The sequence below is a fragment of the Pelorhabdus sp. sgz311002 genome (assembly GCF_056134285.1).
In genome coordinates this window covers 57,672-115,342 of the sequence record NZ_JBWBCL010000001.1, presented here as the reverse complement: position 1 = coordinate 115,342, position 57,671 = coordinate 57,672, and the positions used below count along the sequence as shown (strand labels likewise).

The window sequence follows — 57,671 nt, the reverse complement described above, 5'->3', positions numbered from 1 at the left end:
GGTAATTTACGAGCGTCAGTTTCTCTTTGTCACTGCTTTCGACATTATAAAGAACCGGCAAATCATATTTATTAGACTTTGGCATCTGAATATAGGTCCGTGTTCCATCATCAAAAACCTTCAGAGGAAATAAAGCCGTATCCGCTTTTTTACTACCCTTAGTTTCATAGGAATAGTTCATCGTTTTGGCTACATAACGCCCATCAACTTTTTCTGTGAAAATATCTAGAAATTCTTTTTCTTCGCGATTTTGATAAACTTCCGTATTTGCCAGTTTTCGATACATTTCTTCTGGATAGTCCCATGAAATGACGGGATTATATGTAGCCGCTGATGATACCGCTAAATGATAAGAACGTTTCTCCGTATTGATGATAAAATTTGTGCCAATATCCGCAAACTTTGGTTTTACATAAACATGAACGGTACTATCTACACTAGCCGTCTCAATATTCCAGCGCTCTGTATCTCCGGCTAAGACTCCCACTAACTTTTCATTCGGATGCAAAGAAATATCCGTCACGTGCCCAAGCTGTACATACACTTGATACACACTGCCCTCGTTATAGTCATACATCAATTTAGATGCAGAAACATAGGCATCTTCTGTTGTATAAAAGGCTTTCTGCTCAGCAAGGGCAATCAAGCTGGATGAATACATCGAAACCGCTATAGCTACCGCGATAAAAACTTTACGATGGTTCAAAGCAATCACTCCTTGCTTTCATTTTCTTTACTGATGGCTAAATCCTTAATCTTCAGGCCCAACGGATTAATGAGTAATTCTTCTTCTTTGCTCTGCGGTTCAATAGCAACAGAAAAGAGCGCAACATAGCTGACTTTTCTCCCCGTTGTATTGCCACTGATGGCATATTCCTCTTCAATCCAGCGAACCTGATAGGTTGAATTTGATCCTGGCTGCAATTGAATAGAACGGATCTGCGGCTGCACTGTCATGCGACCAAGGAGCCCTACTGGATTATCTTTCGATACGATTGCATTTATTTTCTGTGCTGCTTCCTGCGTCATAAAATGCCGAGAGCGATTCCAATTGTTTTTATATTGGACTGGATCAAGCGGAATGGTCCTTGTATCAGCAATAAACTGCGCTAAAAAGGTTTTGATTTCGGCCTCCTGTGGTTTATAGTTGGTTGCCTTTAATTGGCCGCCAGTTTCTACCTGCCCCGTGGCATTGTCCACACGAACGACATACGTTTTATAATTTGCTGTTGTCGCAATGAAAATAATGGAAAGCACACAAATGATCAAAAGCACGAGATATAGTAAGTTCCTTTTTTTCGCCACATCTTTATCTAAGGCCAGATTATATAAATCACTTTGGAACGTGCCTGCAGCTTTTCGGTCAAATACTTCTGTCGGTTCTCCTTTTGGGAAAAATTTCGTTTGCGGTTCCATATATTTCACCTCCTTTACGGTGAAATATTATCATTATTTTAATAAAAAGTAAATAATAATATTTGTCCAAAATAGTCTAGAATAAAGAATTTTAGTTAATATTTTTACCAAAATACAAATAATATTTGTTTTACATTTAGAAATAAAAATCATATAATATAAGTAGAAAAACGAATCAACGGCGAGAGCTAAAACCCATAATGCGCATTTACACAAAACTCTAGCGAGCTTTGTTGCGCCACCCTCCAGCTGGACCGGATTGCTACCTCCGGTAGACGGCTTTGCCGTGCTTCGTTTTCCTTCGGAACAACGAACCGAAAAATTTTTACAAATTTTAAAAAGAAAAAGCAGCCCCGAAAAATCCGGAGCTGCTAAAGGGAATAGCTATGGCCCATTACTATTTTGAAAATACACCTCATGGCACGCGAAAAAACGGCACCAAACTAAATACAAAAACACATTACGATTATATTTTCCGCAAAGGCGAATACGCCCATATGGAAAATCGCGAAGAGGATCTTGCTTTTACCGCTTATGGAAATATGCCGAGTTGGGCCGACCATCCGGGAATGTTTTGGGAAGAAGCGGAAGCCCACCGGGATAAACCAGATGGCCGTGCTTACCGGGAGTTTCGTTTTGCCCTGCAGGAAGAATTCACACTTGCTGAAAACATGGAACTGGTCGAACAGCTTTTAAAAGAAACCGGTATTAAGGATCACCATGCCTATTCCTATGCCATTCATGATAAAGCTGCTACATTTGATAAGAGCCACAAAAACATCCATTGCCATCTGATGTTTAATGAAAAAATTATCGAACGCGACCGACCACTTTCTCCTAATAAATTTTTCAACCACTATGCGATAAATCGGGCTGGTGAACCAACGCAGGGCTATCGCTCATCTAGAGAATTCATATCTAAAGAAATGACGTTTCATTTACGGAAACGCTGGGCTGAATTGGTCAATGAAAGATTCCAAGAAAAGGGGCTTTCCACTTGTATCAGTGAAAAGACCCTAAATGCCCAGCATGAAGAACTAGTTTTAGTCGGGAAAAATGACGAAGCTGAACTTCTCAACCGAACCCCGGCCCCACACCTTGGCAGCGCTTATCGAAATCCGGTAGTTATGCAAAAAATTATGGACCAAATTGAACAAACAGATCACGAATCAGATTTCCCGGAAAGTGTTGAAGAAACAGGCATTTCTTCTCTTTCTTCTAAAGAACAAAATATCTTAGTTTTTGCTAATGATGTTTTACTCCGCCAAGTCTCCCGGCAAATACAACTAGAACGTCTGCGGCTGCAAAAAGAGCAAGATGCGGAAAAAGCAAAAATTGAAGCAGCAGAAATCATGGAAGAACCGCTCATTATAACCATTGGTGATGTATATTCTTATCTCGAAGAAACAGCCTCTAATTACCGAAAGCTGGCAGATGATAAATTAGCTGCCTATAAATCCTTGAAACCACATATTCTTAACAATCAACAATTGCGACTTGCTGCACAGGATAAAGCCTTGAATCATCTGTACGATAAAACACGCAAAGCCTATGCAAAAACGGCTAAGGAGTTGCAACGTACAAAAGAGCTGGCTACTTCCCTTTATGGCGTTCCTGATAAAACGCATGAACTGGCCGAATACAGTAAAAAAATAAAGCTGCTTACCGAAAAACGCAATGTTCTTGGTAAGCAGCTCAATAATTATCGCCGCGCTATAAATGGTGAAGCCAAAGAAAAAATGGACGATATTTTTAAAGTTTTACAGCAGGAAAATGATGAAAAACTGCGTCAAAGTAAACAGCTTTATGTGGAATATCTTTCATTCAAAAAGCAGGTTGATAAATATAGTGAAGCTGCACAAAAACTTAGCACAGAAAATATGGATATCATACTTTTCACGGATAAGCTCCCGGCAGCATTAAATCGCAAATGTAAAATCGACGGCATCCAGCCTATTTCTAAGCTAAAAATTTTGGTTTATAAGAGTGATTCCTATGCCCTTTTAGAGCAGCTTCCTACCTCGGTAAATACAGCCAAAAATATAGATAATAGCTATACATCGACTGCCGTAAAACTTGGCGACAATATAAGCCGTGGCACGGTTCCAAAATATGAGCTTCAAATAACAACAGACAACAACAGTAAATGGAAAATCCAAAGTTCTTCTATTCCGATCAAAAATGATTCTACTCCTGAAGTTATCCGCCTCTATACGCCCCATGAATCACGACATAAAAATACAGCTTTACAAAAGAAATTAGCAAGACATCCACACCCCATTCTGCAGACTGCCCGCAATGAGCAGAAACAGGCAATTTCAGCTCATATTTCTGCACTCGCTGAAAGACTTATTTCAAGAGAAAAAGACCTCCATTTGGACGCTCATTGGAATAATGAATCAAACATTAAAGACAAGACAAAAATTGTTGAAGAAAAAATGTATCAAGGGTGGAATTTATAAATTTATTAATACTATAAAATCACTTGGTTTTTACATGAAATCGAGTAGTGAATGCATCAACAAATTGTCCTCCTAATAATCTAAACTGGCTCAATAAATGATTAATCTTAACTATATTAGTAAACGAATCTACCTGAGTAACATTTATTGCAAACTGCTCAACATTTGTTTTAAATTTTTCTAATAGGTCAGGAGTCATGATTCGTATACTAGCATTAGGTGAGCATGCATACTCAAAAACATTGCTGTTATGTATCATTATAGGAACGCATGTGCAACTATTACTCCTGTATAAGGCTTCAAACCAGTTTAATGAGCCATTTAATTGATTACAATCATGCTTACATATCGTATCAGTAATAGTCCCATTTTTGCATTCAATTACTAAGAACTTCGACGTGCCAATATCCCAGAAATTATCGGGCCCTTTTCCATATTCATCCTCTGGGCGATTCGAATATATTCCTAATAAAAATGAAATATCTTTTAACGCCGCCTCAAAAACCTTTGCAGTATCTTCTTCAAATGTCAATTTTTCCAAGATCGAATTAACTCTTAGAATATACTTATTAGATGTAATTCCATTTTGTGTCATATAATCAATAAAAAATTGAGCTTGTGCTCCAGTACGATTTAATACTTTAGTAAACTGAATGCCCTGTATTGGTTTTATGATCATTCGATTGTCCAAACTAGCTGATAACAGTATTTGCTGTGCTTCTTCCGGATTATAAAAATTAGTATACTCTGCAGTATATTGTTTTAGTAAGCCCTTAAGTTCCTTATCAGTAATATTGTCTTTTTCCTTTGTCAATATATCAGCCGCTTCGTGATAACGACCTGATTCGGCAACATCAAAAGCATTACGTATAGCTAGTAATGTATTATTTATATGTGGTTCCGTGCTATATCTTACAGATGATAATGTTTCTTTACTTACTGTAATCCAATCTATATTTCTAGACAAAGAATACTCTGCCAACCCCATGACATCATCTACTGTAGGCTTTGTTAATTGCTTCCATAGATCTTCTGATAATCTAAACTGTTGTCTTGTAGCTTCACTAAAGTAAGAGTAGCCATCTGAACCGTAAATAATATCCGCTAAACCCTTTCCTAATAGAACAACAACGCAATAGTCTGTGTTAGATCTCACTCCGCGTCCCATCCCTTGTTCTATTTTTTGAATTTGCTCGCGTCGCAATCTTTGATTATTTGGGTTTGCATTCTGTTCAAAGCAATCAAATTCACTCCGCATACTAGGTAAACCATCGATAACAAGTACCCGGCACGCATCATCGGGCAAATCAATTCCATCATATTTATTAATTAGGACAGTTACTCCCACATGTTCATGTTTTAAACGTTCGACCCCTTGATCCAAATTATCCTTATTGAGCTCCATATCTTCAATATCTCTCCAATATTTCGCACGATTATAAGATGGAACAATAATAACAACATTATGTTTAATCGACATTTCTTTGATCTTTATTTTTATTGCATCATCAGTAATTTGCTTGTTCATAACTTGGGGAAAAATTATTAATCGGTCGCCAATATCATTTGCTTTTTCAGGTGAAATAATAGTGGATAGCTCAGAAGAATTCAATCCTAAATCGGTACAAAATACACTGTCATCTGCCAGTGTTGCACTCATAAAAATTCTTCGTTCTGCTCTGACAAAGTTAGATATTTTGTGAATAGGAATGCATTTAGGGGTAATTTCAATGCACTTTGCAGAAACAACACAATTGCATAACGTTAAACAATCTTTAATTAACGGAAAATTAAATTCAATACTTTCCTGATTTGAAGTTAGTATTGTATATATTTCCCTGGATTTTTTCTGCCATTCCCAAAACGGAACTAACATGCTTGCAAAAGGATCATTATTATCAGCAATATCTAAATATTTATTTTCTGATTGAGCTTTAAGGGAGTTCTCAAATAATTCTAGTAAAGATTTGTATAACGGATTAGATACGGGAATAGATACAGTATATTGATTTTCCACTTTGGCCATACATGCATGTACATCATCAATAACAATACTTCCTATATCAACATTATTACCTAAACGCATACCAAAAACACTTTTGCCATTAACCAGTTTTTGAATATTAATAACTAAAATAGCTTCTTTACGTAAGTAATCAATATCAGCTTCATCATTTGTAACCTTAATTCCAAGTCTATTCGCTTCAGAGCAAACTTGCTGTATCAAATAATTATCAGGAACTACATATACAGCTGGTCCTTTTCCTTCATTTAAACAACTTTTTAAAATAATCAGCCCAACTACTGTTTTTCCACTACCAGTATTCATTTTTATTATACAATTTTTATTATCACGCTTTTCAAACCATTGTTTCCAAACTTCGCTTTGAACATCTCTAGGATATTTATATAGTTCATTTCTTGATGGAAGAGACATAAAAATATCCCTAGGTTCTAATTGTACTATACTAGACCGATTTCCTAACTTCTTAAAATCAATCATCCCTATCCTCCGTATCATTAATTATTCTTAAAAGATTAATCATTAATTTATTTGGAAAATTATTCTTCACACTTTTATTATATCGTATTTTGCATAATTTTGTTGGCTCCGGTCTTTTCTTTCACATAAAAAAAATACTCCCGTTAATGATTTTAATACATCATTAACGGGAGTGTGATGTGGTCAACAGTCTATGACGTGTTAGAAGCGCACCTACATCCAGAGTAAGCATATTTTTACTCAAGTTTACTATCCACAATCGCTTTAATAATCTCTCCCGAAACATTTTCCACATGGTACTTGCTTTGATTGATTTCTCGAATTAACTTCTTTATTATCCCTATGTTTTCAACTTTTATATCAACTTCCGGATGATCACCTTTTAAAATCTGCAAAACATTTTTCGTTGCGAATCGCGGCACCCCTGTCTTAGAAATAATAACCTCCTCTTTACTAGATACACCGTAATAAATATATGATGGTAACATTTTTGCATTATCAGTTTTTAAGTCATAACTCAATTCTTGATAAATATTTATTCCCCACGGCATATATGATTTCATCTGGCTATTTAAATATCTATTACATAATTCTATTACATCTTGTATAGATTGTTCTTCTCTTCTAATTTCGGCTGCAATAGTCTTAATCTTTTTTCCACTCACCCATCCAAGTAAAAGCGTTGCAATACTTCGTGGATCTAGTTTTCCTTGTCCTACCATTTCAATATTAATTTCCGGAATTCTGGCAATAATTTCAACAATTTCTGCTAATCTTTCAACATTCTTTGTTTGTAATATGATTTCAGAAACTTTATATTCGTTATCCCCCTCTTCCTTTAGCCTATTTATAAATGCACCTATAATAGCCTTCACTTTTGAATAACTAATATCACTAATACCGAGCTGATCTGCTTTCACTAGATCTTCTTTTTTCTTTTCCTTTGCATGTCGTACATATTGAGTCACAAAATTATTTAGTTTTCTCTGTGCATTAATAAAACCATCCTGCTTACTTAAACTATGATATAAAAAAGAATCATTTAATATAGTTCTAATTTTCGCCATATCCATTGGATTAATGTTGTAATCATATCCGATATTTAAAACATGGTTAATATACTGTAATAAATTTAAGACAGGCATATTTTGAGGATTTTTCAAGAAATCATAATCTAATAAAACTTGATTATCTCCACTAAAAAATGCATTTAAAGATGAAACTACCTCTTCTAAATCTGCTTTAATATATCTTATAGTATTTCCTTTAGTTTCCTTTTGAGATTTAACAAAAGATAAAATAATATATCCTTCCATATCTTTATAGGCTCTTCCTGCTCGTCCTGCTATATTCCAAAACTCTGCATTAGTAAGATAACGTGAATTCTGTCCCCTAAATTTAACTGTATCAAATATAACCGTATTAATCGGAAAATTCATCCCCTGCGCCAATGTGGTAGTTGCAAATATTATTTTCATTTGGTTTTTCCGAATTAAATCTTCAATGGTTTCTTTTACTAGGCTCGAAAGTCCTGAATTATGATAGCATACACCGTATTTTACGCACTCCAACAAAGCATCATTTTCATTAGTTTCTAACTTAATAATTTCCAATGCTTTCTTAACATCTAAATTTGAGCTCAAATCCTGCAATTTATTATGTTCAATAAAATATTTTGTTATTTGCTCTGCTAAATGTTTGGTCGTTCCACGTCCTGCGCACAACACTAAGATATTGCCTTCTTGATCAATAAAATCACGAAGTATAACGCATAATTTTACACCATCATTTATACTTTTAGCACCCAATTCTTCTTTCACAGCCACTGGATTGCTTCTCAATTTTATTTCGATATTTTCTGTACCTAGTTGATTTCTAGCTGACTTATAAAATTCTAACACAGAATCTTTTTTCTTATTTTTTAATAAATTACATCCTATATATTGACGTGTTGGGGTCCATTCCATTGAAACAACCGCAGAATTTCTTTTAGACTCATCCAACCATTCTCCAATATCTTCTGCATTTGAAATAAAGGGACTGAGTAATAAGAAGTTTGCTTCTTTCATTTTTTGTTTTACAGCTGCTAAAACCAATTCAAATTTAGATCCTCTAGATGCGTCTCCCAAATTATGAGCTTCATCTAAAATGACCAGTCTTGTACTCTTTATAGAAGGATGCTCTTGTCTAATTAATGATTCCAATTTTTCAGGAGTGCTAATTAAAATATCAATATGATCCCGATTTAATATTTCTTCTTCTATCTCATCTATATCGTAATACGGCAATGCAGTTTCAATATTAAAGTCGAATGCCTTAAAATCTTCCAGCAAATCACGTTTAACTTGATCGATTAATGCGTTTGTAGGCACTACATAACAAACAGTAGGGCTAAAATCTTTCGTTTTATAATTATGTAAACTGAACAAAATTTGCATTTCCGCCAACAAAGATTTCCCTGCACTTGTAGGCATTCCCACTATTATACTTTTCTTTGGTGTTAGTACTTCAGAAATGACCTCTCGCTGCGAAGGTAATAATGAATAAATATACCTACCATTTCCCGCTAAATTATTTTCAATAAACTCGCGAATTTTAGGAGATTTTTCTGCTATATTCCATATAGAATTTTCTGCAATCTGCCCATACGCATACTTCAATAAATGGCCTATTAATTTTAACTCTATATTTTCTACACCAAGCAAATGAAATACATTATATGAGTATATGTTAATTAAACTGTAAACATTTTGGTTTTCTTCATTGCTGATTTTCCCATTAAATAAATATTCTTTCAATAATCCTGTAAGATAAATAATATTGCCAAAGGCACTTATTTTCATGCCACTTTCAACACATATTTTTTCTTTAGCCAATTCAATCTCTTGTGCTTCGTCTAATAATTCTTGTGCTCGCTCAATATTAGAATTCAGATTTACCAACCCATCATAATTTTTGATATTACTAACCATCAAAACAATCAAATAATAGGTACTAAATTCTAATTGTTTCATAATATCCATACCAGAAAGTACAGATTTTTTATACGTTAATTTTTTATTATATTCTTCTATTACCAGATTGGATATTGTCTGCTTATCCGCTAAATAAGAAAGCATACTATACATAACAAGATATGATGAATTTTCTAGTACAGACTCCTGCGATTGATCAAATAATTGTTCATACAAAGATGCTGTTGTTCCATATAAATTAATCAACAGATTTTTTCGTTCCTTTATATCAATCGCTTCCATATTTGGGTTTTCCAAAACTAATTCCAGTAAAGCATTGAGAAGATTTGTTTTTGATAACAAGTCTTCTTTTGAATATATGTATTTGTTCTCAATTAATCCAAATTTATTATATATATGATTAGCATCCATAGCATTCAGCATGACACTAAGTGAAGAAATTTTCTCTTCACTCATATTAAAAACTGCTTTTATTGAGTTTATAATCATGTCAATGCTACTCATTACCAATCGCCTCTCTATAAACATCATTACTGAACTGAGTTATGGGTTGTTGAAATGCCAGTATAATATTTTCAATACTTTTACAATCTACGCCATTTATGCTAAAATCACAGTAATCTCCAGCGTCTTTATTTTTGATTATTTCTTGATTATTTCTTATGATAACAGGAAAAAACATTATATTTTTTACCAAATCAGCGCTTGAATTTACTATCATTCTAGCTAAAAAATTAACGATCATCTGTAATTCATTATCCGTCATTTTAATATTTCGAATACCTTGCATATATTGTAAAATTTCTCTAGTAACTCTTTCTTCTTTATTATCTACTGCTTTTTGGATATCTTCTTGCAACGAAACAGCTGAACTACACGGTATTTTTTTATCCTCTGAAGCTTTCACTTCACAAACAACAAATTTAATTTGATCATTAACTATTCTAATTCCGGGCACATCAATACCAGCTGTATGTTTATCAATATCTACTGGTTCAATATTTATCCGCTTATCTGCTTCATCATAAAATCTACAACCATATTTATTTTCCAGTAACTGTTGTGCCATCCACTCTGTAACTCTTTCTCTTCGAACATCAAAATGTGGAATTTTTGCTTTCTGTGGAATGGTAATTTCAGCTACTCGCTCATTAAATTTCTGGATAAATGCGGGATTTAAATTTTTTGAACCATAATAGTTTAAATCATAATTTTCCGCATTATGTATTTTAGATGCTCTTATCTTTGATATTAAATAATCTTTTAATTCATCAAAGCTATGGTCATCAGCAATGTCATATTCAAATAATTTTACATTTAATCCATTCGATTTAGTTGACAGTAGTTCTTTAATAGCCGCCATGCTGAACCTCCTAGTCATCTTTAATATTTCATATTATATCAAAGTTTTATTGCCCTTTCCATAAGTTTTTGGTATAATATTAAAATTGCTTTTTTATTTCAGCTTTTATAGATGTGTTATGTAAAATATATCGTTTCAATATCGACAAAAATTTACCATTTATTTTTTTGAAATTTATAAATAATTTAGTGAGGAGAAATCTTTTATGTTACTTTTAGACGTTCCTTATGCGGAAAAAGATAGTGTAAAAGCTTTAGGTGCTAGATGGAATCCTGAAATAAAACGCTGGTATGTAAAGAGTCGTTCTGAATATTACAAATTTCTAAAATGGATTCTCAATAAAACTAATAATGGGGAAATAGAATTTCTTTGTGATTATATATACATTGTAGAGAGCAAACAAACCTGCTATAAATGCCAACACGAAACTCCTGTTGTTTGCTTTGGTGTAGAACGCTCTTTCTGCCTTGATTACGAAAGCTATTATGACGAAAATAATAACTTATTTGAAGATGCTGATACTGGACCAATTAAATTTGACGATGAAATTCATATAATGCCTTCGTTTTCTCCAATTCCAGAAAGCTTATTGAAATATCTGGACGAAAATTTTCATTATCATATGGGTTATTCAAATTTTTGTGGATATAGTTATTTAGCAAATCATTGCCACCATTGCGGTAAACTTCAAGGAAATCACTTCTTATTTGATGAACCAGAAAGTCCTTTTTATATTAATTCTGCAAAAGCTGCAGCACAATTAAAATTATATAAACTCTCTCTACCTTATGATTTGCCAGTATATGCTGAAATTACCTTTGGCTCTGAAGATATCTATATAAAAAAGTGTGCTCCAATTTATCGTTTAGATTTTCATAGTAATAAAATAGAATTGGAATCAGAGCCTCTAATTTCTTTAGATACACTTTCTCCTTCCTCCTCAAATACATATTTTTCAATAAAATAAATTATTCTATATACATAAAAACCACTTCCATCCATGGTATTTATTCCCATGAGTAGAAGTGGTTTTTATGCATGCAGAAATTAATAACTTAAAAAGTTGATGTTAGTATATCATGACTTCATGACAATTTCACCTGTCTCTTTATCAATATTTACTGTAAATCTACAATGCGGATAATTGCCACAGCCCCAAAACTCTCCATATCTCCCCATACGCTCTACAAGTTTCCCTCCACAATTGGGGCAAATTCTCTTTGAAAAACAATCATATCTTTCATCATCAGCTTTATTCATATAAAACAGCTTCCGCTCTTCTATATTTTTTTGAAAATCTTCCATCTTCGCTATCCCAGCTTCTGCTGAGCAAAAAATCTTATCTTCTGCTGCAGAGATACAAAACTCACACCCACAACAATCATCTATAAAATTAGCATATGGCTTGCCATGCCATTTCCGTCTGCTCATTGGACAATAATCTACATGTTCAGTATATCCACGTGAAATAATTGGCATAGGCTTAGCTACGCTTATAAACTTTTGTAGACATTCTTTTTCAAAGCTATTGTAAATCCATTTTTTCTGTTCTGAATCTTCGAAGATAATTTTTTCCAAATCCTCTTTTTCTAAACTTTGCTTATAGGCACTTAAGTCTATTTCTATTGTTGATATTCCACTATTTTTTATTTTCAATGCCTTATCTGTATCAACAGCATGCGTAACATAAATTTCTACATATATTTTTTTCTGATCACTAATCAAAACAACATCTGGAATAATATTTTCCTGCCGCTGCTCTAAAAGCACTTGATCAACCTTGATTTCCTTTGCTTCCGAAAGCAATATTCTTTCCCTACCGCTTCCTGGAAAATTAAGATAGACAGCTGGAATCATAATTTTTTTATGTTCCATTATCATTTGTTTTGCTGCTAAATGCAATGATGTTTCATATCCATATTTACATTCTTCTGAGTCATAATGTGCAAAATGATGCATCATAACTTTTCCTTTTTTGGCGATCAATTTTCCATTACAAGCCGGACAGAAACATTCACATTTTAACCCATTAGAAACATTTGATATATGTACCAGATTTCCATTATGTAGAGCATAAATCATATGAAACTGTTTTACGGACATATTTACAGATTCCTTTCCTATTTTTATAAATTATCCAATATAATTTAGTGTTCGAAAAAAATCCGTCATTTCACCAACGGATTGGTATCGCTTTTCTTTATCAGGAAACATTCCCTTTTTAACAAATTCTCTAAGAGAGGTATTTTTTATTTCGCCTGTATTTAATTTGCCTGTCATAATAAAATAAACCAACAATGTTAAAGCATAGGTTTCATGAATCATGCTATAATTCTGAAAACCTTCTAGTCGTAATGTTGGATCATTAAACGAACCTTTAAATTCAGTACCAGCCGTTGTTAATGTGCTATCAGGACGTTTGACTAAGCCAAAATCAGCAATCTTAACAACAGGAACATCATCATATAATTTTAACAAAATATTATTATGACTAATATCCCTGTGTAATCGCCCTTTTGAGTGAATATATTGAAACGCGCGCAATACTTGATTTACAATACCCTTGCGTTGCACTATATCCAATTTATTATTATTTTGCCTAATATATCTTTCTAATGTGCAGTCCATAAATTCCATAATATATTCATTAGCTATTTCGTCATAACGATAAACCTTGACTATATATGGAGAATTCAACCTTTGCATTTCTTCAAATTCTTGTTTAAATCTTGCCACCTCTTTATCATTCAACTCTTTCTTTGCACGTTTTAAAGCAAACCATGTTTGATAAAACGAATCTTGATATTTGAATACCTTCGCATACGATCCCTCGCCAACCAATCGTAATGAAAATGTTTTTACATCACTAGACCTTTCTACAGTTATAGAATCTACAAGAGTAAAAATTGGCAAACTATAATACAACTCAACTTTTTCCATATTCGAAGGAATTTCACTTCCTCCACTCTTTTTAAGAAATTTTTGTGATTTTTCAATCAGGTCTGCATAATATGAATCAAAATCAAATGCAAACTTACTATCTTTTAAAGTTCTTTGCAAGCCAGTAGAAATATCAATTGCACGTAGCAGTTCTCTACTAGGATCAGCCCAAAAATGCGCTGTATCCTCATTTGTAGGAAGCCTATCATTCATAGTCTTATATGTAGAAATAAAAATACTATGTAATGTTGAAAGAATTTCTCTCAATTTATCATGTTCAATATTATGATATAAATCTTGATACTCAATATTAATATCCGATTGTAATTCGCGGTATTGCATTTCAATATAATTTTCTATATTCAATATGATCACTTCCTAAATCTATTTACTGTAATATTATACCACCATAAAACATTTATTCTTTATGCAAACTAAAAAGATCTGTCACATTTTAAATGCCACAGATCCTTTTAGTTTATATAAAACGTTAATCAGATAGATCTTTCCCGTTCATGTTCCTGACTCTGCATATTTGCTTTAGATTCAATGCGCAAAAGCACTTTTCTTGGTTTTTTAGTACTAATTTTATTATCAGAAACCTTATCCTGAATGGATGGCAATCTTTTTCCCTTCACTAGATCAGATACACGCTGAATCACCTGCTGCTGCTCTATTGTTTGTTTTTCTTCCTGTGTCCCTCTTTCTGCAGCCTGACGATTCTTTTCCAGTGGTGAAAGATTTAACACGCTTTCTTTCTTCGACTGCAAATATTGGATACCCTTATCAAAAATGGATGAAGTCTTTTGAATAGCCTGATCCACGATTCTATAGGTTTTGTCCCGAACCGCAGCTTTTATTTTATCCGGTATTTCTCGAATACCAGTACAAACCTGCTTTACCTGTTCACGCGCCTCTTTCCATAGAGCAGCTGCAATAACCGGTTTTTGCCAACAAATATCTTCACGAAGATTTTCTATATCAGAAACAAATTTTTTGCCATTATCCATTAATTTCTGCATTTCTTTTGGCGAACTATCCTTTGTCTGCTCCTGCATTTGTTCAATAATATTCTTGATTTGATCCATTTCCCGCTGAACCTGCCGCTCACGTTCCATAAGCCTTTCATATTCCGTTTGTAAAAAAATACTAGCTTGCTGAAAGGAAATTACCGTTTTATCCGAAGCAGCCATAACGTCCTGCTCAGAGTTTGCCTTTTTCTGTACTGCCTGTAAATTTTGCAAATTTTCCTTGATGATTTCGGCTGAAGCGCCCTTTCGTTTAGCTTCCATGCCGATATGCTGCCGTGTAACCTCGCTGATCGTTGGCACATACTCGACGCCAGTTTCAAGCCAATCTTTCAACATACGTCCAGTTTCTTCAGTAGGAACGTCTATTTTTCCATCGAACAACCCTGTACGATCTTTGCCAGCTTCGGCAACGTGGTTCTTATTATCCATGTCAAGAACCACCGTAAACTCGTATTCAAGGCCATCGCGCTGAACAGGAGCCATCCCTTTTTTTACTGGGGCAACCTTGCCCTTTTCATTTTTTTCTAGCTCATACGCTGTTTTAGAACGCATCGTGACAATTACGTGTCCCCGCTATGCGCATCGCGTTCTTGCCGCGCCGCCGGAACATTGGACTGCGATCATAATTCGGTTCTTTCTTGGGTTTTGGAACTTTAGCAAGCTCATCAAGCTCTGCCTGGCTTGCGAATCGAACTGTGCAAGAGCTCATAAATGAGTGCCCTCCTTTCGGACTCGCATCCATGGATGACCTCTGCGATTTTTCAACGTCTTCTCCATTCCTGCCATCACTGCTACGGCTTTACCTAGCGTGCCATATAGAAGCGGGTCCCCATGAAAATAGCAATGGTCACAGAGACTCTCGCCCATCGGCGTAATCGGCTTAATTCGGAAAAACTCTCCGTCTCGCACGATTTTAAAATTCATAGTGCAAACCTCCATGTGTAGATTTCAAGAACAATTAAAACGAAACCAAGGAAAATACTAAGCTCGATTGGGTAATCGCAAACCAAGAAATCTTTCACGCCATCGCCTCCGTTGACGTTGACTATTTGGCGTGCTATACTGATTTTGAAATTTAAAAGTAGAGCCTACGAAAACCGTCTGTGCGCCAACACAGGCGGCTTTTTCTTTTTCCAAACCTTCTGCATGCTGAGCTTTAATCTACCAAGCCAGTAATCGACCAGCTCATCATTGCAACCGTAAACTTTGTCCATAAGCAAAATCTCATCTTTCAGTGGCTCGCGTTCGCCACGTTCAATTCTCCCAAGCGTTTCAGGGCTTTGACTAAGCCGTCCCGCTGCCTGTTCACGATTTAAGCCAAGTTCTAACCGAAGCGCCCGATAAATTGATATTTTTCGATTGCTCAGCATTGATTTAAACCGTTCCAACTTTGCCAAGTTCTTCACCCCCTCTCGCGGGTATAATAAAATCAAACCTCACCCTTCCGCTCACCATCCCCCATGGTGGGCAATTTTTTTAACTATAAAGCCCTGCAACAATTAGAGCGAATATGGCCATAATGAAGAATAAGACCATGTCGGCTGGCAATACTTTAGTATTTCTTCTCTGGATGCGAACTGGCTTAACATTACGGTGAATGAGCATTGTTAGAGCCTCCTTTTAACCGACTTCCTTGGGATTTATCAGAACAATGTTATTTAAATCATTTAAATCACTCAAATCATAGCCTTCGTATTTAACTAAAAACTCGTCTAAAGCCGAGCAACGAATTTTATAACAACCCAGTTTTAAAACAGGAAGTAATTCATGCCTAATCAGTGCATACACAAAATTCGGATTAGTTTTTAGTATTTTTGATACTTGCTTCACCGTGTAAAGTCTCTCAATTTCCAAACAAGTCCCCTCCCTTAAGTTTGTTTACCGATAAATTCAAATCACCTTAATATCTTTATCTAGGTACTTCTCATCATTGATAGATTCCAATTTCCTAATCATAGAGATTAGTTGCAATTGTTCAGGACGATAAATTCGTCTACCTAATTTGCGATTTAATAACCAGAGCAGTGAATGAAATTCTCTTACCGCCTCTTCACTAAGTTTCAAATAAACCATTGCTAAAACGCTCCCTTCGCTATATAAAATTTTCTCAAACCAGTTTATTGCCTGATTTACCGTATCCGATTTCACGACTAATCAGCATCAAGATAAATGCTGTCTTGGATACACCTAAAAGCTGCACATGCTCTTCCAAGCGTTTATTCATCGCTTTCGGAATTCGAACCGACACCATTTGCTTTTCAAGGGTTTCTATCATGCTTTCACGCTCCTTTCTCAGACAGTTTTTACACGCTTTTCGTTTTGAGTATTTTGTACTCATCACATTCTAAAAAAATATCACTTAAAGAATAGCCGAGGATATTAGCTATTTTAGCTGCAAGAACTGTATCTACATTAACTTTACGTCCGGTCTCAATATTGCTATATGTATCCCTACTAATACCGACTTTTTCAGCTATTGCCTTTTGTGTAAGGTTAGACTTTTTCCTAGCGACTAATAGTGCCAGCCTCATAGGCTCCCCCTCCTTTGCGTATTTTATACTCATATTATATTGAGTATTTTCTACTCTGTCAATATTTTTTGTGCTTTTTTTACTCATTTGTTGTATTTTTTACTCATAATGTGTAATCTTAACTTATAAGGATAAATTCGAGGTGCGTAGTATGAGTATTTTTTCAGAACGTTTACAAGAAATACGGAAAAAATCAGATCTCTCTCAAAAGGAATTTGGCAGCAGAATAAAGGCTTCGCGTGACCAAATATCAAATTGGGAGCAAGGTCGTGGTGAACCAGATACTGAAACAATAAAAAAAATAGCTGATCTTTTTAATGTTACGACAGACTATCTTCTCGGACGCACCAACGATCCGCAAACACAAAAAATTGAAACGCTCGCGGCGCACCGGACCGACGATCCGACTAAACAGCTTCCACCAGAAGCACAAAAATCACTTGAAGACTTTAAAAAATTCTTATTTGAAAAGCACGGGCTAAAATTTGAATAAACCCCTGGGGAGGGGATAGGGTGAACAAACTTCTTTCTCTTGCCGAGCAAGAAGGAATTTTAACGACTACTTATCCATTAGTACCACCGCTTTATGGCGTATACCTTAACTGCGGTGATTCTGCAGTAATTGGCTTAAGCTCATATATAGAGACAGCAGCTGAGCAAAGATGCATAATGGCAGAAGAACTCGGTCACCACTTCACATCTGCCGGAATCTGCATACCCAAAAAAGAATTTTATTGTTTTACTGAACGAACAGAGGTAACGAGAGCCGAGTATAAAGCTTTAAAATGGGCCGCGAATCATCTCATACCGGAAGACCAGTTATTAGACGTGATTAGTAGCGGATTGTACCAGCCTTGGGAATTAGCCGAACATTTTACTGTAACAGAAGCGTTTGCGGTATTTAGATTAAGATTATTTGGAGCTAGAGGACTACTATAAAAGAAGACAGAAAAAGGCATAAGAACAAAAAGCTCTTATGCCTTGATTTATATGGATATACACCTATGCTGCCTAACCAATTCCTAGAGCTTAGCAAAAAGAGGTGTACACGTTAAGCCTCACAAATTTTCTATATTTGCAGCTTTTAGATTAAGATTGTTTGGTGCAAAAAAACTAATCTAAGTGAGGGAAATATTATGAAAAAAACAATTAGAATTTTTTTAGTAGCTTTATCAGTTATTCTCATCAGCAATATTTGCAGTGCAAATGATCGGTATCAATTAATCCTCTCAAATGATAGCTACGTCCATTTTTTTGACACTCAATCTCTTAAATTTGGCAAGGATGCTAATGGTAATATAGATCAATCTGTGCTTGATGTATGGATTAAAATAACGTATTTAGACAAAGGTCGTCAAATATTTATCCAAAGGCTAAAAGAGTACAACTTATATACGAGTAAGTACGATGATCTCTCATATACTCTTAATCACATTACTTTTAATCTAAAAACCAATCAAATTTGCCTTTTTGCTAGGCTCGATTATTCTAATAGTAAAGGTCTATTGGGCAGTTTTACTATTCCTGTTTCTAAAAGAGATTGGGACAATATAACACCTTCATCAGTTGGAGAAGCTTGGGAAAAATTCATATCTGATTACGCAAATTCTCATCAGGATGAAATACTAGCTAGAACTAAATGATGTAAGATATATGTCTAAGCACTGTAATGTACGAGCCTTGGGAGTTAGCTGAACATTTTGATGTTGCAGGCGAGTTGCGACATTTAGGTTGAGACTGTTCGGATCTAGGAGGCTATTATAAAAGAAGGCAGAAAAAAGCATAAGGACAAAAAGCTCTTATGCCTTAATTTATATCCCCCCTATGCCGTCACAAGGTTATCATGGGAGGCCAAAAATAAAATAAGTCAAGGAGGACTATATGAAGAAAGTAACGCTTATAATTATTTTATTTATATCTATTCCTATTATTTGTTTCGCAAACCAGATAACCTATTTCGATCAGCCATTACCGCCATTCCTTGATATACCTCAAGGGACCGAAAAAAACGACATCCATAAATTTATGAAAGAACGCAATGCTACAACCGTAACGTGGAATGAAAAGTATTTTAATCGAATAAATGAATTTCCATGCTTTATCCAGTTTGAATTTAACAAAGACGACAAACTTTATGCCTCAACAGCAAACATCCCTCAAACAAATTCAAATTACGGTCTGGAAGTATTTTTGCACTTTCAAAAATTATTTTCAGATAAGTATGGTGCGTCTGAAGCCATACAGCTAAATCCAACAAGTTTACGATGTTCATGGTTCTTTAAATCAGCTAGTAATAACTTAAACAATATTTCACTTATTTTTACAGATAACCCCTATGCCAATAGCAATCAATCTTTACGCTATCCCCAAACCTATGAAGGAAGTTTAATGAGAAATTACTTAACTGCACCATTTGTAGTTATTATCGCCTACAACAATAACGATTTGTCTCCAAACAAGCAGAGCGCCAAAAGTGATATCTAGTCGACCTAATTTAATACCGTATTATCACTTTTGAAAAAATATTCAAATAAAGAGAGGACCTAAGAACAAAAGTTCATAGGTCTCTTCTTTTATCAATATTTTTATCATTAAAATTCACTATTATTTTCCAATTATTATTTCGTTCTATTTTAGATTATTTTTCCAAAGAATACGACTCCAATCCTTAGGTATGAAATAAGATCCTACAAATATAATAAGTGCCAAACAACTTAATATTTCATCAATCTCTTTTTGTTCATCTGACTTAATTTTGTTATCAAAGTAGTTATAAAGGTCAGAATTCAGTCTGAATCTCTCCTTATCATTCTCTATTATCCTAGGCCCATCATCAATAATATATTGTTTGTTTTCTTCTTCTAATGTTTTTCTTATACTGCGTTCTTTAGATACCTCTTGATGAAAAAAAGGTAGATAATCACTTTGGACTAACTTTTGAATAGGACAGGCCAATATTATGATAAAGCAATAAGAAAATACTAAACAAAAGGCTATTTTATGTGCAGTTTTATCCGTATCAATTTTACCTAAAGTACATAATAAACAGATTAACATTATGCCAACAATCGTACTTAGCCAATTCCATTCCCCGCTAGTACTTGCAGTAGATATAGCTCCAGCCATAGCAATTGATAAAATTGGTATCATCGATGCATTTTCTCTTTCAGCCATATCTCTTCTTGTCATATCTCTTCTTGTCATATCTCTTCTTGTCATATCTCTTCTTGTCATATCTCTTCTCCATCGCCAATTATAAATTATTATTTTTACATTATTCTCCACTTATGTAAATATTCCTAGCAAAATAATACAAAATTTTCTATAAAGTGATGACAAATTGAATTCACAGGTGTATGATTTTAGGTATTAAGGCCTAATTACTTGCATTATTTAGAAAAAGGAGCAGATTTTATTGAAGAAAAAAGTCGGTTTGCAACTATTATTAACCTTGCTTTTACTTATTGCTATGTCATCTTTGAGTTATGCCGCGCAGATAAATGTAAAATTTATAGGTGCTGCACAGTACAAAGAAACTGCTAACTCCACAATTTTAATTGATGTCCGTTCATCTTCTAGTCGCGAAAAAAGCAAATTAGAAATTCCAGAATCAAAGTGGATTGATCCATACAGCGGCCCTGCCCTTGAGAACTTTATGAATACTGCAGATAAAAAAGCTTCATACACAATTTTCTGTTCTTGCATTGATGATAATTACAGTATACGAGCAGCCCAAATCTTAGCTAAGAACGGCTTTGAAAATGTTTCTGTTTTACAAGGTGGATGGGATGCTTTAACTAAAACGGGCATTAAAACAGCTCCTATCCAGGAAGGAGGAGCTCAATGAAAAAATTAATATTTTGCACGTTTTTTTGCTTAATGCTCTTCCCCGCAATTGTATTTGGATCTCCGAATCCAAATCAAAATACTCCTCAAATTGATCCTAACTCTATTGCTGGCAGCCTTGATGCAGATCTTCATAGACCTCCTGATAAAAACTCAATCGCCGGAATTAAAGATCCTGATATTATCCCATTAACCAGAGGGTGCTGCAGCTGGCATAAAGGTGTTTGCGGATGTGAAAATGGCCGTACAGTATGTTGTGACGGTACTTATAGCCCTAGTTGTGGTTGTTAGTCTAAATGAATCTAGCAGCATTACCGCAACGATATAAGCTCTATTACGATGCGTTAATGGCCGTTCTTGCGGTTGTAATAATAGGATCTTTATTTGTTGAAGCGCGATTTGATTTAAGCGATAAGGAAACGCTGATATTTAGAGAAATTGACTATGCCGTATGGATTATCTTTGTAGTTGATTACATAGTCCGATTCATTTTATCTAAGGACAAGCTTCAATTTCTTCGTCACAATATCATCGATCTAATTTCTATTCTTCCCTTCGAAGCAGCCTTCCAAGGACTCAGAGCATTACGAATTCTTCGCTTAATCTACATGCTCAGAGTATTTGTTTACCTAAATCGAATTCACACCCGTCTGAGTGCATTAGTTACCACAAATGATTTTCACCATGTTCTTTGGTTTACTTTCTCCACAATTTTTTGTGGCGCAATCGCCATATCTTACGTCGATGACATGGAAATCGGTGATGCTCTTTGGTGGTCGTTTGTAACGACTACAACAGTAGGTTACGGTGACATTGCTCCTCAGTCATTTGGTGGTCGGATAATAGCTGTTTTCCTAATGCTGATAGGCATTGGCTTCTTAAGTATGCTAACGGGTACAATCGCAACTTTCTTTATTAATAGAGATAACTCTCCTTCATCATTTTGTGATGATACAGTTAAAGAAATCACTAAAAAACTTGAACACTTCTCAGATTTAACTATTGAAGATATCGAGAATATGCATACTGTCTTAATTGCTTTGAAAGAACGACAAATTTATAGTCATAACAGTTCTTCTAAAAATTCAGCTCAGGAGTGGTGAGTTCTTTTATGTCACAACCTAATAATCCAACCAACACTGCACTTAAAAATCCTGAAATACAAACTTTAATTACAGATGAAATTGATGGTGTCTTTAAAGAACGTAAAAATTATATTCTAATTGGCCTTACTGGTAGAACTGGAAGTGGATGTAGTACAGCCGCTCAAATATTATCAAAAGAATTTAGAGATATTCCTTTAGAACCGCCCTCAAATTATGAGAACAAAGATAATGAAGCAAGAAAGTACAAATTAATTTACAACTTTTCTAGAAAAAATTGGCATCCATTTACTATAATTGAAGCCAGTAGCATAATCACATCATTTTTACTTGAAGCTAATAAGTCAGAGCTAAAATTACTAAAGTCTCAATACCAACTGTCAATTACTAAAAAAGTCTATAAAGATTTCTTTAAGTTAAAAAAAGAAATAAAATCTCTTAAAATAGAAAAAATAGAAAAAAAAGATACTGAAAAAATAGAAAAAGTATATCATATTTATTTTCAGAAAATACCTAAATTGAAGAATGAACTCAAAAAGTCTTTTGCAATCAATTATTCCTGCTTATATCAATTCTTAGGAGATAAGCTACGTACAGATAAAAACTTTATCAAAGATGATCGCAACGAAACTCCGGCATTACGCATAGCAAAACGAATTAATTGTATCATTAAAATCGCACGTTGGTATAACAAAAAACATGATAGAAAAGATTTTTTTGTCATTGATGCCTTTAGAAACCCTTATGAAGCTTTATTTTTCAAACAACGTTACTCGGCTTTTTATTTAATTGCTATTAATACACCTGACGATGACAGAAAAAAAAGACTTTTAACCCTTAATAACTCCTTAGAAAAAATAAGAATGATTGATGAAAAAGAATATCCCTCAAAAATAGATAACCTTGGTCAAATTGACATTCAATCATGTATTGAGAAATCTGATATACATGTGAATAATCCTACTAGCTCAATTCCACAAAAATATTTTATGCTTAATTCGCGTCTAATTCGATATGTATCACTTATAATGCACCCTGGTATAATTACTCCAACCAAAGAGGAACGATGTATGCAAATTGCTTATACAGCAAAATTCAACTCTGGATGCATATCACGACAAGTTGGAGCTGTTGTGACAGACCAAAGTTTTTCAATAAAGTCAGTAGGCTGGAATGATACTCCTTACGGCCAAGTCCCGTGCTTATTAAGATCGGCTAACGACCTAATAGCCAAACACGATTTGAATGCCTATAGTGATTATGAAACAAAAGACGCTCCTTTCATAGATAAGTTTACTGAAAGCTATCAAGACAGAGCAGAAAAAATTAAAGAAAGGGGCTTGAACTATTCGTATTGTTTTAAAGACATATATAATGAATTAAAAGGAAAAGATAATCAAGTTCATACTAGAGCGTTACACGCTGAAGAAAATGCTTTTTTACAAATCGCTAAATATGGCGCTGTGGGCATAGAAAATGGGATATTATTTACGACTGCAAGTCCATGTGAATTATGTTCCAAAAAAGCTTATCAGCTTGGCATAAAAACAATTTATTATATTGATCCTTATCCTGGAATCTCTGAAAGTCATATTTTAAATTGTGGTTCTAATAAACCAACTCTTATTCTTTTCACAGGGGCAATAGGACGCTCATATCACCAATTATATGAACCAATCATGTCGTACAAAGATGAATTATATGACTTAGCAGGTACTATCAAGAAGCCAAAATAGATCAAATATGCCACACTATATAAAAACTTAAAAATAATATACTATCTCTATAAAGCTCAGTCTATATGCCGCAACTAACTTTACATTATATACGACAAAAACCACAGTACTGCTCTACTGAGTCAGTCTGTGGCTTTTTATTAGTTAGACAAAATTTAAGGAAAGGATCTGATTATTTTATGACAGGGCCAATTTATGTACCAATTTTAAAATGGAAAGCGGGAGAGCAACGAGCGATTAAAGATCTAGATTCAAAAATAAAACCTCTAATTTTACCACTCTGCCTGCTCTCGCCAATTCCATGGAATTTTGATGATGATGATTATAAATGTACCATCGATACCTATCTAAACGAATTTGGTACTAAACTAAAAAATATTTGGGGTACTACTCAACCAATCCTGATTGATGCTGAACAAATCGATGGTGAATTAATGTGCGATGGGTCTCATCCTATAAAATTTATAGTGGATGATGCCGAAAATCAAGGAGTGAAGGCAATTCCGGTTATAGGGTCGGACAAGTCTATTGATTATCTATCAGCAGCATCATATATAGCATCTACATATCAAAGAGGAGTATCTATTCGACTTAAACAGGCGGATTTCTCTAATGCTTCTTCAGTACTATCTCATTTATTATCTTCGGTCGGAGTTACCGCAGACCAAGTTGATTTAGTAATTGATTGTGAGGAAATAAACTCTAAACTTTCAGGGTTGCTTAAAGTAGCACTATCCACGCTTCTAAAAACTTTACCGTCAATCAATACTTATAGAACTGTCACTTTAGCCGGAGCATCTTTCCCAAAATCACTTGCAGGAATTCCAAATTATACTGTAAAAGAATTTTCAAGAGAAGAATTTGACATTTGGAAAGACATAAGCGATGATGAAGATACTCCAGTTGATCTTATTTTTGGCGATTACACTGTTGACGATCCATACTGGCCAGACCGGATCGATCCACGTTTCTTATCAAAAAGAATGATAGGAAATCTTCGTTATACAAAAGACGATAAATGGTATGTTGCAAAAGGAGAGAAACTTTATGGCCCAATTGGTTTTCGTCAGTATATACGAGTAACAAACCTTATAGTAAATCATCCACAGCATATCTTTTGTGGCCCCTCCTATAGTGCGGGCGACAAAAGAATAGATGAATGTGCTAATCGGCTCAATTCTAAGACTGGCAATGCCGGTACTTGGATTCAAGCAGCAGTTAATCATCACATTACTTTTGTAATCGATCAGCTCTCCAATGCGGGCGTCTCTTCAAACACGCTCTAACATTACTTCTTAACTCATCAATACTTATCTTTTCCACCATTCTATCCCAAATTTCCCATTTGCTTTTACTTCTTACACCTTTATCAAAACCATGGCTAGTCAAAATTTCTAAAGCCTCATCGCGCCAAAGAAGTTGAACTAACGAATGCGGATCAATATTATCATTTACGCTAGAGTCCCTTAAAGAAAGTATATCAACTTCCCCGCATTCGTTAGCACTGGCAACTTTAACGCCCCACCATGCAGGGATAATATCATTTATTTTTTCAACAAAACGTTCACCACAAACCAATGTCATATAATCAAAAACTCGGCCATAATACTCCACCTGTTGCGGCAATCGCTCCAAAGTATCGCTGTCACTCTTGATCTCATAACCATGAATTGCTCCATTTATAATAGCAACATCTACACGCGCTTCACCAAAACAAACTTGCATTTCATCAACGATAAGTGTAGATGAATCATAATAAAATTCCTTCTTCAAATCAGAGCGAAGAGCTACTCGCACATCAATTTCCTTTGTTTTCATTGCGTAGCCTCCTAATAGCAAAAAAGACATACTGAAATAGTATATCACAAGATAACCAATATAATCTATTATTTCAATTCAGTTCTATGAAATCCTTCTTAATCGTAGGGGATATACCCTTGAATTTTATGTTCATCTATAAGATAATAACTATAGAATAAATATGGGATGTAAACTCATAGCCAACGAAGAATTTCATAAATTGGTTATTGATCTTTGGCAGAATAACACTCATTTATAAGCAAAGTCGATGGATATTTCCAACGGCTTTTTATTTCACCCATTTTACCGAACATACGTACTGAATTCACTATTAATTCATGGAAAGGAGAACGAAAAATGACCGGAGGAGTTCGTAAAAAAGGCACCACATGGTATTATTATTTTGAAGCTGGCAAGGTGGACGGCAAGCGTAAAAAGATTGAACGAGTCGGCGGCAAGACAAAAAAAGAAGCGGAATCGGCGCTGAGAAAAGCTCTGGCGGAATTCGAAAATACCGGACTGCTCTTCGAGCCTACTGACCTATCTGTCGCAGACTACTTCGACTATTGGTATAAGGAATACGTTTTAAACAACTGCAAATACAATACACAAATGGCCTATCAAAACATCATTGATAAGCACATAAAGCCTGAGCTAGGTATCTATAAACTAAAAGGGCTGCAGCCGTCCGCCTTGCAGGAGTTCATTAACAAAAAATATAACTTTGGTTACTCCAAGAATCATCTATTCAATATTTACACCGTCATATCCGGCGCCTTAAAAGCAGCCGTATTTCCCTTTCAATTTATTAAAGACAATCCAATGCAATATGTAAAAATGCCAAAGTATGAGCATTCTAAGATACAGACTGATCATAAAGTCTTGAGCAAGGAAGAATTCGAAAAAATAATCAAGCGGTTTCCCCAAGGCTCTAGCTTCTACATTCCTCTGCTGATCGCCTACCACACTGGAACGCGTGTCGGCGAATGTACTGCCCTCACCTGGGATTGCATCGACCTGGAAGATAAAAGTATCGTAATAAATAAGACCTTAAACAAGAAGGGCCGTTACTGGTATTTTGGCTCTACTAAGACATCTTCCTCGACTCGTGAGATTCCGATCGGTGACACCCTTTGTGATATTCTAAAACAGCATAAGAAGTGGCAAGCAGCCAACCGATTGAAATACAACGAGTTTTACACGGAATACTACATAGACGATGATAACAGGCTCTACACGCTTGATAAGTCCCACCAAGAAGTGCTGGACCCTGTCGTTAATTTTCTCTGCACGAAAGAAAACGGCGAACTAATTACACCGGAATCGATCAAGTACTGCAGTAAAGTCATTAACTATGAATTAATGATCCAATTTAACTTTCATGCCCTGCGCCATACTCATGCTACCATGCTGATTGAAAACGGTGCTGACATGAAAGATGTACAAACCAGATTAGGACACGCCCACCTCGGAACAACAGCCGATACCTACACGCATGTAACTGCAAAAATGCAGAATAAGACCATAGATATTTTCGAGAAGGCTCTCCATGAATAACAAAAATTCCACCCACTTCACACTGGCGGTGGAAAACGGGTGGAAAAGCGACGAAAAAACGTCTAAATTTATGCGATTAAGTCCGCTAAACCCTTATTCTTTGCGGGTGATGAGAGCGACACACTCCACATGATACGTCATGGGGAACATGTCTACAGGCTGAATTTCTTTGGCTTCGTAGCCTTGTTCAGCCAGATAGCCGAGGTCTCTCGCCAAAGACGCGGGATTGCACGATACATAGACGATTCGGTTTGGTTCCATGCGCACAAACGTATCAAGAACTTCTGAGCTGCAGCCTGCTCGCGGCGGATCGACGACGACAACCTCAGGTCTTAGCCCATCGTGATACAGTTTCGGCATAACCTCAGTGGCATCGCCCACCAGAAACTCAACGTTATCAATTTTGTTATCGGCGGCATTTTTCTTGGCGTCAGCAATAGCTGGCGCCACTACTTCAATGCCGTATACTTTCTTGGCTTGCTGCGCTAGGAAAAGCGAAATCGTACCAGTGCCGCAGTAAGCGTCAATGACAGTTTCTTCGCCTTGCAAGTCAGCATACTTCAGTGCTGTTTCATAAAGGCGTACAGCTTGCTTCGTATTGACTTGGAAAAAGGAATGGGGCGAAATCTGAAAGGTCAAATTCCCCAGTTTATCTTCAATATATTCTTTGCCCCACAGTAGTTTATTTTTAGGTCCCAGCATTACATTGGTTTTGCGCGAATTTACATTCTGCATAATGCTGACAAGTCCAGGAATCCGCTCTTGCAGGCCCTTAATGAAAGCTTCTTGCTCCGGCAATTCTTCGGTGGCTGTTACGACTACGACCATGACTTCGCCAGTAGCGACGCCGACACGTCCCATGGCATAACGCAAGGAGCCTTCGCCAGTTGCTTCTTCATAAGCCTTGATCCGAAGTTCTGTTGCCACAGCCGCTACAGCAGCAGCGACGCGATTATTGGCCTCATGCTGAATAAGACAAGCTTCCATTGGCACAATCTCATGACTTCCCTGGGCATAGCAGCCTGCAATGAGATGGCGTCCGCGGCGCCCAATGGGTAGTAACATTTTATTGCGATAATGCCACGATTCTGGTGATGGCAATACTGGCTGAATGGTAACGCCAGCAAGCTTGCCAATCCGTTCCACTGCGGCTCGCACAGTCTCATATTTGGCTGCAAGCTGTCCTTCATAGGAAAGATGCTGCAATTGACAGCCGCCGCAAGCCTGATAGACAGGACAAGGCGGCGCAATCCGCTCCGGCGCTGCCGTCAATATTTCTAACAGCTGCGCTCGTCCGTAACTTTTCTTTACTTCCTTAACTTTCGCTGTGACCTGTTCGCCAGGCAAAGCGCCTTCAATAAATAAGGTATAGCCGTCTAACCGAGCGACACCTTCGCCGCTATGTCCTAGACCATGAATCTCTACTGTAATTTTATCGCCTTTTTGTACAGGCGGTTTTTGTTTCGCGTCTTTCAATGAATCCTTCTCCTTGCTTATAGATCGGTCGCTTTTTTACTCTCACTGCTTTTTCCTAAAGCAAGATACCGCTCCATATACTCATTTAGTTTATTTACTACTTTAAAATGAACGGTTCCGGCGGGATAAGTTCCATCGCTTTGCGGCGCTCCTGCCGCTACGCCTGTGAGGACTTCTATGCCTTCGTCAATTGTTTTTACGGCATAAATGTGGAAGGTTCCTGCTTGGACGGCTGTCAAAACTTCGTCATTTAGCGTCAGGTTATTAATATTTTGATAAGGGATCATGACCCCTTGCTTACCAGTAAGCCCTTTTAGCTTGCAAACGGAAAAGAAGCCTTCGATTTTCTGGGTAGCGCCGCCAATCGGCTGAATTTCTCCTTTTTGATTGACTGACCCAGTCACCGCGATATCTTGCCGCAAAGGAATGCCTGATAAACTCGACAAAATAGCATAAAGCTCAGTACTAGAGGCGCTATCACCATCAACACCTTCGTAAAGCTGTTCGAAGGTCAGACTGCAAGTGAGTGTCAAAGGGTTTTTCTGGGCATATTTTTCGCCGAGATAGCCGCTTAAAATGAGCACGCCCTTCGTATGGCTTGTGCCGCTGATCTTTGTTTCCCGTTCAATATTAATGACGCCAGATCGCCCCATATAGGTATTGGCGGTAATACGCGACGGCTTACCAAAAGTATACTCGCCGACAGCGAGCACGGCCAAGCCGTTTACCTGACCCACTTTGGCCCCGTCTGTATCCATGAGCAGCTTGCCTTCGGCAAACATATCCTGCAATTTTTCTTCGTACTTATTAGCCCGAAACCGTTTTTCATCAATGGCTTGTTTAATATGCTCTTCCGTGACTACTTCGCTCTTATCCAGAGTCGCCCAGGTGTCGGCCTCACAAATTAATTCGACGACTTCATTAAACCGCGTCGTCAATTTATTTTGACTGCCTGCTAGGCGACTGCAGTATTCTACGACGCGGGCTACAGCGCCGCGGTTAAAGTGCTTAAGTCCTTTACGTACCACTGTGGAACTGATAAAACCAGCTAATTTATGAATATTGCCTGCTGTATTTTCCATTTCCGTATCAAAATCAGCATGAACTTTGAAAAGCTTACGGAAATCCTCATCATAAGAATAAAGCATATGATACAACATGGTATTGCCGACTAAAACGACTTTTACATTTAAATCAATGGGCTCAGGCTTTAACGAAGCCATCGCTAGCATTCCATACTGCTCGCCAAGATTTTCAATGGGCAGTTTTTTCGTTTTCAAAACTCGTTTTAACGCTTCCCACGCGCCGAGATTGCTTAAAATATCACGGGCATGCAGAATTAAATAGCCGCCGTTGGCCCGATGCAGCGCCCCAGCTTTAATCATCGTATAGTCTGTATTGACCACACCCATGCGGGCTTCGTATTCGACGCGCCCCATCAAATTATAATAGGTGGGATTAATTTCTACAACAACAGGCGCACCTTTTAAGTCTTGATTATTCACCAGGACATTAACTTGATACTTTTCCTTAATGTCAGGCTGACGCCGAAACAGGGCTAGAGGATTGGCTTCTTCTTCGCCAGAAGAAGGCTTGAAATCCGCAATGTTTTTCACCACATCTTGTTTTACTTCTTCTAGATAGGCCATCACGGCGTCATTGCCAGCATACTTTTCGAAGAGCTCCTCGAGAAGGTTTCCGGCAGCGTACATCCCGATTTTTTCATCGAGCTTTTTTAATTCTTCGCGCACTTCTCGTTCGATGGCTTGCATACGCCGAATCACCACAAGGGCCTTCTCATGAACCGCCATCACTTTTTTTTCGATCACTTCTCGTTCGTCTTTCGGCAGCTTCTGAAACTCTTCGGCGGTCAAAGCTTTACCATCCATGATCGGCAAACCGACAAATCCGGTCGTAGACCACTGCGGCATAACGCCTTCCTGCTCAGCCAGTTCATTGAATTCATCCATAATTACAGAGCGTTGCTCTTGAAACCGTTTTGCCAGTGTCTTCCGGGACTGCTCATAATCATCACTGCTAAACGCCTTGGAAATACTTGTTTTTAAGTTATCAACAAGATCTTTCATGTCCTGGCGAAAGATTACGCCAATTCCCGGCGGCAATGATAAGGCCAACGGCTGACTGGGGTTATTAAAATGATTCACATAACACCAATCACAAGGAACACTTTGTCCTTTAGCCGCCTGTTTTACAGCATGTTTCGCATAAGTAATTTTCCCTGTGCCCACAAGACCGGAAATATAAATATTATAGCCAGGCGTTTGATTAATAAGGCCAAACTGTACTGCTCGTACTGCTCGTTCCTGGCCGATCATCTCATGTGGTTCTGGGATTTCAGCCGTCGTAGTAAAATCAAATAACTCTTCCTTACAGTGAAAGCGTAACTTTTCAAGGGATAATTCCTGCCAATTCGCCATCATGCAATCTCCTTTTATTCGATTTTCATCCTATTTTCTTCTATGCCTCTTTTTGACTTCGCTGCCTAAGGAAAAACTTCCTCCCTTATCGGTTCGAGTTAAATAAGGTGCTCTGATAAAGCAACAGCAATTTACTGCTGTTAATTATAAAGTGGGCTGTAATCGGTGCGATTAATGAGCCGCTGCGATGGTACAGCCAGCAAAGAGTGCCGCTGACTAGGAGCATTTCCGGCAACCAATATACATTATAATGCATTACGGCAAAAATGAGTGACGTAATCACCATGGCTGGAAAAAAGCCGAAGCGCTGTTTAAGCGGTAAAAAGGTAAACAAACGGTAAAAAAGCTCCTCCGTAACGGGAGCTATGATCGCGCCAAGGATAAACGGCCAGGCAAAGTTCTGCCAGGAATCCGCATTCTTAGCAAGAAACACCAGCGGATGTTCCTTATTGTCTAAAGAAAAGATCGCAGCATAAAGCTGTTCCGAGTAATAGCTTGCTAACAGCAAAACAAACCCACTTACCGCTCCGATCAACAACTGCTTTCTCCCTTTTTTCAAGGTAAGACCGAGATCGTTAAATGACTGATTAGCTCGTTTGATAGTGAAATAGACAAGCCCAAGACTAATCAGGCGGTCCACAAGGTCAACGATCACAACAGAAGCAGACCATCCTATTGGAAGAACATAATGAAACAACACAAATAAACTACTGAAACGAAGCGCATATACAGCAGTTACCTGCTGTAGCCGCCACTCAGCACTCACTTTTCCCATCACCGCCAGCTCACTTTTGGATCGGACTTGTTTGCACCATCAACCCGCTGCGCCGGATTTTACACTCAACTTCGCCGGTAATCGCCGCGTCTTTATAGAGTTCGCGCCAATGAAACTTTTTATAATCAGGCAAAGTAGCAAAATTTGGCCGGAAATAATCACCTATTCCTAAAATATCACTATTCATGGTTTGGGTCGCTTGAATAAGGTCTAACAAATCCCTGGTAAATAAATTGCTCAAATAATCTTCCAGTAGTTTTTGATAGGCCGGATCTTCATAGTGAATGCCACTCGTGATCCCACTGAGCTCACATTCCACGACTAAATGAAGATGAGCGCTCGGTTTCCCATCAACAATGGCAGTAGTAACCTTCGGTGATTCCTCAACGCGATAGCGAAAGTTAATCCCCTTGGGACTTTCCGGTACCAGTGGATCTTTCACGCTCACAAAGCCATTTTCTAAATGTCGTAAAAACAACTCTTTGATGCGTACTTGATCGCTTTTTAAAATACCTGCCAATTTGTCCCCATGAAATACAGCGGCCCCTATAACTTCAATCGGATTCCCCGAACTGCGCGGCAAGTCGCCTGCTTGATGCGGCGCTTCAAGTGGCTCTAAAGAATCGGGAGATTCCGTAGAAGCAGAAGCTTCCGTTGCCGCTTGCGCCATCGCTGGACTACTAAGCCGCCGATTGGGCGCCACGAAAGTAATATAAGAATCCTGTCCCTCACTTTTCATCGTTCGATAGAGCTGATGAAGCGACACGCCAGGAAAATAGCCAGAATTACTATCAGTCTGCATCATAAGTTCATACCATTGATAGAGAAAGGTGGACAGTCCGGGGCGAATTTCATTTAGAAAGTTTTTGGCGCTACCGCTAGTTACAGCAACATACATGGAACCGCGATATTCCTGAAAGCGTATGAGCGAAATAATAATATCGCCAATGCCATCCTTGGCTAATTCTTCACCTAAAACAATAAACTTCGTATGATTAAATATGGGAATCAGCGCCAAAGTTGATTTCAGTTCATTCCGCGTCTCCGCTACGGAAAAACCAGAAACCGTAATATTGACCCAGTCTTTTTTCGAGTCTCCGTCTTGTTCTTTATCATTGCTTGTCTCGCTACTACCGCCTTGTTCAATCGCCGATACTGCTACGGGTCGGGCAATTTGATAGGTCACCTCTAACTGCTGATTTTCCCCTTTATCAATCCCAATCGCTACAACATAAGCATTTTGTTCTGCTTCGCGGGATCCGTTGCAGCCGCTGATTAGAAAAACACAGAAAATGCAGCAGCCAATCAAACATTTCTGCAATGGCTTCATAACGTCCCTTCTCTTTCGCCGAAAGTTCCTACTGTGTAAAGCGGTACAAGGCCAGTCCCAAGGTACCAACACAAAGCAATGAAATCACCAGATAGCCTGATTGTTTCCCGTCTTTTTTCATATAAGCGCCAAAGGAGTAGACGTGAATCACGCTCCCCAACGTTAATAGAAAGTAAACAACATCCACCTAAATCCCCCGCTTCTATTCCTTTCCCTGTAGCGGCGTCGTCTGCCATAACAAGCCGGTTCGCCGAATTTTCACGACCATCTCAACTTGAATATCCGCTTCTTTATAGCGATCGCTCCAATTAAAGTTCTGATACTCTTGGTAGCTTGATAAAAAGGGCGTCATATACTGTTCAAGTCCAATTACATCACAACCGCAAGCCTGTGTCTTTGCCAGCAATCGCTGCGCATCTTCCGTAACAAATTGACTAGCTGCTTGTTCTAACACGCTTTGATACTCTTTGCTTTCATAATGAATTCCGCTAGCATTGCTCGAAATGACAGCATCGACTTTTTGGTGAATCTGAATCACCGCTTTTCCGTCGATGAGCTGCGCCTTGATTTGCGGCCGATCATCCACGCGCAAACGGAGCGATATTTGCTGCTGCGGTGAAAAAGGATCTGCCAAGGAAATAAAGCCTTGACGGAAGTTTCCTAAAAGCATATTAACAATTCTGGTCTCATTACTATCAAGAATCTCCACCATTTTATCGCCATGAAACAAAGCAAGTCCGGCAAATTCAATCGGATTTCCGCCTTGGCGCGGCAAAGTGCCGCTTACATGAACTTGCTCTTTTCGCCCTGGCAGGGGCTTGGGTTCCATTTTACTCTTACTATCTTTGGTTTCATTTACGCCGCCTAAAACAGCGTAAGAAGCCTCATGACCTTGTTTTAACCGTAAGTAAAAATTATGGAGCGTGGACTTTGCATATAGACCAGTATCGTCACTTTCCTGCAACATCATTTCAAAATATTTTGCTGGTGATAAAGTAACCGGTGGGCTATTTTTTTCAATAAAATTCTGCGCTTTACCGCGAGTCACAACGACAAAGGATGAACCACGATACTCGCGATAGCGCATTAGTGGTCCTAATGTATTAGCAATACCGCTTCGGGCCAGTTCCTCCCCAAATACAATGGCTTTCACATGATAAATGACTGGCGTTAAGGCCACTGTAGAATTGAGTAAATTTCTGGCTTCCGCAATGGATAAGACCGAAAAAGTCATGTTCAGTGTTCGCTTACCGCCACCACCGCCCTGTCCGGCAATGGCCCGGGGAATGGCGATCTGATAAGTTACGTTGAGTTTCCCCCCTTCCCCTTTATCCAGCCCCATCACGAGAACGTAAGCAAGCTGATCCGTTTCCTGTGAACCATTACACCCAGCTAGCAAGCAACTACTCCATACAATCAGTAAAGCAACTAAGCACTTTTTCCCCATTCAAATCCCTTCCTTTGCTTAATCCATAAAGCAACAAGCAGCAGGATCGGAATTACAAAAACCGCTAAATCATTCACTAAAATAAACTTAGTATCAAGCTGCACTGTCTTATTTATATCCTCAGGCAGCAAAGCTAAATTACACATGAGCATTGCCATACAAGGCATTAATGGACGAATCATGGGCAAATCTAAGACGCGGCCAAGTAAATAATTGACCATAAAGAAATTGATTGCAATGGCTAAAGCCCCCAAAATAACCCATGTCACAATAAAGAAGGCCTCTAAATGCTGAAAAAAGCGTCCAAGATAAATGAGCCTAGCCAGTTCAAAAAAAGGCATTGTTTTTTCTGACCCCACAGCAACACCAAAAACCATAATAAAAATAACCATCATATAGGCTTTTAACAATACAGAAACGGTAATTCCTTGTAATAAACTATGCCGTAGAGTTTTTATATTCTGAAAAGAAGGAGCTAAGATAAAGAGCGTTAAAAATCCGGCATTGTAGCCGGCGCCTTTAATCCCCTGTACCAAACAAGGCACCAAGCCATTTCCCTGCCAGGGCAGCAGTTGATAAGGAATATAAAACGGATATAGTAATAGCGTAACTGCCAAAAAGCTGACGATCATCAGCGGCATAAAAATGATACTGCAGCGACTAATCCCGCTCGCGCCAAAATAGGTTACGGCTAAAGCGCTCAAGGTATAGACAAGGATGGATATGCGTACATCCATCCCTGGCATGGCCGTAATCAATGTATTTTCCGCATATTGCCTGATAAGTAAAACGCCATTGCCGCCAGATACGACAATAAGAATTCCCATAATCAGACAAGCCGCTTTTTTCCCCAGCAAAATAGACGTCACAGCAAATAGATCACCCTTGATTTTACTATGAATATAGACTAACAGAAAGGCAATAAAGAGGGCCACCAAGCCATTAACCAGCAGGTAGAGCCAGCCTAGCTGCGCCTGCTGTGATAAAACAAGGGTAAAGGAATTTAAGGTGACTCGCGGCAATAAGCTGATAAAGACTAAAGCGGCCCCTTCCGAAAGCCCCATTCTCCCTACTTCATAACTCATGACGCACCTTCTTTCGCTTTATCGAGCCGGATCTTCATCAGTCCAGGAACGACTAATATTAGGCTGACGAATCGGATCTTTAGTATTCAACTCATCAGGCCGTGACTGCTGATTAAAATGTTGTCCTTTTAGTAGAATATCTTTGCCTTTTTCGACTTTTGGCGCAATTGGTGCTAAATAAGGTACGCCAAAAGATTTCATACTGCTTAATAAACCTGTCAAAACAAAAATTCCTACGGCAATTCCGACAAGGCCGAGAACCGATCCTAAAATCAGAAACAGAAAACTAAGCATCCGCAAAGCAATTCCCAAACGGTATTCCGGCAAAATAAACGAAGCGAGCCCCGTAACTGCCACCACAATAATCATGATTGGGCTTACGATCTTGGCCATGACGGCGGCTTGCCCCAAAATAATCGCGCCGACAATGCCAATAGTCGGTCCAAGTAACCCGGGAATGCGCAGGCCCCCTTCTCGAATCAGTTCAAACGATCCCATCATTAATACAATTTCCACCACAGCCGGAAAGGGCACTTGCTCTCGCGCCGCAGCAATGGCCAGCACCAGATCAGTCGGCAGCGCTTCCTGATGAAAGAGGCTAATGGCGATAAATACGCCAGGAAGAAACGTCGTCAAAAAGGCTCCGATAATGCGGATGTAACGAATCATGGTTACATAAGAAGCAGGCAGACTATAATCTTCTGATGACTGCAGCAAGGAAAATAAACTGATCGGCACGATTTGGGCAAAAGGATTGCCTTCAATTAAGATAGCAATGCGTCCTTCGACGAGGTTTGCCGCTACCCTATCTGGTCTTTCCGTCGAAAGAGCCTGAGGAAACCAAAAATTCGGGTGATCAATCAGCATCTGTATTAATTCACCAGCTTCGGTAATATAGGCCGTCGACAAGCTTTCAATGCGGCGACGAACCTCCTTAACAAGCTGTTCATTGGCGATTGACGCAATATACATGACAGCACATTGCATCCGCCCCCGCTTCCCGATTCGATGCATTTCAGTCACCAGATCGCTGGCCCGAAGTACAGACCGTACGAGAGCCGTATTGACGCGCAACACTTCCGTAAAGGCTTCCTGTGATCCCCTGACGGCAGATTCCGTAACCGGTGTTGACACAGCGCGACGTTTGCCGCCCCGTGCGTCAACAGCTAAGACCTCGGCGCTACCTTCCAGAAAGAGTATAGCGTCGCCATTATTGATCGCTTGTTCAATATCAGCGAATTCTTTGAGTAGCTGCTCCTGGCTGTTGGGTAGACACTGCTCTCGGATTTGTCTAAGCAAAGAAGCTTCTTGTTTCTGACAGGAATGGACCATGAGAGAACGCAAAATGCCTTGGTTAATAATATTCTTATCAACAATGCCATCCATAAAAACAAGCAAGGCCTTCACCTTGCCTTCTCCTGGCAAAGTAAAATAGCGCAAAACAAGATCCTTATTTCGCGGCAACTGATAAATTTGGCTAAGGACGCGGTCATTCTCAGCTAAATTTGTGCTTATGGTCCGTTCATACGGAAGCAACGCTTCGCGATAAGCAAGATTCAATGGTTCTACTTCCTGCCATTCTGCCATAAGACTATTTGCTTGTTGCTGAATTGATTGTAATGTTTTAGCATCAGGCGCTGTTTGAACCATGGAAACAGCCGCTTGCAGAACCGCCTGAAGGTGACGGCCATAACGTAATAGCGCCTTCATTTCGCGCAAAACTTGTACGGTAGTATCCTCTTGTGAAACCGCGCCATCATCGCCCTTCACTTCATCGAGGACAAAGCGTGGCTGCTTCGGCGTCGGTTGATACAGAAGGGTTCCTGCAATAAAGCTAGCTATAGTTTGAAACCAGTTTTTGGCCATTTATCTTCCTCCGCCTCGCAAGAAAGTATTTCTAGTATGTGCGGCCGCAGATGTTTTTACTAAAAAAATAGTAGAGGTGTTTTGGCCGTAAAAAAGCCGTCTCCCGAAGAAGACGACTTTTTACAGATTTATAATTCTTTTATGAGCTGATGAATCAGCAAGATATTTATTGAATTCTATCGCGCAGCATTTTATTCACCATTTCGGGATTAGCGCGGCCTTTCGTCTGCTTCATAATCTGACCAACAAGGAAGCCCAAGGCTTTTTCCTTACCGCCTTTATAGTCGGCAATTGATTGCGGATTCGCCGCAATAACCGAGTCGACAATAGCAAGAATGGCTCCTTCATCGCTGATCTGTACAAGACCTTTATCTTTTACGATTTGCTGGGCATCATGACCCGTTTTCCACATTTCCTCAAACACAGTTTTAGCAATTTTGCTGGAAATGGTTCCTTTGTCAATGAGTTGCAGCAATCCCGCCAGTTTTTCCGGCGCTACTGGGCATTCTTTTACGGACAAGCCTTCGTTGTTTAAATGCTTCGATACTTCGCCCATAAGATAGTTCGCTGCTGCTTTCGCGTCCGCTTTATGACTGACGACAGCATCAAAATACTCGGCCATCGCCCGTGATGCCGTAATAACACCAGCATCATAAGAAGATAAGCCATGTTCCGCCATGAGGCGTTCTCTTCTCGCGTCAGGCAGTTCCGGCAAACTGGCGCGAATTTCAGCAATCCGCTCGTCGCTTGTCACAATAGGCACAAGATCCGGCTCAGGGAAATAACGATAGTCATGGGCCTGCTCTTTGCTGCGCAAGGACGCCGTAATGCCTTTGCCTTCGTCCCAAGTACGCGTTTCCTGAATAATCTCGCCGCCATCTTCCAATACTTCGGTCTGACGCTCCACTTCATATTCCAGCGCTCGCTGCACGGCCCGGAAGGAGTTGAGATTCTTCATTTCAGCCTTGGTGCCAAATTCTTCTTGACCTACAGGACGCAGTGATACGTTGGCATCGCAACGCAAACTGCCTTCTTCCATTTTGCAGTCTGATACGTCGATATATTCCAGAATGGATTTCATTTTTTCCAAATAAGCTTTCGCTTCTTCGGGGGTACGAATATCAGGCTCGGACACAATCTCAATCAAAGGAACCCCTGTTCTATTGTAGTCTACGAGACTGTAATCAGAGTTAGAAATTGTCGTGCCCGCATGAACTAGCTTACCCGCATCTTCTTCCATATGTACGCGTGTAATGCCAATACGCCGTGTTTCGCCATCTACCTCAATATCTAAATAGCCGTTTACAGCGATCGGCAAATCATATTGAGACGTTTGGAAGTTTTTCGGCAGATCAGGATAATAATAGTTTTTACGGTCAAATTTGCTGAATGGCAAAATCGTGCAATTTAGCGCCAGACCAGCGCGAATGGCAAACTCTACGACTTTTTCATTCAATACCGGCAGAACGCCAGGAAGCCCTAGGCATACCGGGCATACATTCGTATTCTGCTCAGAACCGAACTGGGTGCTGCAGCCGCAGAAGATCTTTGTTTTTGTTTTTAATTCAGAATGAACTTCAAGTCCAATGACTGTTTCGTATCTCATTATTTGGCCTCCCCGAGCGGCGCCAAGCGCGTAAAGTAGTCATTATTTTGTTCAAAGGTATAGGCGGCCTGAAGCAGAGTTGCTTCCGCTAAAGGTTTGCCGATAAACTGCATCCCTACTGGTAGACCGTTGGCAAAGCCGCAAGGAACAGAAATACCCGGAAGACCGGCCAAGTTAACCGGAACAGTGCATACGTCTTGTAGATAGAGAGTCAAAGGATCAGTAAATTCACCGATTTTAAAAGCGGCGGAAGGCGCTGTTGGCGTTAAAAGAACGTCAACTTTTTCAAAGGCCTTATCAAAGTCTTGTTTTACGAGCGTCCGTACTTTAAGTGCTTTCAGGTAGTAAGCGTCATAGTAGCCGGAGCTTAACGCATACGTTCCCAGCATGATCCGGCGTTTGACTTCGTCGCCAAAGCCTTCGCTGCGAGTCTTTTTATACATATCAACAATATCAGAGCCTTCTTTACGATAGCCAAAGCCGACACCGTCATAACGAGCCAGATTCGAACTTGCTTCTGCCGGAGCTAAGAGATAATAGACCGACAAGGCATGTTCCGTATGCGGCATGGAGACTTCCTGAATATCAGCGCCGAGCGAAGCCAACTGATCAATGGATTTTCTAATGGCGCTTTCCACAGCCGGGTCCATTCCTTTTACGAAATACTCCTTAGGAATTCCGACTTTCAGGCCTTTTACATCATTAACAAGCGCTGTTTTATAATCGGGTGCAACCGTATTGCTTGACGTAGAATCGCGATGATCATGACCAGCAATGGCATTCATGACAATAGCGCAGTCGGTGACGTCCCGTGTCAACGGCCCGATCTGGTCTAATGAAGAAGCATAGGCAATGAGACCGTAACGAGAAACACGACCATACGTCGGTTTTAAGCCAACAAGACCGCAAAAGGCTGCAGGTTGACGGATTGATCCGCCCGTATCAGAACCTAATGCCCAAATGGCTTCGCCTGCTGCTACAGCCGCAACAGAACCGCCGCTGGAACCGCCAGGAACGCGGCTCAAATCCCAAGGATTATGCGTAGGGAAGAACGCCGACGATTCGGTCGAACCGCCCATAGCGAATTCATCAAGATTCGCTTTGCCTGTCATGACAAAATCAGCTTGCTGCAGTTTTTCAATAACGGCAGCATTATAGGGCGGTACAAACTTCTCCAACATTCTTGAGGAACAAGTTGTCCGAATATCTTTCGTGCAAATATTATCTTTAATCGCGCCAGGAATCCCTGCTAAATCACCAATCTGTTCTCCAGCGGCAATTTTGGCATCAACTGCGCGAGCCTGCTCCAGAGCGGTTTCTTTCGTAACCGTCACATAGGCTTTTACTTGGCTGTCTACAGCATCAATCCGCTCGAAAACGGACTCAGAAAGCTCTACGGCGGAAATTTCCTTGTTTACTAATTTTTCATGCAATCCATGAATTGTCTCTTTCCATAGCATAAGCGCCTTTCCTCCTACCCTTCCACGACTTTGGGAACTCTAAAGTAGCCGTCTTCCGGCTCAGGCGCATTTTGCTGCGCCAATTCACGCGCGAGCGATGGTTTCACTTCATCAGCACGCATAACATTTTGAATCGGCAAAACATGAGCCATAGGAGGCGTATCGGCCGTATCTAAGCTGCTGAGACTTTCAGCATAATCTAAAATAGCGCTAAGCTGACTGGCAAAAGTCTCAATCTGATCTTCGGCAATATCCAAACGGGACAGCAGCGCTACCTGCTTTACATCTTCGTTGGTAATTTTCATCATTTCACCATCCATTTTTCTGCTTTTCTGCAAATAATTATATATTATATCACAAAGTTACTCAGAGATGTGAGGCCCCAGGTAGGAAAAGCGCTGAATCTGACGACCTTCGCGATCTACTAGCTCCAAAAACATGGCTTTCGGACGAACCCACAGTTTTCCTTCGCCATAGAGCGGACGATAAAGCACGAGCAGTTCCTCTGTTTCGGAATGAATCACTTCTCCAATCACTTCGTATTCTTTGCCCTTAAAGTGGCGATAGCGTCCTGGTTGAATGGGGGATTCATTTTGTATCGTACTAGTTTTATCTGTCATCATCGGCCTCCTCCAGCCAGCTCACGAGGATTTCCTCAGAGATCACCGGAATATTAAGCACTTGCGCTTTCGCCAGCTTACTGCCAGCTTCTTCGCCAGCTACCACATAATCGGTTTTTTTACTGACAGAGCCGGACACCTTGCCGCCTCTAGCTGTAATTGCCGCGGCAGCTTCCGTGCGGGACAGGGTTGGCAAAGTACCTGTCAGCACGAAGGTCTTACCAGCAAACTGCGCTGTAGCAGTAACTGGTTTTGCCAGAGCGGTCATAACCAGTCCCAGCTCCGTTAAATCGGCAATTAAATGCTGATTCTTTTCCTGCTGGAAATAGTGGCAAATGCTTGCCGCCATTTTGGGACCAATTTCAGCAATCGCTGTAATTTCTGCCTCGTCGGCTTGCTGCAAAGCTTCAATCGAACCAAAATGCTGCGCTAACAGCGCTGCAGCTTTTACGCCTACATGGCGGATTCCCAGTCCGAAGAGCAGACGCTCCAGGCCCGCTTCTTTGCTTTTGGCAATCGCTTCAATGAGATTATTGGCTGATTTAGCGGCAAATCGCTCTAAGTTCAGCAGTTCCTCGACTGTCAGACGATACAGATCCGCCACCGAAGTGACTAGACCGCTATCGACTAAGGCAATGGCCACCGCCTCACCTAGACCTTCAATATTCATGGCATCGCGGGACACAAAGTGAATCAGCCCTTCCCGAAATAAAGCCGGACAGTGGGGATTGCTGCACTTATGGGCCGCCTCCTGCCCTTCTTTAACCACAGGAAACCCACATTCAGGGCACTCCGCTGGCATAACAAAAGGTATTTCATCGCCAGTTCGTTCTTCCGTAACAACCCGCACGACTTCGGGGATGATTTCACCCGCCTTGTGAATCAGCACTTTATCGCCAATCTTGATATCTTTTTCGGCAATATAATCGCTATTATGCAGCGCCGCCCGGCTCACAGTCGTACCAGCCAAGTGGACTGGCTTTAAATTCGCCGTTGGCGTAAGTACCCCTGTCCGCCCGACACTAATATCTATGGACAGAACCTCGGTTTTAGCTTGTTCAGCGGGAAATTTGAAGGCAATGGCCCAGCGCGGTACTTTAGCTGTTGCACCAAGCGCTTTTTGAGCAGCTAGCGAATTCACCTTGATGACAATCCCATCAATTTGGTACGGCAGGGCAAAGCGTTTTTCCGACCAACTGTCGCAAAAAGCAATGACCGCTTCAATATCAGGCAGCAGCGTCGCATGGGAATTGATTTTAAAGCCCTGCTCTTTCGCATACTGAAGCCCGGCATAATGGGTCGCAAGCTCGGCGGGCGCTCCCTCGCCCAATCCGTAGATAAACATATCGAGGGAACGCTTAGCCGCAATTTTCGGGTCAAGCTGACGGAGCGATCCCGCCGCGGCATTGCGCGGATTGGCAAAAGCGGCTTCGCCTGCTTCATCGCGTTCTTCATTAAGTCGCTCAAAGGAACGAAAGGGCATATAGACTTCGCCGCGAACTTCGAGCAACGGCGGCGCCGCCTGGTGGAGTTTCAAGGGAATCGAACGAATGGTACGAATATTATTCGTCACATTTTCGCCGTATTCGCCATCACCTCTTGTCGCTCCCTGGATAAGCCGCCCCGCCTCGTAGGTAAGATTCATGGCTAAACCATCGATTTTCAGTTCGCCGACATATTCGATGGTTTGATTAGGCAAAGCTTGATGGATACGCTGGTCGAAATCGCGTAGTTCCTGCGCGGAAAAAGCGTTCGCTAAACTTAATAGGGGCTGACGATGGGCCACCTTCTCAAAGCCGTCGGCGACAACACCGCCCACACGCTGCGTCGGCGAATCCTCGGTAATAAGCTCAGGATAAGCTTCTTCCAACTGCTGCAATCGACGCAGCAACCCATCAAAATCACTATCAGCGATTTTCGGGTCATCAAGGACATAGTAATAGTAATTATGGGTATGAATTGTTTCTCGTAAAGACGTTATTTCCCGTTCCGCTTCCTCACGCGTACACCCGATTGGTTCGTTCAAAACAATTCCTCCCTACTCCACTCGTTGCAGCGGAGCGTATTTTACCATAAACGGCTTAATCCCTACACCAGGAAAGGCAATGGTGAGCTCTTGTTCTTCGCCGGAGCCCTTGACACTCACGACTGTCCCTACGCCGTACTTCTTATGCAGCGCTTTGTCACCAGCTTTCCAGTCGCCTGCCGCCGCAGCACTAGAAATTCTTGCCGCGCCTGGACTTGTACTAGCTTGTCTTACAGAACCTTGCATCGCACTGGAATTCGGTAATCGTGACGAGTCTTGTTGGCCAAGACTTTGTCTTTGACTTTGCTGCATTTGGGCAAAAGTCTGACCAACCGGCGCCGTCGGAGCAGCTCGAAAGGGACTATTCACAATCCGTTGCTGACTATCGGAACGCCCATTATAAACAGGTCGCTGCGGTCGTCGCGGCTCTTCTTGTTCTAACAGTTCTGAGGGAATTTCATAAATAAACCGTGACGGTCCCGACATTTGCGCCCGACCATAAATCGTTCGCATTTTAGCACCAGTCAGATACAACCGCTCTTTGGCCCGGGTAATTCCCACATAGCAAAGACGGCGTTCTTCTTCCATCTGGCTGTCATCCATAAGCGCCCGTGAGTGAGGAAAGATGCCTTCTTCCAAACCAGCCAGAAAGGCCGTACGAAACTCTAATCCCTTGGCCGAGTGGAGCGTCATGAGCGTAACACGTTCACCATCCAAATCGGCTGTATCAATATCCGATACGAGAGCCACTCTTTCTAAAAAGTTTTCCAAAGTATCTTCCACATTATTATCTTTCGCAAAATCGCGCGCCACCGACAGAAGCTCTTTCATATTTTCAATGCGGCTTTCCGCCTGATCGGTCCCTTCTTGCTGCAGTTCTATCAAGTAGCCTGATTCATGGATTACTTTTTCAATCAGATCGCGTACCGAAAGACTTTGCATTTGACCCATCAAAGAAAAAATCAAAGTAGCCAGATCTTCGCAGCCTTTTTTCACTTTCGCTGTTAATTTCGGCACTTTATCCGTATTCGACAGTACATCAAAAAACGTGAATTCTTCCAGGGCGGCTACAGCTTCCATCTTTTCGATACTGGCAGCGCCAATGCCGCGTTTTGGCACATTAATAATGCGCTGAAGACTTACTGTATCGGCGGGATTATGAATCACTTTTAAATAAGCGATAATATCTTTAATTTCTTTGCGGTCATAGAATTTCAAACCGCCCACCATTGTATAGGGAATGCCTTGCCGCATAAACCATTCTTCCACGACACGCGACTGGGCATTCGTTCGATACAATACAGCCATGTCGCCGTAAGGCATATTATAAATCGTATTGAGCTGGCTGATTTGATCTGAAATAAAGCGCGCTTCGTCATGTTCATCCTGCGCCAAATAATAAGTAATCTTATCGCCCTGCTCGCGGGTACTTAGGAGCGTTTTGGGAATCCGGTTGCCGTTATTTTCAATAACGGCATTCGCGGCGTCAAGAATCGTCTTTACCGAACGATAATTTTGCTCTAATTTAATGACCTGGGCATCGCGATAGTCTCGTTCAAAATCACGGATATTGCTGATATCAGCACCGCGCCAGCCGTAAATACTCTGATCGGCATCACCAACCACACAGAGATTTTTCCGCTTCGCTGCCAAAATTTTGGCCAAGCGATACTGAGCATGGTTCGTATCTTGATATTCGTCAATTAAAATATAACGGAATTTTTCCTGATATTTTTCCTGCACTTCTTCGTTTTCTTCTAGCAAAGTAACCGTAAGCATCAAGAGATCATCAAAATCAAGGGCGTTGCTCCGCCAGAGTCTCTCTTGATAAAGCTCGTAAATTTCCGCAACTTTCTGCGCGTAAAAATGATCAGCCTGTCTGGCAAATTCGCGCGGCCCCATGAGCGCATTTTTGGCATTGGAAATGGCTGACAGTACTCCCATTGGGGCATACTGTTTCTCATCAAGATTCAGCGTTTTCAAGCAGTGTTTAATGACACTCTGACTATCTGATGTATCATAGATGGTAAAATTTTTGCTATAACCAGGCAAATGGTCAATTTCGAACCGTAAAAACTTAGCGCAAAAGGAATGAAACGTACTGAGCCAAATATCCTTCGCAGTTTCGCCAATGAGCGCTGCCACCCGGTCTTTCATCTCCGCTGCCGCTTTATTCGTAAAGGTAATGGCTAAAATCTGCCACGGTCGAATGGGCGCTTCCTGTCCGATCAGTCCCACACATTGCTCCCAGGAAGCGCCAGGGCTTTCTACTAGGCGGCGAAGCTTCGTCAGCCGTTCGGCCGAAAGATAAGGGTCTTTTTCATAGCAATCGGCCCCAAACATGAGCATATAAGCAATTTTATGAACAAGAACCCGCGTCTTGCCGCTGCCAGCGCCAGCTAAAATAAGCTGCGGCCCTTCTGTGCTGATAACAGCCCGTCGCTGCTCGCGATTCAAACCAGCAAGAAACTTCTGCCGCAGCGCCTCGCAAAGTTCTCCATATTCCTCAATCATTTCTTTTGACAAACTCTTCGACTCCTTTATCCGACCTGCATCGTAACTAGCCGGTTTTCCCTGAAGCTCTATGGTACAAAGTGAAAAAAGCCTTGCACGAATGATTCCGGCAAGGCTTTTACTGTAAAATTCTCCGGCTTAGTAAACGGCAATAGCCTCTACTTCTACGAGAACATCCTTCGGCAGACGAGCCACTTCTACACAAGCACGAGCTGGCGCTTTTTCGGTAAAATACTGACTGTATACGCCGTTAATTTTCTGGAAATCATTCATGTCTTTAATAAATACAGACGTTTTTACTACATCAGCGGCAGTAAGACCTTCACTTTTCAAAATCGCCATAACATTTTCCAAAGATTGCTTCGTCTGCGCTTCTACGCCGCCTTCAGCAACTTCGCCTGTTGCAGGCACAACCGGAATCTGACCGGAAATATAAAGCATGCCACCTGCTTTTACCGCCTGAGAATAAGGTCCGATTGCTGCAGGAGCTTGATCTGTACTAATAATTTTTTTCATTCGTTGAATCCTCCTAATTTGGGCTGCTTAGTAAAGTTTTGGGACTTATAAAAAATTCTCTCTTTGTAAATTCACCTTTTTTTCGAAAATCCCTCCCTAAGATGGAAAAAAAGGTGAATCGAACACCGATGCAAAAGTGGCTTATATAAATCAATGAAAAGTGGTCGTTGACGACAAGCCAGATGCAAGGTATTGTTACATCATAGCAATCCTTCCTGCAGGAGGTTCTGTTTTATGTTACTACTTGAACTACAAGAAAAATCACCAAAACCGCAATACCAGCAAATTTTAGAACAAATTCGTCATAAAATTGAAGCAAGAATTCTTCATCCTGGCGAAAAGCTGCCATCAACCCGCCGCCTAGCCGATAGTCTAGGAATTCATCGTTCCACTGTGGCTAGCGCCTATCAGGAACTGTGGGCCTTAGGTTTTATTGATATGAAGCCGAATGCTTGTCCCATTGTCCGCGACAGGATGCAAATTGCCACAGCGGCAAGCCGACAAAAAAAGGGACGCATTGACTGGAGTCTAACAGCCTCAACCGATAGCAGCGCTATTTGGGATACTTATCGCGGCTTTCAAGCAGAGGCGCCTGTAAGCGCTCCCCAAGATTTTATTGATTTTAGCGGCCTGGATATGGATTGTCGACTCTTTCCGCTGGAAACCTTCCGCTCCTGTTTTAATCAGGCAATGAAACGAGAAGGATTTTCGTTACTTAGCTATGGCGACCGAGCCGGTTTTTTTCCGCTCCGCACCTACTTAGCGCATCATCTGCAAAGCCACGGTATTTCCGTCACTGCCGAAGAAATTTTAATCACTAATGGTTTACAACAAGGGATTGACCTGGTCTTTCGCATGATTGCCGCGCCCGGTAAAGCCGTAGCCATCGAATCTCCTACGTACAAGGAAATGCTGCCACTGTTAAAATTCTGCGGTTTAAAGCCGTTGGAAATTCCCATTCGTTCTGACGGAATGGATTTAGCTATTTTGGAAAAAATGCTAAAGACGGAACAGCCCTCGCTTGTCTATACGATGCCAAATTTTCAAAATCCAACGGGCGTCACGACAAGCCAGTCCCATCGCGAAAAATTGTTGTCACTGTGCCAAAAATACGGTGTTCCCATTTTAGAAGACGGCTTTGAAGAGGAAATGAAATATTTCGGCCGCGTTGTGCTGCCCATCAAATCAATGGACGACCAGCATACGGTGATTTATTGCGGCACCTTCTCCAAAGTTCTCTTTCCCGGCGTTCGGATCGGCTGGATCGCGGCAGAGCCAGAATGCATCGAACGCCTCATGGCCATTCGCAGCTTTAGCGATCTCTCTTCTAGTATGATTTTGCAGGCCGCAATTTATGAGTTTTGCCAACGCGGCCATTACGACCGTCATATCAGCAAAATGCATCGGCTCTTCCGCAAGCGCATGCAAACGGCTCTCGTGGCTTTAAAACAATATATTAAGCCAGAGTGGGCCGCTTGGAGTGAACCGAACGGCGGCTATCTCTTATGGCTGAAACTCTCACCGCTGCCAGACGCTGCGGCAGATCTCACCACACTTTTCGCAAAACAGAAAATCCAAATTTCTTCAGGTAAATACTTTTTTTCGTCTAGCGCCAACGCCGTTCATCTTAGACTTTCCATTTCTAAACTGAACGAAGCAGAAATCACGGAAGGTATCAAACGACTCGCTCTCGTTTTAGAACAAATCTATCATTAATACAACCATCAACGCTCATCTGAGGAGGAATTATTATGGAACAAGGAACACTGCGCGTAAAAATTGGTTTGGCCGAAATGCTGAAGGGCGGCGTCATTATGGATGTAACGACGCCAGAACAAGCAAAAATAGCAGAAGAGGCTGGCGCTTGCGCCGTTATGGCCCTAGAACGGGTCCCCGCCGACATTCGCGCCGCTGGCGGTGTCGCCCGTATGGCTGATCCAACTATCGTTGAAAATATTATGGCCGCGGTTACCATTCCCGTCATGGCCAAAGCCCGCATCGGTCATTTTGTCGAAGCCCGCATTTTAGAATCCCTTGGCGTAGATTATATTGATGAAAGTGAAGTCCTGACGCCTGCTGACGATAAGTTTCATGTCAATAAACAGGATTTTAAAGTGCCCTTTGTCTGTGGCGCTAAAAACCTCGGCGAAGCTCTGCGCCGCATTGGCGAAGGCGCTGCCATGATTCGCACCAAAGGCGAGCCTGGTACTGGCAATGTCGTCGAAGCTGTAAAACATATGCGCATGGTCATGAGTGAAATTCGTCTATTGCAAAATCTACCGGATGAAGAAGTGTCCTCTTTTGCCAAAAATATTGCCGCACCGCTCGAACTCGTTCTGGAAACGAGAAAACTTGGCCGTCTACCTGTGGTTAATTTTGCTGCAGGCGGTATTGCTACCCCAGCTGACGCAGCGCTCATGATGCACCTTGGCTGCGATGGCGTTTTCGTCGGATCAGGCATCTTTAAATCAGGCGATCCCGCCAAACGTGCCAAAGCCATAGTAGCTGCTACCACCTACTACAACGATCCGAAAATCCTCGCAGAAGTCTCCAAGGATCTCGGCGAAGCCATGGTAGGTATTGAAATTGATACAATTCCGCAACACGAACGGATGCAGGAACGAGGCTGGTAACATGAAAATCGGCATTTTATCGCTTCAGGGAGCCTTTCGTGAGCATCACTGGGCCATTGAGCGCTGCGGCGCAACAGCCGTTGACATCCGCAAAGCCTCCGAGCTTGATGCGATCGAAGGCCTCATCCTCCCTGGCGGCGAAAGTACGACAATTGGCAAACTGCTAGTTGAGTGGAATCTTCTGCCAAAGATCCTAGAGCGAGCGGCCCAAGGCATGGCGATTTACGGTACCTGCGCTGGGATGATCCTGCTGGCTAAAAAGATTATCGACAGCGATCAGCCCCGTCTCGGTCTTATGGATATTACGGTTCGCCGCAATGCTTTTGGTCGCCAGAAAGAAAGCTTTGAAGCAGATTTAGCCGTGCCTGAATTAGGACCTGCGCCAATCAAAGCGGTCTTTATCCGCGCCCCGCTAATTGAAGCGGCTGATCCAGCGGTGAATATTCTAGCTTCAGTGAATGAAAAAGCCGTTATTGCCCGTCAGAAAAATTTTCTTGTTAGCTCTTTTCATCCAGAATTAACTGGCGATGACCGTTTGCATCATTATTTTATAAAAATGGCGCAGCAGAAGAACCTCTAACTCTAACATTAAAAAGCCCCTCGTTGCCGCAGAACATAACTAGTCTGCGAAACACGAGGGGCTTTCTTGGCGGATGAATGATCCGATAAATTTAGATTTTGCGGGCCGCATCAGTCAGCGGCGGTACAATCTGTTTCTTACGAGACATTACCCCAGGAAGATGAACAATGCCATTTTCCCCGCGGCTGCCAAAAGCATCCTGAATTAAGGAGATCGGCTGCCCTTCATAGAAGAGATAGGTCGCCTCTTCCAAAATATCTGTGTTCATGAGTAGCACCATATCATAGCCTTCTTTATCACAAAGGTTCTTCATGGCAGCTTTTAAATCATCTTGTTTAGCCAGAATTTCCTGACCAGCCAAGACGGAAATCTGGCCAATCGCTAAGCGATAATCGCCCATTTGGAATTCCTTGAAATCATTCTTTAAAATATCGGAAGCTGTCAAACTGCTCGTATCAGAACCGGCTCTCAGCAGCGCTAAACCATGTTCTTCACAGTCAAGACCGGAGATCTCAGCAAGTTTTTCCGCGGTTTTGCGATCTTTCGCCGTACAAGTAGGCGATTTAAAGAGCACCGTATCAGACAAAATAGCCGATAATAGCAAACCAGCTGTTTCTTTCGAGATTTCAACATTATTTTGCCAGTACATATTCGCTACAATCGTTGCCGTGCAGCCGACAGGCTCAAAGTGAAGATCTACAGGATAGCTCGTTTCAAGGCCGCCTAGGCGATGATGATCAACGACTTCGATGATTTCGCCTTCATGAATTCCTTCCACCGCTTGCGCTAATTCATTATGATCGACAAGAATCACTTGTTCTTTTTCTGGCAAAATGAGTTTATCACGATCAATCATGCCAACAAAGCGACCATTCTCTACAATCGGATAATTGCGGAAGCTTGTTGCAGCAATAGTCCCCTTAATATCCATAACCAACTGACTTGGTTTAAAAGTTACTACTTGGCTCTGCATCACCGTACGGACAGGTACGGACTGCGTAATCAGTCGCGCGCAAGTATATGTATCATAAGGTGCGCTGATAATCATAACTTTGGCATCACTCGCCGCTTGCGCCACTGGTTTCGCTAGTGTAGCGCCGCCGGTAATAATCAGGCATTGCACGCCTTTTTCAATACAGGCAAGCTGGGCCTTGAGCCGATCGCCGACAAGAACCGTATCACCAGCATCAACACTTGCCACCATGGTCTCGGTCTTTGCTGCGGCAATTTTAAGTTTCCCTTTGATGGTCTGGTCAAGGGCGCTGCCGCAAAGCAACGTTCCATCAAGCACTTTAACTACAGCGCCAAATTCTACATTTGCTTCGGATAAATCAGGCATTTCCAATTCCTCAAAATACCTTCTTGCCAAATCCCCTACGGAAACAATGCCTTCGAGCATTCCTTGGTTATCAATAACCGGAATAGATTTTACATTGTGTTCTTTCATTAGACTGCCCAGTTCTTTCAGCGTCTGATCGGGGTGAATCGTGACTTGCAAGGGGCGCATCATTTCACGAACTCTAGGATAGAGATCGTTAATTAAAAGCGGCGCCTTTACTCCTAGCTTATCTAAAATGTACTTTGTTTCATTGTTAACTTTACCTGCCCGGGCTGCAATTGCATCGATTCCAAGAGCTTGTTTCAAACCGGCGTAAGCAATGGCTGAACAAATTGAATCGGTATCCGGGTTTTTGTGGCCCATTACATAAATGGGTTTCGCCACGATAATCCCCCCAAACGTGATTGTTACTATTTAGAATTACTAGTTATTTATTATAACAAAATAAGACAGGCCCTTCAAACAAAAAAAGCAGGAATTTAGGACTTTATGCGCAATTATTAGAAGTTGCATGAATTATAAAGAAACGAGGAAACTCTGTTATGTCACTACCCAAATCCTACCATAGCCGTCTCTGGCGGGCTATTATTGAATTTGACCTCATTGAACCAAATGATCGCATTCTCATCGGTCTGTCCGGCGGCAAAGACAGCTGCTTTTTAACCTATGCTTTAGCCCAACTGCGCCACTATTCGCCGCGCCCTTTTGAAATTGCCGCCCTTACAATTAATCCAAATTTCACCGATACTTTTGATACAAAAGCGTTGGCTGACTGGTGCGAAAACCTCGCAGTTCCTTTTTACAGTGTCAGCGAACCGATTGGCGAAGCGATCGCTCGCCAGTCAGACAAAGACGCCTGCTATATTTGCGCCACCATGCGCCGCGGTATTATGAATACCTTTGCCAAGGAAAAAGGCTTCAATAAAATTGCCTATGCTCATCACCATGATGATGCCGTAGAAACTTTTTACATGAGCCTGCTTTTTTCCGGCCAGCTTCAGACTTTTTCGCCGAAAACCTATTTTGATCGCTCCGACATTACTTTAATTCGACCTCTTGTCTATTTTCGCGAACAGGAAAGTCGTGATGCAATTTCGTATCACGGTTTTACACCAATACCTAGTCCTTGTCCCCGTGACGGCCAAACAAAAAGGCAGACAATCAAACAAATGATTGCTGCCTTAGAAAAAGAAGATCCCCTATTTTATACCCATCTTTCAGCAAGTATGCGTCAGTCTGATAAAATTCACCTTTGGCCGCCAGAGCCAACGCGCAGTGAACTTAAGGCAAAGCATGACCGCTTTTTCTGCAAGAACCCGTAAGCTTTTTACGCGCCTTCCAGTTTGTAGCAGCTAGCCCAACACCTTCTTTTCAATCGCTCTAGCTGTCGGCGTATCGGCGAGTCCTGCCTCTGAGGTTTCTCTTAAACTCTGCGGCAAGAGTCGGCCAATTTGCTGCGAAGCTGTAATCACTTCATCAGGCGGAATGACACTCTCCACACCGGCGAGGGCTAGTTCAGCGGCAATCAAGGCGTGAGAAGCGCCAAAGCCATTGCGTTTCACGCAAGGTACCTCTACTAGACCAGCAACAGGATCGCAAACAAGGCCCAATAGGTTTTTAAAAGCTAACGCCAAAGCGTGTCCGGTCTGCTCAGGCGAACCACCGGCCAATTCAGTAATAGCCGCAGCAGCCATTGCCGCAGCGGAGCCGCACTCAGCCTGGCAGCCCCCTAAAGCGCCTGCTAAAGAAGCATGCTCCTGGATGATTAACCCCACACCGGAGGCCGTAAACAAGGCGTCTACTAGCGCCTCATCGTTTTTTTGCAAGGTTTCGCCAGCCGCCAGTAGCGCGCCAGGCAATATGCCGCAAGAACCAGCTGTGGGACTGGCCACAATCCGGCCCATTTTGGCATTGACTTCACTAACAGACAACGCATAAAGCAATGCTTTCTGTACTGTTTCTCCGAGCAGGCTTTGCTGCGTTTTCGCTTGCGTTAACGTCATGAAGTCACCCATTTTGGCAGCATCGCCGCCGACCATGCCACTCACTGATTTCTCCCGACTGGATCGGCCTTTCTCTACGGCCTCTTTCATGACCTGAAGACAACGAACCATATCTTCACGAACTGCCGCCTCGCTTCTCTGGCTTTTTTCCGCTTCATAGGCAATCACGACAGAAGCAATCGAACCTTTTCTTGCTTTTGCCAAAGCAATCAAATCGGCAAATGTAGAAAAACGAATCATTTTATTTCCTCCTTTTGATAAGGGTGGTACAAGTTTATAAAGGGGGCACAAGCATCGCCAATTCGATTCGTGGCAAATTGGACACTACTTCATAGACACTTTCCGCAATCGGCTCATCGGCCTCTAAAATGAGTAAAGCTTGGGCGCCTCGCTCACTACGGGATACGCGCATAAATGCTACATTAACACCCGCCTGGGCCAAAATATGAGTAATAAGCGCCACGATGCCTGGCTTGTCCTGATGAATTGTAATCAAAGTAAAGTATTCGCCAGTAAGCTCCACTTGATAACCATTAATCCGATTTACAATAATACTGCCGCCGCCAAGAGAAGAGCCGGTAACTTCCGCCCGCCGCCCTGATCGTCCAGTCATTTCCAAACAGACCGTATTAGGATGGACATCGCCTAAATCACATTTCAAAAATTCAATTTCTATTTGCGCTGCTTTGGCCAATTCCAAAGCTTCTGGCAAACGTTCATCATCTGCCGCCATGTCTAAAAGTCCTGCCACAATAGCCCGATCAGTGCCATGTCCCCGGTACGTCTGGGCAAAAGAACCATGGAATTTTACCTGAACCTGCTGCACTTCCTCGCCTAAAATTTTTCTGGCCAATCTGCCAAGACGCGCTGCGCCTGCCGTATGAGAGCTGGAAGGACCAATCATAACCGGTCCGATAATATCAAATACGCTTTTCATAAAACCCTCCTTATCGAATATATTAAATCGTATAAAAGGTCCGCTGGATCAGTCAATAATCTTTTTATTTTACCATTTTATCACAAAAAAATAACCTTTCTATAATAAATCTGACAAAAACCTTTGCACAGTGGCAAAAACTTTTATATACTGTAATAGGTACAAAAGGAGGAATTGAAGTGAGTCAAAGGGGAAAAAGATTTATTGTTTATTCCTTTGTCATGTGGATGTGGCTGTTCGGCATGAGTCTGCCAACACTAGCCGCTTCTCAGGCAACACCACTTACAATTCTATCTCTTTCTACTGATACGCCTCAGACTATAGAGCAGATTCTACTTAGCTCGGTTGGCGACTGTACTTTAGGAACAGATGAACGCTTCGGTTCTGCTGATACGATGCCAGCTGTCATCAAAGCGCATGGTAATGATTATAGCTATGTTTTCAGCAATGTAGCCGAGATCTTTGCCGCTAGTGACTTTACTACAGCAAACTTAGAAACAACACTGACTCGTTCCAATCATCCTGTCGAAAAGACCTTTGCTTTTCACGGCGATCCCGAATATGCGAATATGCTGAAACTTGGCCATATTAATGCGGTAAACTTATCCAATAATCATATTTACGATTATGGCGATGTCGGCTTTAGTGATACCTTAGCGTCCTTAAATAAAACAGGAATTACTTATTTTGGCGAAGGAAATGTAGCGATTCAAACCATTAAAGGCCGCCAGTTTGCCTTTCTCGGCTACACAGGCTTCTCCTATGACCGCGCGTTCTTGGAAAAACTGCGCCGCGACATTGAAACTGTAAAAAAACAGGGCTGTATTGTGATTATCAATTTTCACTGGGGTGAAGAACTTTTAAATCATACCATTCCGACGCAAAAGGAACTGGCGCATTACGCCATTGACTACGGCGCTGATTTTATTTTTGGTCATCATCCTCACGTACTTCAACCAATTGAACGCTACAAAGGCAAACTCATTTGCTATAGTCTCGGTAATTTCGCCTTTGGCGGTAATAAAAACCCTGATGATAAGGATACGATGATCGTCCAAACCCGCTTCGACTTCCAAGGTTCAAAACTCGTCTCTTATGGCGTTCGCATTATTCCTTGCAGCATTTCTTCGGTCAACTATATTAATGACTATCGCCCTACACCACTGACAGGCAACGCGAAAGCGCGCGTGTTAGATCGTTTGAATAAAATTTCGCCGCTTGCTGGCTTTACCTTAACCGATGAATTTACTACACTGCCCTTTGAAGAGGCAGCGCCATAAATATCATTCTTAATACATAAAAACTTAGCACGTAAAAAAACCGGCTTCGTCTTGTAGACGAGCCGATTTTTTTATGCCGTTCTAGGCGTTACTGGACTAATTCAGATACAAAAACAAGCTGTATACCCTGCGCATCCAGTTCAGGTAGTATACTTTGAATGGCCTGCGCTGTATGACTGCGAGCATGACCTATTAGTATAATTTTTCCTTCTTTCAGCGCGAGAGTAATACCTTGGCGCAGCTGTTTTTTGACTGACTCTACATCAGGCTGATTATCAATAAACAACTCATTTGCCGCTGTTTTCACGCCAGATTGTTTCGCCAGTTCCCAAGCTACAGACTGACTGCTTGTACGACTATCCACAAAAAAGAGCTGTTTTTCCTTTAATACGGCTAACAAGGCCTTCATCACTCGTTTATCGCTGGTCGCACGCGACCCTTGATGATTATTGACGCCGATTAAACCGGGAATTGCCTGAATATCCTTGCGAACAAGCCCTTGAATTTCACTATCGCTGAGCCGCTCCGAAACCGTTTCCGCTTCCGATTGCTGCGAGCGCTCTAAAGGCTCCATAGGTAAATGCAACATAACCTGATGACCGGACTGTAAAGCTTTCGCCGCAGCCTGGGTTGAATAGGGCCTATTAGGCAATACCGAAAAAGTTAGAGGTCTGCTAATTGCAGCAAACTCGTTAATGGGTTCGCTCGTATAGCCGAAGTCATCAATAATCAGAGCGATACGAGCTCGTGCACTGCCTGATTTAGCTCCCTGTGATTCTTTAGTAAGGGGATTTGTTTGTTTCGTAGTCGCCGGAACAGTCTGATTCGCTCCTACATTGCTTGATCCCGACTCCTTCTGGGAAACCGTACTACTTTGATTCTCGTAAAAGCCATAAAGAAGGACAGCTAAAATTCCGGCAAGACCTAGCCATAATCTCCACCGTTTTGTATTGTTTTTTCGCTTCATCCGGTCTGCCGCCTTATCATCAGGACAAAAGAATATCCCAGATCTGTTTGCCTACTAAAATGACTGTTATGGAAATAAAGAGCGGTCTTACATAGGCGGCGCCTTTTAAGATTGCTACTTTTGTGCCAGCAATAGCCCCTAAAATCATGCCGATTCCCATGACAAGACCGTAATCATAGTGAACATAACCTAGTACAAGAAAAGTAATTAGAGCCGCAATGTTGCTGGCAAAATTCAGAACTTTAGCGTTGCCGGAAGAAGTTACAAAATCAAAGCCGATTAGCAAAAAGGCAAAAATCAAAAAAGAACCTGTCCCTGGTCCAAAAAAGCCATCATAAAAACCGATGCAAAAAGCCACAAGGCCACTCAGTCCCATGCGTTTACTCGAAAGTCCCTGGTAGGTAGATATATCGCCCCAGTCCTTTTTAAAGACTGTATAAATCGCTACAACAATAAGCAATACGATAACAAGAGGCTTTAAAAAAGTGGAAGGAATAAACTGTACCGTGAAAGCGCCCAAGCCAGAACCGACCAGCGCTAACGGAAACAGCCATTTTACTAGCGACAAATCGACCTTGCCAGAACGAATAAAGCTGGTCATGCTCGTAATGGAACCCATAGAGGCTGCCATCTTGTTCGTACCAAAAACATGAGTAATAGGCAGTCCTGTCATGAGCAGTGCTGGCAGTGTAACAAGTCCGCCGCCGCCTACCACAGAATCAATAAAAGAAGCTACAAAGCCTACTACAAATAAAAAAATCCCCATTGATAGAGTAATTGGTTCCATATTGTTCCTTCTTTCTCGCTATCCTGTTGTTCTACTAGTCGAATACTAGTATAGCAAAGAACCGAGAAAAAAACAGCTGCTATTATTTACGGCGCGAATTGAGCTCTGCCAAAAGCTCCATAGGCGTAATATTATGATAGCTTAGGAGAACGAGGCAATGATACCAGAGATCGGCCATTTCATAAAGAATTTCGGCCTTATCGTTATTTTTAGACGCAATAATCGTTTCGGCATTTTCTTCGCCGACCTTTTTTAAGATCTTATCCTGGCCTTTATCAAATAAATAGCAGGTGTAAGAACCTTCCTGGCGATTTTGTTTGCGATCTTCAATCACTTCATAAAGCGACTGCAAAATGGCAGCAGAACCACCGTAAAGTGCAGATGGATCTTTTACAACTTCAGCCTGAGGCTGCGATTGATCTAGGCGGCGGCTAAAGCAAGAAAAAGTTCCTTCATGGCAAGCTGCGCCAGTCTGTTTCGCCGTCACCAGTAGCGTATCACCATCGCAGTCATAGTGAATTGATTCCACCTGTTGTACATGGCCTGATGTTTCGCCCTTTTGCCACAGGGCTTTACGACTGCGGCTGTAAAACCAAGTTACGCCAGTTGTTAAGGTTTTTTCTAGTGCTTCTTGATTCATATAAGCAAGCATCAGCACCGCTTTTGTTTCACTATCTTGCACAATAGCCGGGATAAGACCCGCTTCGTCAAACTTCACCTGAG

54 protein-coding genes (2 of these 54 cut by a window edge) are annotated in these 57,671 nt (G+C 40.9%); 17 read left to right on the top strand and 37 right to left on the bottom strand.

Features of this window, described 5'->3' with window-relative positions:
* Both AC0NJP_RS00555 and AC0NJP_RS00550 read right to left on the bottom strand, forming a co-directional pair.
* A protein-coding gene (locus tag AC0NJP_RS00555) for a TrbG/VirB9 family P-type conjugative transfer protein (RefSeq protein ID WP_474698425.1) crosses the window boundary here: on the bottom strand, nucleotides 1-706 show its 5' portion. 143 nt of this gene lie to the left of the window's left edge; 706 of the gene's 849 nt are visible here — the first part of the coding sequence; it begins with the start codon at nucleotides 704-706; the stop codon falls past the left edge of the window.
* Nucleotides 707-711: 5 nt separating this feature from the next.
* Nucleotides 712-1,416: a VirB8 family type IV secretion system protein gene (locus AC0NJP_RS00550; RefSeq protein WP_474698424.1), complete on the bottom strand. Its 705-nt coding sequence runs from the start codon at nucleotides 1,414-1,416 to the stop codon at nucleotides 712-714.
* A gap of 386 nt (nucleotides 1,417-1,802) precedes the next feature.
* On the opposite strand from AC0NJP_RS00550, the gene AC0NJP_RS00545 reads away from it, so the two are divergent.
* Entirely contained in the window at nucleotides 1,803-3,878 is a 2,076-nt protein-coding gene (locus tag AC0NJP_RS00545; protein WP_474698423.1) for a MobA/MobL family protein, read from the top strand.
* A 19-nt stretch (nucleotides 3,879-3,897) separates the two neighbouring features.
* Here the strand turns inward: AC0NJP_RS00545 and AC0NJP_RS00540 are convergent, their stop codons facing one another.
* The 3 genes from AC0NJP_RS00540 to AC0NJP_RS00530 form a co-directional block, all read right to left on the bottom strand.
* Complete coding sequence (locus tag AC0NJP_RS00540; RefSeq protein WP_474698422.1) at nucleotides 3,898-6,381, bottom strand: DEAD/DEAH box helicase family protein; 2,484 nt, start codon at nucleotides 6,379-6,381, stop codon at nucleotides 3,898-3,900.
* 236 nt (nucleotides 6,382-6,617) lie between these two features.
* Nucleotides 6,618-9,860 carry a DEAD/DEAH box helicase gene (locus AC0NJP_RS00535; RefSeq protein ID WP_474698421.1) on the bottom strand — a complete coding sequence of 1,081 codons (3,243 nt, stop codon included), beginning with the start codon at nucleotides 9,858-9,860 and terminating at the stop codon, nucleotides 6,618-6,620.
* The gene (locus tag AC0NJP_RS00530; protein WP_474698420.1) at nucleotides 9,853-10,719 is read right to left on the bottom strand and encodes a hypothetical protein; all 867 of its coding nucleotides are present in this window, start codon (nucleotides 10,717-10,719) and stop codon (nucleotides 9,853-9,855) included. The genes AC0NJP_RS00535 and AC0NJP_RS00530 overlap by 8 nt, the downstream gene beginning before the upstream one ends.
* A gap of 205 nt (nucleotides 10,720-10,924) precedes the next feature.
* Between AC0NJP_RS00530 and AC0NJP_RS00525 the strand changes: the two genes are divergently transcribed.
* Complete coding sequence (locus tag AC0NJP_RS00525; protein ID WP_474698419.1) at nucleotides 10,925-11,686, top strand: DUF5710 domain-containing protein; 762 nt, start codon at nucleotides 10,925-10,927, stop codon at nucleotides 11,684-11,686.
* Nucleotides 11,687-11,796: 110 nt separating this feature from the next.
* On the opposite strand, the gene AC0NJP_RS00520 is transcribed toward AC0NJP_RS00525, so the two are convergent.
* From AC0NJP_RS00520 to AC0NJP_RS00480, 9 genes are all read right to left on the bottom strand, one after another.
* Nucleotides 11,797-12,822, bottom strand: coding sequence for a topoisomerase DNA-binding C4 zinc finger domain-containing protein (locus AC0NJP_RS00520; protein ID WP_474698418.1), 1,026 nt, complete (start codon nucleotides 12,820-12,822; stop codon nucleotides 11,797-11,799).
* A 30-nt stretch (nucleotides 12,823-12,852) separates the two neighbouring features.
* Complete coding sequence (locus AC0NJP_RS00515) at nucleotides 12,853-14,034, bottom strand: protein kinase domain-containing protein (RefSeq protein WP_474698417.1); 1,182 nt, start codon at nucleotides 14,032-14,034, stop codon at nucleotides 12,853-12,855.
* Nucleotides 14,035-14,153: 119 nt separating this feature from the next.
* A complete protein-coding gene (locus AC0NJP_RS00510; protein ID WP_474698416.1) occupies nucleotides 14,154-15,242 on the bottom strand; it encodes a hypothetical protein in 1,089 nt (362 codons plus the stop codon).
* A 153-nt stretch (nucleotides 15,243-15,395) separates the two neighbouring features.
* Nucleotides 15,396-15,614, bottom strand: coding sequence for a hypothetical protein (locus tag AC0NJP_RS00505; RefSeq protein ID WP_474698415.1), 219 nt, complete (start codon nucleotides 15,612-15,614; stop codon nucleotides 15,396-15,398).
* 164 nt (nucleotides 15,615-15,778) lie between these two features.
* Complete coding sequence (locus tag AC0NJP_RS00500) at nucleotides 15,779-16,087, bottom strand: helix-turn-helix domain-containing protein (protein WP_474698414.1); 309 nt, start codon at nucleotides 16,085-16,087, stop codon at nucleotides 15,779-15,781.
* A 79-nt stretch (nucleotides 16,088-16,166) separates the two neighbouring features.
* Nucleotides 16,167-16,295: a hypothetical protein gene (locus AC0NJP_RS00495; protein ID WP_474698413.1), complete on the bottom strand. Its 129-nt coding sequence runs from the start codon at nucleotides 16,293-16,295 to the stop codon at nucleotides 16,167-16,169.
* Between the two features lie 15 nt (nucleotides 16,296-16,310).
* On the bottom strand, nucleotides 16,311-16,544 hold the full coding sequence (locus AC0NJP_RS00490) for a helix-turn-helix domain-containing protein (RefSeq protein WP_474698412.1): 234 nt from the start codon (nucleotides 16,542-16,544) through the stop codon (nucleotides 16,311-16,313).
* A gap of 253 nt (nucleotides 16,545-16,797) precedes the next feature.
* Nucleotides 16,798-16,965, bottom strand: coding sequence for a hypothetical protein (locus AC0NJP_RS00485; protein ID WP_474698411.1), 168 nt, complete (start codon nucleotides 16,963-16,965; stop codon nucleotides 16,798-16,800).
* 28 nt (nucleotides 16,966-16,993) lie between these two features.
* On the bottom strand, nucleotides 16,994-17,221 hold the full coding sequence (locus AC0NJP_RS00480; RefSeq protein WP_474698410.1) for a helix-turn-helix transcriptional regulator: 228 nt from the start codon (nucleotides 17,219-17,221) through the stop codon (nucleotides 16,994-16,996).
* A gap of 151 nt (nucleotides 17,222-17,372) precedes the next feature.
* Here AC0NJP_RS00480 and AC0NJP_RS00475 point away from each other — a divergent pair, with 151 nt between their 5' ends.
* The 4 genes from AC0NJP_RS00475 to AC0NJP_RS00460 all read left to right on the top strand — a co-directional run bounded on the left by AC0NJP_RS00475 (nucleotide 17,373) and on the right by AC0NJP_RS00460 (nucleotide 19,705).
* Nucleotides 17,373-17,714: a helix-turn-helix domain-containing protein gene (locus tag AC0NJP_RS00475; protein WP_474698409.1), complete on the top strand. Its 342-nt coding sequence runs from the start codon at nucleotides 17,373-17,375 to the stop codon at nucleotides 17,712-17,714.
* Between the two features lie 20 nt (nucleotides 17,715-17,734).
* Nucleotides 17,735-18,160 (top strand): ImmA/IrrE family metallo-endopeptidase, encoded by a 426-nt coding sequence (locus tag AC0NJP_RS00470; protein WP_474698408.1) that lies wholly within the window; start codon nucleotides 17,735-17,737, stop codon nucleotides 18,158-18,160.
* Between the two features lie 197 nt (nucleotides 18,161-18,357).
* Nucleotides 18,358-18,864 carry a hypothetical protein gene (locus AC0NJP_RS00465; RefSeq protein WP_474698407.1) on the top strand — a complete coding sequence of 169 codons (507 nt, stop codon included), beginning with the start codon at nucleotides 18,358-18,360 and terminating at the stop codon, nucleotides 18,862-18,864.
* Between the two features lie 238 nt (nucleotides 18,865-19,102).
* Complete coding sequence (locus AC0NJP_RS00460) at nucleotides 19,103-19,705, top strand: hypothetical protein (RefSeq protein ID WP_474698406.1); 603 nt, start codon at nucleotides 19,103-19,105, stop codon at nucleotides 19,703-19,705.
* A 144-nt stretch (nucleotides 19,706-19,849) separates the two neighbouring features.
* Here AC0NJP_RS00460 and AC0NJP_RS00455 read toward each other — a convergent pair whose 3' ends face one another.
* Nucleotides 19,850-20,455, bottom strand: a complete 606-nt coding sequence (locus AC0NJP_RS00455) for a hypothetical protein (protein WP_474698405.1) — start codon at nucleotides 20,453-20,455, stop codon at nucleotides 19,850-19,852.
* A 181-nt stretch (nucleotides 20,456-20,636) separates the two neighbouring features.
* Between AC0NJP_RS00455 and AC0NJP_RS00450 the strand changes: the two genes are divergently transcribed.
* The 5 genes from AC0NJP_RS00450 (at nucleotide 20,637) to AC0NJP_RS00430 (ending at nucleotide 25,192) form a co-directional block, all read left to right on the top strand.
* Nucleotides 20,637-21,068, top strand: a complete 432-nt coding sequence (locus AC0NJP_RS00450; RefSeq protein ID WP_474698404.1) for a rhodanese-like domain-containing protein — start codon at nucleotides 20,637-20,639, stop codon at nucleotides 21,066-21,068.
* A complete protein-coding gene (locus tag AC0NJP_RS00445; protein WP_474698403.1) occupies nucleotides 21,065-21,358 on the top strand; it encodes a hypothetical protein in 294 nt (97 codons plus the stop codon). The genes AC0NJP_RS00450 and AC0NJP_RS00445 overlap by 4 nt, the downstream gene beginning before the upstream one ends.
* A gap of 5 nt (nucleotides 21,359-21,363) precedes the next feature.
* The gene (locus tag AC0NJP_RS00440) at nucleotides 21,364-22,170 is read left to right on the top strand and encodes an ion transporter (protein ID WP_474698402.1); all 807 of its coding nucleotides are present in this window, start codon (nucleotides 21,364-21,366) and stop codon (nucleotides 22,168-22,170) included.
* 8 nt (nucleotides 22,171-22,178) lie between these two features.
* The gene (locus AC0NJP_RS00435) at nucleotides 22,179-23,906 is read left to right on the top strand and encodes a hypothetical protein (RefSeq protein ID WP_474698401.1); all 1,728 of its coding nucleotides are present in this window, start codon (nucleotides 22,179-22,181) and stop codon (nucleotides 23,904-23,906) included.
* A 179-nt stretch (nucleotides 23,907-24,085) separates the two neighbouring features.
* A complete protein-coding gene (locus AC0NJP_RS00430) occupies nucleotides 24,086-25,192 on the top strand; it encodes a beta family protein (RefSeq protein WP_474698400.1) in 1,107 nt (368 codons plus the stop codon).
* Here AC0NJP_RS00430 and AC0NJP_RS00425 read toward each other — a convergent pair.
* The gene (locus AC0NJP_RS00425) at nucleotides 25,137-25,724 is read right to left on the bottom strand and encodes a sce7726 family protein (protein ID WP_474698399.1); all 588 of its coding nucleotides are present in this window, start codon (nucleotides 25,722-25,724) and stop codon (nucleotides 25,137-25,139) included. The genes AC0NJP_RS00430 and AC0NJP_RS00425 overlap by 56 nt on opposite strands.
* 339 nt (nucleotides 25,725-26,063) lie before the next feature.
* Between AC0NJP_RS00425 and AC0NJP_RS00420 the strand changes: the two genes are divergently transcribed.
* A complete protein-coding gene (locus AC0NJP_RS00420; RefSeq protein ID WP_474698398.1) occupies nucleotides 26,064-27,263 on the top strand; it encodes a tyrosine-type recombinase/integrase in 1,200 nt (399 codons plus the stop codon).
* A gap of 93 nt (nucleotides 27,264-27,356) precedes the next feature.
* On the opposite strand, the gene rlmD is transcribed toward AC0NJP_RS00420, so the two are convergent.
* The 15 genes from rlmD to AC0NJP_RS00345 form a co-directional block, all read right to left on the bottom strand.
* Complete coding sequence (rlmD, locus tag AC0NJP_RS00415) at nucleotides 27,357-28,739, bottom strand: 23S rRNA (uracil(1939)-C(5))-methyltransferase RlmD (protein ID WP_474698397.1); 1,383 nt, start codon at nucleotides 28,737-28,739, stop codon at nucleotides 27,357-27,359.
* Nucleotides 28,740-28,756: 17 nt separating this feature from the next.
* The gene (locus tag AC0NJP_RS00410; RefSeq protein ID WP_474698396.1) at nucleotides 28,757-31,180 is read right to left on the bottom strand and encodes a Lon protease family protein; all 2,424 of its coding nucleotides are present in this window, start codon (nucleotides 31,178-31,180) and stop codon (nucleotides 28,757-28,759) included.
* A gap of 82 nt (nucleotides 31,181-31,262) precedes the next feature.
* Nucleotides 31,263-31,952, bottom strand: a complete 690-nt coding sequence (locus tag AC0NJP_RS00405) for a lysostaphin resistance A-like protein (protein ID WP_474698395.1) — start codon at nucleotides 31,950-31,952, stop codon at nucleotides 31,263-31,265.
* A gap of 10 nt (nucleotides 31,953-31,962) precedes the next feature.
* On the bottom strand, nucleotides 31,963-33,282 hold the full coding sequence (locus tag AC0NJP_RS00400; protein WP_474698394.1) for a Ger(x)C family spore germination protein: 1,320 nt from the start codon (nucleotides 33,280-33,282) through the stop codon (nucleotides 31,963-31,965).
* Nucleotides 33,283-33,310: 28 nt separating this feature from the next.
* Nucleotides 33,311-33,469, bottom strand: a complete 159-nt coding sequence (locus AC0NJP_RS00395) for a hypothetical protein (protein ID WP_474037959.1) — start codon at nucleotides 33,467-33,469, stop codon at nucleotides 33,311-33,313.
* 15 nt (nucleotides 33,470-33,484) lie between these two features.
* A complete protein-coding gene (locus tag AC0NJP_RS00390; RefSeq protein WP_474698393.1) occupies nucleotides 33,485-34,729 on the bottom strand; it encodes a Ger(x)C family spore germination protein in 1,245 nt (414 codons plus the stop codon).
* Complete coding sequence (locus AC0NJP_RS00385) at nucleotides 34,711-35,814, bottom strand: GerAB/ArcD/ProY family transporter (RefSeq protein ID WP_474698392.1); 1,104 nt, start codon at nucleotides 35,812-35,814, stop codon at nucleotides 34,711-34,713. The genes AC0NJP_RS00390 and AC0NJP_RS00385 overlap by 19 nt, the downstream gene beginning before the upstream one ends.
* 18 nt (nucleotides 35,815-35,832) lie before the next feature.
* On the bottom strand, nucleotides 35,833-37,680 hold the full coding sequence (locus AC0NJP_RS00380) for a spore germination protein (RefSeq protein WP_474698391.1): 1,848 nt from the start codon (nucleotides 37,678-37,680) through the stop codon (nucleotides 35,833-35,835).
* Between the two features lie 166 nt (nucleotides 37,681-37,846).
* Complete coding sequence (gatB, locus tag AC0NJP_RS00375) at nucleotides 37,847-39,286, bottom strand: Asp-tRNA(Asn)/Glu-tRNA(Gln) amidotransferase subunit GatB (RefSeq protein ID WP_474698390.1); 1,440 nt, start codon at nucleotides 39,284-39,286, stop codon at nucleotides 37,847-37,849.
* Complete coding sequence (gatA, locus tag AC0NJP_RS00370; protein ID WP_474037952.1) at nucleotides 39,286-40,746, bottom strand: Asp-tRNA(Asn)/Glu-tRNA(Gln) amidotransferase subunit GatA; 1,461 nt, start codon at nucleotides 40,744-40,746, stop codon at nucleotides 39,286-39,288. The genes gatB and gatA overlap by 1 nt, the downstream gene beginning before the upstream one ends.
* Nucleotides 40,747-40,760: 14 nt before the next feature.
* Nucleotides 40,761-41,051 carry an Asp-tRNA(Asn)/Glu-tRNA(Gln) amidotransferase subunit GatC gene (gatC, locus tag AC0NJP_RS00365; RefSeq protein WP_474698830.1) on the bottom strand — a complete coding sequence of 97 codons (291 nt, stop codon included), beginning with the start codon at nucleotides 41,049-41,051 and terminating at the stop codon, nucleotides 40,761-40,763.
* Between the two features lie 57 nt (nucleotides 41,052-41,108).
* Nucleotides 41,109-41,369, bottom strand: a complete 261-nt coding sequence (locus AC0NJP_RS00360; RefSeq protein WP_474698389.1) for a DUF1653 domain-containing protein — start codon at nucleotides 41,367-41,369, stop codon at nucleotides 41,109-41,111.
* Nucleotides 41,356-43,392, bottom strand: a complete 2,037-nt coding sequence (ligA, locus tag AC0NJP_RS00355) for an NAD-dependent DNA ligase LigA (RefSeq protein ID WP_474698388.1) — start codon at nucleotides 43,390-43,392, stop codon at nucleotides 41,356-41,358. Before ligA ends, AC0NJP_RS00360 begins: the two co-directional genes overlap by 14 nt.
* A 12-nt stretch (nucleotides 43,393-43,404) precedes the next feature.
* Nucleotides 43,405-45,906: a DNA helicase PcrA gene (pcrA, locus tag AC0NJP_RS00350; RefSeq protein ID WP_474698829.1), complete on the bottom strand. Its 2,502-nt coding sequence runs from the start codon at nucleotides 45,904-45,906 to the stop codon at nucleotides 43,405-43,407.
* Nucleotides 45,907-46,044: 138 nt separating this feature from the next.
* A complete protein-coding gene (locus AC0NJP_RS00345) occupies nucleotides 46,045-46,422 on the bottom strand; it encodes a RidA family protein (protein ID WP_474698387.1) in 378 nt (125 codons plus the stop codon).
* Between the two features lie 234 nt (nucleotides 46,423-46,656).
* Between AC0NJP_RS00345 and pdxR the strand changes: the two genes are divergently transcribed.
* The 3 genes from pdxR to pdxT are packed head-to-tail and all read left to right on the top strand — an operon-like array spanning nucleotide 46,657 to nucleotide 49,635.
* Entirely contained in the window at nucleotides 46,657-48,138 is a 1,482-nt protein-coding gene (pdxR, locus tag AC0NJP_RS00340) for a MocR-like pyridoxine biosynthesis transcription factor PdxR (protein WP_474698386.1), read from the top strand.
* Between the two features lie 35 nt (nucleotides 48,139-48,173).
* Nucleotides 48,174-49,055, top strand: a complete 882-nt coding sequence (gene pdxS, locus AC0NJP_RS00335; RefSeq protein WP_474698385.1) for a pyridoxal 5'-phosphate synthase lyase subunit PdxS — start codon at nucleotides 48,174-48,176, stop codon at nucleotides 49,053-49,055.
* A 1-nt stretch (nucleotide 49,056) separates the two neighbouring features.
* Nucleotides 49,057-49,635 carry a pyridoxal 5'-phosphate synthase glutaminase subunit PdxT gene (gene pdxT, locus AC0NJP_RS00330; RefSeq protein ID WP_474698384.1) on the top strand — a complete coding sequence of 193 codons (579 nt, stop codon included), beginning with the start codon at nucleotides 49,057-49,059 and terminating at the stop codon, nucleotides 49,633-49,635.
* A 91-nt stretch (nucleotides 49,636-49,726) separates the two neighbouring features.
* Here pdxT and AC0NJP_RS00325 read toward each other — a convergent pair whose 3' ends face one another.
* On the bottom strand, nucleotides 49,727-51,364 hold the full coding sequence (locus tag AC0NJP_RS00325; protein WP_474698828.1) for a putative manganese-dependent inorganic diphosphatase: 1,638 nt from the start codon (nucleotides 51,362-51,364) through the stop codon (nucleotides 49,727-49,729).
* A gap of 152 nt (nucleotides 51,365-51,516) precedes the next feature.
* Here AC0NJP_RS00325 and AC0NJP_RS00320 point away from each other — a divergent pair, with 152 nt between their 5' ends.
* Nucleotides 51,517-52,296, top strand: a complete 780-nt coding sequence (locus tag AC0NJP_RS00320; protein ID WP_474698383.1) for a tRNA 2-thiocytidine biosynthesis TtcA family protein — start codon at nucleotides 51,517-51,519, stop codon at nucleotides 52,294-52,296.
* A gap of 30 nt (nucleotides 52,297-52,326) precedes the next feature.
* Here AC0NJP_RS00320 and sdaAA read toward each other — a convergent pair whose 3' ends face one another.
* Nucleotides 52,327-53,217 (bottom strand): L-serine ammonia-lyase, iron-sulfur-dependent, subunit alpha, encoded by an 891-nt coding sequence (gene sdaAA / locus AC0NJP_RS00315; RefSeq protein ID WP_474698382.1) that lies wholly within the window; start codon nucleotides 53,215-53,217, stop codon nucleotides 52,327-52,329.
* Nucleotides 53,218-53,251: 34 nt separating this feature from the next.
* Nucleotides 53,252-53,914 carry an L-serine ammonia-lyase, iron-sulfur-dependent subunit beta gene (sdaAB, locus tag AC0NJP_RS00310; protein ID WP_474037939.1) on the bottom strand — a complete coding sequence of 221 codons (663 nt, stop codon included), beginning with the start codon at nucleotides 53,912-53,914 and terminating at the stop codon, nucleotides 53,252-53,254.
* 179 nt (nucleotides 53,915-54,093) lie between these two features.
* Between sdaAB and AC0NJP_RS00305 the strand changes: the two genes are divergently transcribed.
* On the top strand, nucleotides 54,094-55,194 hold the full coding sequence (locus AC0NJP_RS00305) for a CapA family protein (protein ID WP_474698381.1): 1,101 nt from the start codon (nucleotides 54,094-54,096) through the stop codon (nucleotides 55,192-55,194).
* Nucleotides 55,195-55,282: 88 nt separating this feature from the next.
* Here AC0NJP_RS00305 and AC0NJP_RS00300 read toward each other — a convergent pair whose 3' ends face one another.
* The 3 genes from AC0NJP_RS00300 to hisIE form a co-directional block, all read right to left on the bottom strand.
* On the bottom strand, nucleotides 55,283-56,161 hold the full coding sequence (locus AC0NJP_RS00300; protein ID WP_474698380.1) for a divergent polysaccharide deacetylase family protein: 879 nt from the start codon (nucleotides 56,159-56,161) through the stop codon (nucleotides 55,283-55,285).
* 19 nt (nucleotides 56,162-56,180) lie between these two features.
* Entirely contained in the window at nucleotides 56,181-56,948 is a 768-nt protein-coding gene (locus AC0NJP_RS00295; protein WP_474037934.1) for a TSUP family transporter, read from the bottom strand.
* 82 nt (nucleotides 56,949-57,030) lie between these two features.
* On the bottom strand, nucleotides 57,031-57,671 hold the 3' portion of the coding sequence (hisIE, locus tag AC0NJP_RS00290) for a bifunctional phosphoribosyl-AMP cyclohydrolase/phosphoribosyl-ATP diphosphatase HisIE (RefSeq protein ID WP_474037932.1). 31 nt of this gene lie beyond the right edge of the window; only the last 641 of its 672 coding nucleotides appear in the window; its start codon lies beyond the right edge, outside the window; it ends in the stop codon at nucleotides 57,031-57,033.

Coding starts and splice junctions, on each gene's coding strand:
- AC0NJP_RS00550 (WP_474698424.1), bottom strand. CDS start 1,416: ATGGAACCGCAAACGAAATTTTTCCCAAAAGGAGAACCGACAGAAGTA.
- AC0NJP_RS00545 (WP_474698423.1), top strand. CDS start 1,803: ATGGCCCATTACTATTTTGAAAATACACCTCATGGCACGCGAAAAAAC.
- AC0NJP_RS00540 (WP_474698422.1), bottom strand. CDS start 6,381: ATGATTGATTTTAAGAAGTTAGGAAATCGGTCTAGTATAGTACAATTA.
- AC0NJP_RS00535 (WP_474698421.1), bottom strand. CDS start 9,860: ATGAGTAGCATTGACATGATTATAAACTCAATAAAAGCAGTTTTTAAT.
- AC0NJP_RS00530 (WP_474698420.1), bottom strand. CDS start 10,719: ATGGCGGCTATTAAAGAACTACTGTCAACTAAATCGAATGGATTAAAT.
- AC0NJP_RS00525 (WP_474698419.1), top strand. CDS start 10,925: ATGTTACTTTTAGACGTTCCTTATGCGGAAAAAGATAGTGTAAAAGCT.
- AC0NJP_RS00520 (WP_474698418.1), bottom strand. CDS start 12,822: ATGTCCGTAAAACAGTTTCATATGATTTATGCTCTACATAATGGAAAT.
- AC0NJP_RS00510 (WP_474698416.1), bottom strand. CDS start 15,242: ATGCGTTCTAAAACAGCGTATGAGCTAGAAAAAAATGAAAAGGGCAAG.
- AC0NJP_RS00505 (WP_474698415.1), bottom strand. CDS start 15,614: ATGAATTTTAAAATCGTGCGAGACGGAGAGTTTTTCCGAATTAAGCCG.
- AC0NJP_RS00495 (WP_474698413.1), bottom strand. CDS start 16,295: ATGCTCATTCACCGTAATGTTAAGCCAGTTCGCATCCAGAGAAGAAAT.
- AC0NJP_RS00485 (WP_474698411.1), bottom strand. CDS start 16,965: ATGATAGAAACCCTTGAAAAGCAAATGGTGTCGGTTCGAATTCCGAAA.
- AC0NJP_RS00480 (WP_474698410.1), bottom strand. CDS start 17,221: ATGAGGCTGGCACTATTAGTCGCTAGGAAAAAGTCTAACCTTACACAA.
- AC0NJP_RS00475 (WP_474698409.1), top strand. CDS start 17,373: ATGAGTATTTTTTCAGAACGTTTACAAGAAATACGGAAAAAATCAGAT.
- AC0NJP_RS00465 (WP_474698407.1), top strand. CDS start 18,358: ATGAAAAAAACAATTAGAATTTTTTTAGTAGCTTTATCAGTTATTCTC.
- AC0NJP_RS00460 (WP_474698406.1), top strand. CDS start 19,103: ATGAAGAAAGTAACGCTTATAATTATTTTATTTATATCTATTCCTATT.
- AC0NJP_RS00455 (WP_474698405.1), bottom strand. CDS start 20,455: ATGACAAGAAGAGATATGACAAGAAGAGATATGACAAGAAGAGATATG.
- AC0NJP_RS00445 (WP_474698403.1), top strand. CDS start 21,065: ATGAAAAAATTAATATTTTGCACGTTTTTTTGCTTAATGCTCTTCCCC.
- AC0NJP_RS00440 (WP_474698402.1), top strand. CDS start 21,364: ATGAATCTAGCAGCATTACCGCAACGATATAAGCTCTATTACGATGCG.
- AC0NJP_RS00435 (WP_474698401.1), top strand. CDS start 22,179: ATGTCACAACCTAATAATCCAACCAACACTGCACTTAAAAATCCTGAA.
- AC0NJP_RS00430 (WP_474698400.1), top strand. CDS start 24,086: ATGACAGGGCCAATTTATGTACCAATTTTAAAATGGAAAGCGGGAGAG.
- AC0NJP_RS00425 (WP_474698399.1), bottom strand. CDS start 25,724: ATGAAAACAAAGGAAATTGATGTGCGAGTAGCTCTTCGCTCTGATTTG.
- AC0NJP_RS00420 (WP_474698398.1), top strand. CDS start 26,064: ATGACCGGAGGAGTTCGTAAAAAAGGCACCACATGGTATTATTATTTT.
- AC0NJP_RS00410 (WP_474698396.1), bottom strand. CDS start 31,180: ATGATGGCGAATTGGCAGGAATTATCCCTTGAAAAGTTACGCTTTCAC.
- AC0NJP_RS00405 (WP_474698395.1), bottom strand. CDS start 31,952: ATGGGAAAAGTGAGTGCTGAGTGGCGGCTACAGCAGGTAACTGCTGTA.
- AC0NJP_RS00400 (WP_474698394.1), bottom strand. CDS start 33,282: ATGAAGCCATTGCAGAAATGTTTGATTGGCTGCTGCATTTTCTGTGTT.
- AC0NJP_RS00390 (WP_474698393.1), bottom strand. CDS start 34,729: ATGGGGAAAAAGTGCTTAGTTGCTTTACTGATTGTATGGAGTAGTTGC.
- AC0NJP_RS00385 (WP_474698392.1), bottom strand. CDS start 35,814: ATGAGTTATGAAGTAGGGAGAATGGGGCTTTCGGAAGGGGCCGCTTTA.
- AC0NJP_RS00380 (WP_474698391.1), bottom strand. CDS start 37,680: ATGGCCAAAAACTGGTTTCAAACTATAGCTAGCTTTATTGCAGGAACC.
- gatB (WP_474698390.1), bottom strand. CDS start 39,286: ATGAGATACGAAACAGTCATTGGACTTGAAGTTCATTCTGAATTAAAA.
- gatA (WP_474037952.1), bottom strand. CDS start 40,746: ATGCTATGGAAAGAGACAATTCATGGATTGCATGAAAAATTAGTAAAC.
- gatC (WP_474698830.1), bottom strand. CDS start 41,051: ATGAAAATTACCAACGAAGATGTAAAGCAGGTAGCGCTGCTGTCCCGT.
- AC0NJP_RS00360 (WP_474698389.1), bottom strand. CDS start 41,369: ATGATGACAGATAAAACTAGTACGATACAAAATGAATCCCCCATTCAA.
- pcrA (WP_474698829.1), bottom strand. CDS start 45,906: ATGATTGAGGAATATGGAGAACTTTGCGAGGCGCTGCGGCAGAAGTTT.
- AC0NJP_RS00345 (WP_474698387.1), bottom strand. CDS start 46,422: ATGAAAAAAATTATTAGTACAGATCAAGCTCCTGCAGCAATCGGACCT.
- pdxR (WP_474698386.1), top strand. CDS start 46,657: ATGTTACTACTTGAACTACAAGAAAAATCACCAAAACCGCAATACCAG.
- pdxS (WP_474698385.1), top strand. CDS start 48,174: ATGGAACAAGGAACACTGCGCGTAAAAATTGGTTTGGCCGAAATGCTG.
- pdxT (WP_474698384.1), top strand. CDS start 49,057: ATGAAAATCGGCATTTTATCGCTTCAGGGAGCCTTTCGTGAGCATCAC.
- AC0NJP_RS00320 (WP_474698383.1), top strand. CDS start 51,517: ATGTCACTACCCAAATCCTACCATAGCCGTCTCTGGCGGGCTATTATT.
- sdaAA (WP_474698382.1), bottom strand. CDS start 53,217: ATGATTCGTTTTTCTACATTTGCCGATTTGATTGCTTTGGCAAAAGCA.
- sdaAB (WP_474037939.1), bottom strand. CDS start 53,914: ATGAAAAGCGTATTTGATATTATCGGACCGGTTATGATTGGTCCTTCC.
- AC0NJP_RS00300 (WP_474698380.1), bottom strand. CDS start 56,161: ATGAAGCGAAAAAACAATACAAAACGGTGGAGATTATGGCTAGGTCTT.
- AC0NJP_RS00295 (WP_474037934.1), bottom strand. CDS start 56,948: ATGGAACCAATTACTCTATCAATGGGGATTTTTTTATTTGTAGTAGGC.